This window comes from Pontibaca salina (assembly GCF_016307205.1).
Lineage (GTDB): Bacteria > Pseudomonadota > Alphaproteobacteria > Rhodobacterales > Rhodobacteraceae > Pontibaca > Pontibaca salina.
In genome coordinates, this window is sequence record NZ_JAEIJD010000015.1 from 1 (window position 1) to 48,577 (window position 48,577).

Annotated in this window: 46 protein-coding genes; 27 read left to right on the top strand and 19 right to left on the bottom strand. The window is 55.9% G+C overall.

Features of this window, described 5'->3' with window-relative positions; all coding sequences use genetic code 11:
- The first annotated feature begins 765 nt into the window (after positions 1–765).
- Complete coding sequence (locus tag JAO82_RS13225) at positions 766–2,475, top strand: APC family permease (protein ID WP_198686869.1); 1,710 nt, start codon at positions 766–768, stop codon at positions 2,473–2,475.
- A 523-nt stretch (positions 2,476–2,998) separates the two neighbouring features.
- Here the strand turns inward: JAO82_RS13225 and JAO82_RS13235 are convergent.
- From JAO82_RS13235 to JAO82_RS13255, 5 genes are all read right to left on the bottom strand, one after another.
- A complete protein-coding gene (locus tag JAO82_RS13235; RefSeq protein ID WP_198686871.1) occupies positions 2,999–3,322 on the bottom strand; it encodes a 2Fe-2S iron-sulfur cluster-binding protein in 324 nt (107 codons plus the stop codon).
- A 125-nt stretch (positions 3,323–3,447) separates the two neighbouring features.
- Positions 3,448–4,665, bottom strand: a complete 1,218-nt coding sequence (locus tag JAO82_RS13240; RefSeq protein ID WP_198686872.1) for an NAD(P)/FAD-dependent oxidoreductase — start codon at positions 4,663–4,665, stop codon at positions 3,448–3,450.
- A gap of 123 nt (positions 4,666–4,788) precedes the next feature.
- Positions 4,789–5,679 (bottom strand): 2-hydroxy-3-oxopropionate reductase, encoded by an 891-nt coding sequence (locus tag JAO82_RS13245; RefSeq protein WP_198686873.1) that lies wholly within the window; start codon positions 5,677–5,679, stop codon positions 4,789–4,791.
- 42 nt (positions 5,680–5,721) lie between these two features.
- Positions 5,722–6,738, bottom strand: coding sequence for a D-2-hydroxyacid dehydrogenase (locus JAO82_RS13250; protein ID WP_198686874.1), 1,017 nt, complete (start codon positions 6,736–6,738; stop codon positions 5,722–5,724).
- Positions 6,738–8,114: a Rieske 2Fe-2S domain-containing protein gene (locus JAO82_RS13255; protein WP_198686875.1), complete on the bottom strand. Its 1,377-nt coding sequence runs from the start codon at positions 8,112–8,114 to the stop codon at positions 6,738–6,740. Before JAO82_RS13255 ends, JAO82_RS13250 begins: the two co-directional genes overlap by 1 nt.
- 181 nt (positions 8,115–8,295) lie before the next feature.
- Between JAO82_RS13255 and JAO82_RS13260 the strand changes: the two genes are divergently transcribed.
- From JAO82_RS13260 to glnT, 8 genes are all read left to right on the top strand, one after another.
- Entirely contained in the window at positions 8,296–8,805 is a 510-nt protein-coding gene (locus tag JAO82_RS13260) for an Lrp/AsnC family transcriptional regulator (protein WP_198686876.1), read from the top strand.
- Between the two features lie 322 nt (positions 8,806–9,127).
- The gene (locus JAO82_RS13265) at positions 9,128–9,664 is read left to right on the top strand and encodes an Lrp/AsnC family transcriptional regulator (RefSeq protein ID WP_198686877.1); all 537 of its coding nucleotides are present in this window, start codon (positions 9,128–9,130) and stop codon (positions 9,662–9,664) included.
- Between the two features lie 66 nt (positions 9,665–9,730).
- Positions 9,731–11,182 carry a glutamine synthetase family protein gene (locus tag JAO82_RS13270; protein WP_332872535.1) on the top strand — a complete coding sequence of 484 codons (1,452 nt, stop codon included), beginning with the start codon at positions 9,731–9,733 and terminating at the stop codon, positions 11,180–11,182.
- Between the two features lie 212 nt (positions 11,183–11,394).
- On the top strand, positions 11,395–12,408 hold the full coding sequence (locus JAO82_RS13275) for an alpha/beta fold hydrolase (RefSeq protein WP_198686912.1): 1,014 nt from the start codon (positions 11,395–11,397) through the stop codon (positions 12,406–12,408).
- Positions 12,409–12,710: 302 nt separating this feature from the next.
- On the top strand, positions 12,711–13,796 hold the full coding sequence (locus tag JAO82_RS13280) for a quaternary amine ABC transporter ATP-binding protein (RefSeq protein ID WP_198686913.1): 1,086 nt from the start codon (positions 12,711–12,713) through the stop codon (positions 13,794–13,796).
- Positions 13,789–14,805 carry an ABC transporter permease gene (locus JAO82_RS13285; RefSeq protein ID WP_198686879.1) on the top strand — a complete coding sequence of 339 codons (1,017 nt, stop codon included), beginning with the start codon at positions 13,789–13,791 and terminating at the stop codon, positions 14,803–14,805. The genes JAO82_RS13280 and JAO82_RS13285 overlap by 8 nt, the downstream gene beginning before the upstream one ends.
- Positions 14,806–14,845: 40 nt before the next feature.
- Positions 14,846–15,838, top strand: a complete 993-nt coding sequence (gene proX / locus JAO82_RS13290) for a glycine betaine/L-proline ABC transporter substrate-binding protein ProX (RefSeq protein WP_198686914.1) — start codon at positions 14,846–14,848, stop codon at positions 15,836–15,838.
- A gap of 795 nt (positions 15,839–16,633) precedes the next feature.
- On the top strand, positions 16,634–18,001 hold the full coding sequence (gene glnT / locus JAO82_RS13295; RefSeq protein ID WP_198686880.1) for a type III glutamate--ammonia ligase: 1,368 nt from the start codon (positions 16,634–16,636) through the stop codon (positions 17,999–18,001).
- A 308-nt stretch (positions 18,002–18,309) separates the two neighbouring features.
- Here glnT and JAO82_RS13300 read toward each other — a convergent pair whose 3' ends face one another.
- From JAO82_RS13300 to JAO82_RS13310, 3 genes are all read right to left on the bottom strand, one after another.
- Positions 18,310–19,485 carry a glycosyltransferase gene (locus JAO82_RS13300; protein ID WP_198686881.1) on the bottom strand — a complete coding sequence of 392 codons (1,176 nt, stop codon included), beginning with the start codon at positions 19,483–19,485 and terminating at the stop codon, positions 18,310–18,312.
- Positions 19,486–19,793: 308 nt separating this feature from the next.
- Complete coding sequence (locus JAO82_RS13305; protein ID WP_269812851.1) at positions 19,794–20,918, bottom strand: glycosyltransferase; 1,125 nt, start codon at positions 20,916–20,918, stop codon at positions 19,794–19,796.
- Positions 20,919–21,281: 363 nt separating this feature from the next.
- Positions 21,282–22,055 (bottom strand): DeoR/GlpR family DNA-binding transcription regulator, encoded by a 774-nt coding sequence (locus tag JAO82_RS13310; protein ID WP_198686883.1) that lies wholly within the window; start codon positions 22,053–22,055, stop codon positions 21,282–21,284.
- 140 nt (positions 22,056–22,195) lie between these two features.
- On the opposite strand from JAO82_RS13310, the gene JAO82_RS13315 reads away from it, so the two are divergent.
- The 17 genes from JAO82_RS13315 to glcF all read left to right on the top strand — a co-directional run bounded on the left by JAO82_RS13315 (position 22,196) and on the right by glcF (position 37,805).
- Positions 22,196–23,476, top strand: coding sequence for a class-III pyridoxal-phosphate-dependent aminotransferase (locus JAO82_RS13315; RefSeq protein WP_198686884.1), 1,281 nt, complete (start codon positions 22,196–22,198; stop codon positions 23,474–23,476).
- Positions 23,473–25,017, top strand: a complete 1,545-nt coding sequence (locus JAO82_RS13320) for an aldehyde dehydrogenase family protein (RefSeq protein ID WP_198686885.1) — start codon at positions 23,473–23,475, stop codon at positions 25,015–25,017. Before JAO82_RS13315 ends, JAO82_RS13320 begins: the two co-directional genes overlap by 4 nt.
- Positions 25,014–25,625, top strand: coding sequence for a BMC domain-containing protein (locus tag JAO82_RS13325; protein WP_198686886.1), 612 nt, complete (start codon positions 25,014–25,016; stop codon positions 25,623–25,625). The genes JAO82_RS13320 and JAO82_RS13325 overlap by 4 nt, the downstream gene beginning before the upstream one ends.
- Positions 25,625–26,074 carry a hypothetical protein gene (locus JAO82_RS13330; RefSeq protein ID WP_198686887.1) on the top strand — a complete coding sequence of 150 codons (450 nt, stop codon included), beginning with the start codon at positions 25,625–25,627 and terminating at the stop codon, positions 26,072–26,074. Before JAO82_RS13325 ends, JAO82_RS13330 begins: the two co-directional genes overlap by 1 nt.
- Entirely contained in the window at positions 26,071–26,343 is a 273-nt protein-coding gene (locus JAO82_RS13335) for a EutN/CcmL family microcompartment protein (protein ID WP_198686888.1), read from the top strand. The genes JAO82_RS13330 and JAO82_RS13335 overlap by 4 nt, the downstream gene beginning before the upstream one ends.
- Before the next feature lie 12 nt (positions 26,344–26,355).
- A complete protein-coding gene (locus tag JAO82_RS13340; protein WP_198686889.1) occupies positions 26,356–26,646 on the top strand; it encodes a BMC domain-containing protein in 291 nt (96 codons plus the stop codon).
- A gap of 23 nt (positions 26,647–26,669) precedes the next feature.
- Positions 26,670–27,299: a hypothetical protein gene (locus JAO82_RS13345; protein ID WP_198686890.1), complete on the top strand. Its 630-nt coding sequence runs from the start codon at positions 26,670–26,672 to the stop codon at positions 27,297–27,299.
- 89 nt (positions 27,300–27,388) lie between these two features.
- A complete protein-coding gene (locus JAO82_RS13350; RefSeq protein ID WP_198686891.1) occupies positions 27,389–28,522 on the top strand; it encodes an ABC transporter substrate-binding protein in 1,134 nt (377 codons plus the stop codon).
- Between the two features lie 65 nt (positions 28,523–28,587).
- Positions 28,588–29,691, top strand: a complete 1,104-nt coding sequence (locus tag JAO82_RS13355; RefSeq protein ID WP_198686892.1) for an ABC transporter ATP-binding protein — start codon at positions 28,588–28,590, stop codon at positions 29,689–29,691.
- On the top strand, positions 29,688–30,539 hold the full coding sequence (locus tag JAO82_RS13360) for an ABC transporter permease (protein ID WP_198686893.1): 852 nt from the start codon (positions 29,688–29,690) through the stop codon (positions 30,537–30,539). Before JAO82_RS13355 ends, JAO82_RS13360 begins: the two co-directional genes overlap by 4 nt.
- A gap of 1 nt (position 30,540) precedes the next feature.
- Positions 30,541–31,341, top strand: coding sequence for an ABC transporter permease (locus JAO82_RS13365; protein WP_198686894.1), 801 nt, complete (start codon positions 30,541–30,543; stop codon positions 31,339–31,341).
- Between the two features lie 23 nt (positions 31,342–31,364).
- The gene (gene fabG, locus JAO82_RS13370; RefSeq protein WP_198686895.1) at positions 31,365–32,135 is read left to right on the top strand and encodes a 3-oxoacyl-ACP reductase FabG; all 771 of its coding nucleotides are present in this window, start codon (positions 31,365–31,367) and stop codon (positions 32,133–32,135) included.
- Between the two features lie 64 nt (positions 32,136–32,199).
- On the top strand, positions 32,200–33,261 hold the full coding sequence (locus JAO82_RS13375; protein ID WP_198686896.1) for a phosphotransferase enzyme family protein: 1,062 nt from the start codon (positions 32,200–32,202) through the stop codon (positions 33,259–33,261).
- Positions 33,262–33,424: 163 nt separating this feature from the next.
- Positions 33,425–33,625 (top strand): hypothetical protein, encoded by a 201-nt coding sequence (locus JAO82_RS13380; RefSeq protein ID WP_198686897.1) that lies wholly within the window; start codon positions 33,425–33,427, stop codon positions 33,623–33,625.
- 240 nt (positions 33,626–33,865) lie between these two features.
- Positions 33,866–35,323 carry an FAD-linked oxidase C-terminal domain-containing protein gene (locus tag JAO82_RS13385; RefSeq protein ID WP_198686915.1) on the top strand — a complete coding sequence of 486 codons (1,458 nt, stop codon included), beginning with the start codon at positions 33,866–33,868 and terminating at the stop codon, positions 35,321–35,323.
- Positions 35,320–36,468, top strand: a complete 1,149-nt coding sequence (glcE, locus tag JAO82_RS13390; RefSeq protein ID WP_198686898.1) for a glycolate oxidase subunit GlcE — start codon at positions 35,320–35,322, stop codon at positions 36,466–36,468. The genes JAO82_RS13385 and glcE overlap by 4 nt, the downstream gene beginning before the upstream one ends.
- A gap of 11 nt (positions 36,469–36,479) precedes the next feature.
- Complete coding sequence (glcF, locus tag JAO82_RS13395; protein WP_198686899.1) at positions 36,480–37,805, top strand: glycolate oxidase subunit GlcF; 1,326 nt, start codon at positions 36,480–36,482, stop codon at positions 37,803–37,805.
- Between the two features lie 236 nt (positions 37,806–38,041).
- Here glcF and JAO82_RS13400 read toward each other — a convergent pair whose 3' ends face one another.
- The 11 genes from JAO82_RS13400 to dctP all read right to left on the bottom strand — a co-directional run bounded on the left by JAO82_RS13400 (position 38,042) and on the right by dctP (position 47,058).
- On the bottom strand, positions 38,042–38,725 hold the full coding sequence (locus JAO82_RS13400) for a GntR family transcriptional regulator (RefSeq protein ID WP_198686900.1): 684 nt from the start codon (positions 38,723–38,725) through the stop codon (positions 38,042–38,044).
- A 147-nt stretch (positions 38,726–38,872) separates the two neighbouring features.
- Complete coding sequence (locus tag JAO82_RS13405; RefSeq protein ID WP_198686901.1) at positions 38,873–39,634, bottom strand: alpha/beta fold hydrolase; 762 nt, start codon at positions 39,632–39,634, stop codon at positions 38,873–38,875.
- Positions 39,635–39,787: 153 nt separating this feature from the next.
- Positions 39,788–40,903 (bottom strand): Zn-dependent alcohol dehydrogenase, encoded by a 1,116-nt coding sequence (locus JAO82_RS13410; protein ID WP_198686902.1) that lies wholly within the window; start codon positions 40,901–40,903, stop codon positions 39,788–39,790.
- Between the two features lie 85 nt (positions 40,904–40,988).
- Positions 40,989–41,279 (bottom strand): DUF6166 domain-containing protein, encoded by a 291-nt coding sequence (locus JAO82_RS13415; protein WP_198686903.1) that lies wholly within the window; start codon positions 41,277–41,279, stop codon positions 40,989–40,991.
- Positions 41,276–41,470 (bottom strand): hypothetical protein, encoded by a 195-nt coding sequence (locus JAO82_RS13420; protein ID WP_198686904.1) that lies wholly within the window; start codon positions 41,468–41,470, stop codon positions 41,276–41,278. The genes JAO82_RS13415 and JAO82_RS13420 overlap by 4 nt, the downstream gene beginning before the upstream one ends.
- A gap of 49 nt (positions 41,471–41,519) precedes the next feature.
- The gene (locus tag JAO82_RS13425; protein WP_198686905.1) at positions 41,520–41,891 is read right to left on the bottom strand and encodes a hypothetical protein; all 372 of its coding nucleotides are present in this window, start codon (positions 41,889–41,891) and stop codon (positions 41,520–41,522) included.
- Positions 41,892–41,968: 77 nt separating this feature from the next.
- Complete coding sequence (locus tag JAO82_RS13430; RefSeq protein ID WP_198686906.1) at positions 41,969–42,757, bottom strand: sterol desaturase family protein; 789 nt, start codon at positions 42,755–42,757, stop codon at positions 41,969–41,971.
- Between the two features lie 229 nt (positions 42,758–42,986).
- Positions 42,987–44,108 (bottom strand): NAD(P)/FAD-dependent oxidoreductase, encoded by a 1,122-nt coding sequence (locus tag JAO82_RS13435; RefSeq protein ID WP_198686907.1) that lies wholly within the window; start codon positions 44,106–44,108, stop codon positions 42,987–42,989.
- Positions 44,109–44,185: 77 nt separating this feature from the next.
- The gene (locus JAO82_RS13440; protein ID WP_198686908.1) at positions 44,186–45,502 is read right to left on the bottom strand and encodes a TRAP transporter large permease; all 1,317 of its coding nucleotides are present in this window, start codon (positions 45,500–45,502) and stop codon (positions 44,186–44,188) included.
- Between the two features lie 4 nt (positions 45,503–45,506).
- The gene (locus tag JAO82_RS13445; RefSeq protein ID WP_198686909.1) at positions 45,507–45,998 is read right to left on the bottom strand and encodes a TRAP transporter small permease subunit; all 492 of its coding nucleotides are present in this window, start codon (positions 45,996–45,998) and stop codon (positions 45,507–45,509) included.
- An 82-nt stretch (positions 45,999–46,080) separates the two neighbouring features.
- Complete coding sequence (gene dctP / locus JAO82_RS13450) at positions 46,081–47,058, bottom strand: TRAP transporter substrate-binding protein DctP (protein WP_198686910.1); 978 nt, start codon at positions 47,056–47,058, stop codon at positions 46,081–46,083.
- A 990-nt stretch (positions 47,059–48,048) separates the two neighbouring features.
- On the opposite strand from dctP, the gene JAO82_RS13455 reads away from it, so the two are divergent.
- Positions 48,049–48,237, top strand: a complete 189-nt coding sequence (locus tag JAO82_RS13455) for a hypothetical protein (RefSeq protein ID WP_198686911.1) — start codon at positions 48,049–48,051, stop codon at positions 48,235–48,237.
- Positions 48,238–48,577 lie beyond the last annotated feature (340 nt).

Genomic DNA, 48,577 nt, shown 5'->3' on the forward strand with positions numbered 1-48,577 from the left:
GGCGCTGCTGACAGTGTTGATATTATGGGCGGGTCTGGGCGATCAGATAGGAGCGACGGTTGCGCCAACGTCAGGGCTAGTTACCCGTTTAGCACGGGCCCCATGCCGAACCTTGCAGTCAGGGCATTCTGGCGCGCGGCAGATGATCAGGACGGCCACATCCGCGGCTCGCGCGCTATATGGGTGTGTGCTAAAAGGGTCTGTGCCACTGGAAGCCAGCAAGCAGCATCGACAATCGTCTGAAATCTCATGGCGTAGATCTTTCGAGGTCCGGCGCGACAGGCGCTTGGGCGGGTGCACTACTGGACGTATTTGACTTGAAACCAAGGGGTATTGCGCCCTCGGGGGCAGGTTTCGATCTCCGGGCCAATCCTAGCGCGAGTCGCGGCTCCGTGCGCAAAGCTCAGTTCGATAAAGAGGCAACAGAAGCGCTCATTCGCATTCACAAAGTGCGCGGCTGTCATCTCCGCGGCTTTTTCGCGGGGCAGGGGGCCTCTCGGCAGTGAACTTAGCTGAGTTTCAGCCGCTTGAAGGCCGCTATCCGGGCCGAACAGCTCCCAAAAATCGCCTCCATATTCGCAAATGACCAGACGTGCTGTAGCTAGCTTTTTCGTAAATACTCCAGCACTAATACGAAATTCGTAGCAATGTTTTCCTTGACATGCGAAATAAGTAAATAGCACACTCGTTCTAAAATACGGATGCGCTCGTCCATGGAGGCGGCAGATTCCGAGCTTTATAAACTTGTTACAGCAGGAGCATTCTATGACATCGACAGTTGAGGAGCGGTTTTCCGCGCCCCCTTTGCAACTTCATAGAACGCTTGATTGGCGGGCCGCGTTTTGGCTGGCCAGTGGTGTACCCGCGCTGGTTTTGTTTACCATCGGGGGAGTCGCCGGAGTAGGCGGGACACTCACTTTCATCATCTTCGCGACTTCGATCACTTTTGGCCTCATCCAGTCTCTTACATATGCAGAAATCGCCGGTCTTTTCCCAAGCAAGTCCGGGGGTGCCTCGGTGTATGGGTCAATCGCCTGGCTGCGTTATGCCAAACCTGTTGCGCCATTATCGGTTTGGTGCAATTGGCTGGCTTGGACTCCCGGACTCTCGCTTGGCTGTACTATTGCAGCCGCCTATATTCTCAACGCGCTTGCGCCGATTCCGGCTTTCACCGCATCATCTGCGGAAGTGATCAATTACCTTAGCCTGTATTCCGGGGCTTCTCTGGAGCAGGCGATCGCAGCAGTAACGGCCGATGCCACCCCAGCCATCCGCACCTGGACGCTCTATAAAACGTCATTTGGTCCGGTAAGTATTTCCCTTAACGGCGTGTTTTGGATCGGTGTGGTTCTTTGCCTGCTTTCGTTTGCAATCCAGCATGGTGGCATCTTGCGTGCTGCAAAATTTCAAAAATATATGGGGCTGCTGGTTATTGTGCCGATGTTGATCGTCGGCATTGCCCCCATCGTCACAGGGCAAATAAACTGGTCCAATTACACGCCGCTTGCGCCCTTGGCCGAGGCTTATGCGCCAGAGATCGGCGCCTGGAGCGTATCCGGCTGGACCTTATTGTTTGGCGGATTGTTTCTTGCCGGCTATTCAGCATACGCGTTTGAAACATCGATCTGCTACACAAGCGAGTTTAAAAACCCTGGTCGCGACACGGTAAGGGCCATCCTTTATTCGGGTATTCTGTGTTTGGTTGTGACGGCGTTGGTGCCCTTCACGTTCCAGGGGGTCCTTGGGTTGGATGGTATGCTGGCCGAGCCGATCGGTGACGGTTCGGGAGTTGCCGAAGCCATGGCAAAGATGGTCGGCGGATCTGGTGTTGTCACGAACACGATGATAATGCTCATGATCCTTGCTGTCATGCTGCTGATCATGACAGCAATGGCGGGGTCGTCGCGCACGCTTTATCAGGGTGCTGTTGACGGCTGGCTCCCCAAATATTTGACCAGAGTAAACGAGCATGGGGCGCCCACAGCGGCAATGTGGACCGATCTGGTCTTCAATCTGTTTCTTTTGACCATAGCTGCCGCGGATGCGGCCAGCTTCTTTTTCGTCATGGCAGTATCTAACTGCTGTTATTTCATCTTTAACTTTCTGAACCTAAACTCGGGCTGGATCCATAGAATAGACAATGGAAAAATCAGCCGTCCGTGGAAAGCGCCGACCATAGCGATCGTGGCGGGGACATCTCTGTCATTTGTCAACGCAATGCTTATGGGGGCCGGCGCCAAAGTATGGCATCCGCATGCCCTTTATGCCGGCTTCATAGCTGCTTTTCTCATATTGCCGGTGTTCTATTTCCGGCATTACATCCAAGATAAGGGCAAGTTTCCAGAACATATGCTGCAAGATATCGGGTTGACGCAAGCAGACCTCAAGAACAAGAAGGCAGGCATCTTGCCCTATATAGCAATTGCCGGCGGTCTAATGGTCATGCTTACCGCGAATTGGTTCTTTGTCCTGTAGGATGTGCCATCCCGGCTGATCGCTTTCCCTCTCGGCGCCCGGCATTCGTCATGCGAAACCGGGCCTGAGGGAGGGTCAAGCCGGGATGGTGATCAGCGAACCAACACCAAGTCAGGTTTTGCCGAGACCCTCGCTGCGGCGGCTGTGATCAAGAACGCGGATGGGGTGTCATTGACATGCAGTAAGCCGCCGGGCCAGCCTATTCACCTGCGTCAAAAGCCGGCGCAGGACCTGTTTATCATCTGGTCGCGGTGGCAAGGATAATGGCATCGAAGATGTCCATAACGTAAGCGTCAGTTGAACAGAACGTCGATTTCAGCTTGACGGGCTGTTCAACTGACGCTTCCAAATATCTGGAAGCTCATGCGGGACAACTGGCTCTCCAACCGCATCTTCGAATCCTACGATGAGATCGTCAATCATTGCTGTGATGCTTGGAATATACTGATTGGCCAGCTGGCGCACATCAGATCCATTGGGATGCACAAATGGACGCATGAGTGCTGATCAGTGCAGGTTGATATTAGATCTGCTTTTCCGGGAGCTCCACGATAAGTCCCTCAAGCGATTTTTTAATCCGGATTTGACAGGCGAGCCGTGACCGCAGGGCATCACACCCTAGGGCGAAATCCAGCATTTCCTCTTCAACCGGGTCCTTTTTCGGCAGCTTATCCACCCAATCAGGATCAACATATATATGACATGTCGAGCAGGCGCAGGCGCCCCCACAATCAGCTTCTATACCGCGAATGTTGTTGTCGCGTGCGCCTTCCATCACCGTCGAGTTGGCGGGCACGTCGACCACATTTCTTTTACCATCAAATTCAATATATGTGATTTTTACCATCGGGTTTCCTCTACGGCTTTAAAGGATGAATGCGGCAATCGGGTGAGTTCGGTATCAAATACGTCCGTCTATCCTGAGGCAGCAAGAAGGTCTGAATTCTGATGTGGCCGATCAGGGGCTCTGTTCTAAGCAATTTCTCTCAAAAGATCTTTCAGAAGGATTTTGGGGTTTTCGATCTGGGAGGGGCAAGGTGATTTACCCGATTCAATCAGTTTCTTGCCGATCATATAATCGGATGGTGCATTCATGGCATCAACGGCAAGCAAGCGATCAGCGAGAAAATACCAATGAGAAACAGACCCTTCCTTGGCTCCGTTTCGTCTGACCACATTGCTGAAGCCGCTGTTTAGCCCGGCGATCTGCAACTTGACATCATACTGATCCGACCAGAACCAGGGCTTGGCGATATATTCAGTATTGCCCCCGAGAATGTTAGTTGCCACTGTTTCAGCATGTTCGATGGCATGGGGCACGCTTTCCAGGCGAATGCGCGTTCCCATATAAGGGAAGGAAGCACAATCTCCAGCGGCCCAGACGTTTTGGACGGAGGCTTTTCCAAACGCGTCTGTACAGATTCCGTTATTAACATCCAGTCCGGCTTCTCTCGCGATTTCACTATTTGGCTTGATGCCGACGCCAACAACCACAAAGTCCACATCAATCTTCTGACCATCTGTCATCAGGGCCTGCGTGACCTGTTCGTCACCCTGCAACTCTGCAAGACCGGTGCCCTCCAGAACCTCGACGCCGTTACTCTGGTGGAGGCTTCGGAAAAAATCAGAGGTTTCCGGGGCGGCGACACGTTGCAGGATGCGATCTGCTGCTTCCACCACGGTTACATTGAGACCTTTTCGGGCCGCAACGGCCGCTGCCTCAAGGCCAATATAGCCGCCGCCTACGATCAAGACCTTTCGACCGGTCAAAAACTCGGCGCTCATTGCGTCAATATCTGCGAGCGTGCGGACATAATAGACACGCCGTAGATCGCCGCCCATAGCGGCTGGCAGCCGCGCTGGACGTGATCCAGTGGTAAACACCAGTTCGTCATATTTCAGTGACGTTTGCTTTAGCTGAACGGTCTGAGTTGTCGGATCAACCGCCGTGACGCGTTGGCCCAGGCACAGCGTGATGTTGTTTTGATCATAGCTGGCTTGGGGGCGTAAATAGAGACGTTCCCGCGCCATTTCTCCCAGCAGATAGGATTTGGAGAGGGGTGGCCGCTGATAGGGGAGGTCGGCTTCTTCCCCGATCAGGGTGATTTTCCCAGTATGGCCAAGCGCGCGCAGCTTGAACACCAATGAACTGCCCGCCTGGCCGGCGCCGACCACAACAATATGTTTCACTTGCTCAGTCCCTGCTTTTTCATGAGGTCTGCTTTTGTTTTAGAAGCTGCGATCGGAAATGTGACAAGGCGCTAGTCCAGTGAGTTGTTACCTTCGTTCTGCATCAAAAAAGCGGTGCAGCACTTAAGTCGCGCCAATCTCGTGCCCGGCCAGTCGTTCCAGCGCCTTGATCAGGCCGGAATGGTCATCATCCTTGCCGCCATTGGCAGAGCAGGAGTTGAAAAGCTCCTGACAGGTTGCGGTATTAGGCAGAGAAACGCCCAATGCACGTCCCGATTGCAGCGCCAGATTGAGATCTTTCTGGTGCAAACTTACCCGAAAACCCGGATCGAAGGTGCGGTTGATCATCCGTTCGCCGTGGACCTCGAGAATTTTAGAAGACGCAAAGCCGCCCATCAACGCTTTGCGCACCACGGCGGGATCGCAGCCGGCGCGGGAGGCAAAAACCAGTGCCTCGCTGACCGCTTCGATATTGAGGGCGACGATTATCTGGTTGGCGATCTTGCACGTCTGTCCCGCACCATTATGTCTGCCGATCTGGGTGATGTTCTCACCCATCAGCGCAAAGAGCGGCATTGCCCGCTCGAACGCCGCCTCCGGGCCGCCGACCATAATGGTCAATGTGGCAGCCTTTGCACCGACCTCCCCGCCGGACACTGGCGCATCGAGATAAAGAGCGCCTTTGGCGTTGACTGCGCTGGCCAGTTCGGCGGTGGCAATCGGGCAGATCGAGCTCATGTCGATCACCAAGGCTCCGTCTTGCAACCTCGCGATAAGGCCATTTTCACCGAGCAAAACGCGCTCCACATCCGATGTATCGGGCACCATAATGATGATCGTGTCGCACGCGGCCGCAATTTCAGCGGGAGACGCCACCACCTTGACGGATTTACCGTCCAGGGCATCGGGCAGGGGCGAGTTATTGAGGCAGGTCCATATCGTGTGGCCGGCAGCCAACAGGTGCCCCGCCATTGGGGCCCCCATCACGCCGAGGCCAATGAAGCCGATATTCATGCTTGTCTCCTTTGGGTTGGTTCACGCCGAACCGTTGAGCGGTCAGTAACCAAGATCGGGCTGAATCGGGTTGAGCAACGGTTTGCCGGCCAGAAAAAGCTCCATGTTGCGGAAGAACAAATCGAGTGTAAGCGGGATATAGGCATCTCCGTCATCGGCCGAGACATGCGGCGTCAGGATGAGATTGGGGGTCTCCCAAAGGCGTGACTCCTCAGGCACTGGCTCGGGGTCGAACACGTCCAGAATTGCCCCGCCAATTGTGCCATCCTCAAGCTTATCGCAGAGCGCATCGTAATCCATCACTGCTTCACGCCCGATATTGATGATGCCAGCGCCGGGTTTCATCAGGTCCAGGCGCTGTCGATTCATCAATCCGCGGGTTTCGGGTGTGTCAGGGGTGGCAATGAACAGATAATCTGCGCGCGGCAGCACGGTGTCCAGTTGCTCGGTGGTCACAACTTCATCGCAGCCCTCGACCGCACGGCCACTGCGGTTCACGCCGATCACGTGAACCCCGAGCTTTTGAACTTTCTGGGCCGCAGCGCCGCCCAGACTGCCGGTGCCCAAGACCACCAGCGTCTTGCCGGCAATGGGCGAGGCATAAAGCGAATCGTAAACCCGTTTCCTTTGGTTGGTCATGATGGCGGGAATATGAGAATGCAGCATGAGCACGGCCATCATGCCAAACTCACCTGCTTTGGCCGCATGCACCCCTTTGTTGTTGGTCAGCGTTACCCCTTCCGGCAGCCAGGTCATGGGCAGCATATGCTCAACACCGGCGCCGATGCAGTGGATCCATCTCAGCTTTGGCGCGATTTCGGCAAGGTTGTCGACCGGAAGATCCCAGGTCAACAGAACCTCCGCATCCTGCATCGAGCTTTCGAAATTGTCGGTGTCCCAGTCGACTTTTACACTCAGCTGGTCGGCCATGTCGGAGAACTTTGCTAAAGCCGTGTCGAAGCGCTCTTGCGTTATCGTGAAAACCTCTTCGCCTTCGGGCGTGTTGGGAAACGATCCCGGCGCCCACCGGTTGTTTTTCACATGAACTTTCATGACCATCAGCGGACCCCTTCGGCTTCGATTTCTTTCAGCTTCTCGACAATTTCTGCGTCACGCGCAGCATCGTCCAGCGCCTCGGCAGAAAACTGAGCTTCCAAGATTTTTTCACCGGTCCGGATCAGGTATTCCCGATCATCCTGTCCTTCCAGGGGCGGCATCCTGAGGACCGTATCCTGCCCGTAGGTCCGCACCGACAGGCCTTGGGGGTGAACCGGCTGCGGTGGCTCGATCCCCTCACTGACCAGATCCCGAACCTGTTTGCGCGCGCGGCGACGATAGAGCGATATGCCGCGATCTGTCGGCATGAGATGTTCGCCCTTGTGGGTCGAAATCGGCCCCATACCTTCGACCGCCTCGGAATCGGCCGGATAGCGCTGTTTCTCCTCGGGCGAGCGGTCCAGAATCTCACCCTGCTCGATCAACTCACAGCCTTCTTTGGTATTGTACTCAAGTGGATCTCCACGCTCGCCAAAATTGGCCCACGCGTAGACAATCGAGTTTTCATCATCCACCGGTACCACCCAGCGCGTGAAGCAGGAACGTCCAAAATAACGCTGCTCGGTTCCATCGGCGGCAAAGGCTGAACCAGCCTGAGTGAAGTTTGGCAAGATCAGCTCATTGACCCGGGTCCAGATATTATCGCCGATACGGCGTGTCGAAGATCCCAGGAAATGGTTTTCGTTGCGCTCATAGAACTTCAGCTCGCCAAGTTCGGACATGCCTTCGGAGAACTGCGGGCGACTGTTCTGGCCATGTAGGAAGCTTGTGTGAACCGGATCGAGGATCGCATCCATGACCTGGATCCAGTTACAGGTGTAAGGTGCCTGATAGGGTGTGGTCACCATATCGGGGATTGCAAAAGCATCGTAGAATGGAAACTCCGGCTGCTTCTCCGGAGGTCCCATATAGGCGAAAATCAGACCGTTGAATTCGATCACCGGGTAGGCACCCAGCCGGGTTTTTTCGCGCACCATATCTGCGGCGTTCGAGTTTTCTGCGGGAGTTTCCAGAATTTCCCCGTCTGGCGCAAAGAGCCAGCCATGATAGCAGCAGCGAATGCCGTTATCTTCACATTTGCCGTATTCCAGCGAGGCCCGACGGTGCGGACAGTATTTGTGAACCAGACCGAACTTCTGGCCCCCTGCATAGCGGAAGACGACAAGTTCTTCGCCCAGGATTTTGATGGCTTTGGGCAGCTCTCCCAACTCGGCTGTCAGGTAAACAGGGTGCCAAAAGCGGCGCAGATATTCTCCGGCGGGGGTGCCGGGGCCGACGCGCGCCAGCTCCTCATCAATGCCTGCCGTCTCGGTCTGTGAATATCCCCGGAAGTTTCCCACGAACATCTCGGATAACGATTTGGTTTGAGCGATTTCCATCGGTACTATCCCCTTATGCGCCCAGAGCCGGGCGACGATCTGATGGCTTTGAACTATGGATAGCTTAATCCGCAAGTCAACATGTTTATCCTGATGTAAGCGCAATTTAGGTGTATAAATCTTCGTAATCACCATCATATGAGCGATATGGTTGCGAAATTACGACGCAAGGACAGAAAGAATGAGTAAACTTGAGAAAGCTGCGGCACCGCAGCGCAACAGCGGCAAGGCACTGCTTGGAGACAAGCTGAATCGTCGTATTATCAGCATGTTGCGTGAGGATGGGCGCATGGCATTTTCGGAAATGGCGCAGGCGCTCGACGTTTCCGAGGGGACGATCCGCAACCGTGTGAACAGCATGAAGGCAAGCGGAACATTGCATATAGCTGCCTTAACCGACCCCAAGGTGTCAGAATATCAGACAGAGGCGATGTTGGGCTTGAGGGTGGCTGCGAACTGTCAGCCCAAACAGGTGGCAGAGCGTTTGGAGGGTATCGACGAGGTCGTCTATATCGCTTGGGTGAGCGGCCGCTACGACATGTTGGTTGAGGTTCTGAGTGACGGAGAGGGCGCGCTGGTGAAGCTGCTGGAGACGCATATTTACGGCAAATCCGATATTGTGGATGTCGAGGTGATGACGCGCTTGAAGAACTTTAAGAACCAATTCCTCCTCAAAAGAAACTGGAGCTGAGCCGCGCGACGCGCCGGGGCAAGGGCGAGCGGCGCAAGGATGCTTCCTGACTTAACTTGAGTGGCTGCGATGGAATTTTACCCACCTAGAGTATCCGTCTTGGTCAAGCCATTTTCAGCGTCCATTTACGGCCATACTTGGATCGCTGCCAAACCCCTCTTGGCCGCGACTCCAAAGTGGCGGTACGAATAACGCACTTAACCGGGAAGCCCCTTGCTGTATTCGCATATATACGAAAATAAATGTTGACTTACGCAATATCGCGTCCATAGTTTCTATGAAATTCGTTTAGAGCTGGAAAGCTTGTTTGGGGGGCGAGAGGATGGCGTGGCGCAGAGAGCGGCAGACCGAGGCAAGCCTGGACACTGCACGGGATGGGCGCCGTCCAACTGGCGATGACCTAGATTACGCCATTGTCAAATTGCTGGAGGTGGATGGCCGCAAGGCGTTTTCAGAAATCGCGCACGAGCTGAATGTCTCCGAAGGCACCATCAGAAATCGCGTCGGCCGAATGAAAGAGGCGGGCGTATTGCGCATTGTTGCAATCGCCGATCCGGCGGCGACCGAATACCAGACCAGCGTGATGCTGGGGCTGAAGGTCGCGCAGGGGCACACCCCGCAACAAGTCGCGGCCCGGCTCGAGAAAGAAGCCTTCGTTGTCTACATATTGTGGGTGGCCGGTCGTTTCGATCTGGTGGTCGAAGTCGTCTGCGACCAGCAAGAGCATCTTCTAGAGTTCCTAGAGGCAGAGTTTCACAGTGCTGAAGATCTGGCTGCGATCGAGGTGATGCCGGGATTAAGGAACTTCAAGAACCAGTTTCTACTGAAGCGGATTTGGGCAACGCCCAAAGAGACGTGAAAACCGGCCATTCGCCCTACACGAATGACCGGCATCACGATTGTATCAAAACTGAAGGATAGAAAAGTGAAAGATAGGGTAGAAGCAAACACGGCCTTCGACAAGAAGGTTTATTATGAGTGTTTTGATGAAGCGATCGAGCGCAATCGCCCCCGGATCGATGAGGTGCGGGCAAGGCTGGAAGCGGCCGGCGTGAAATATGTCATGTCGAGCTGGATCGACCTGCACGGCATCCCCAAGACCAAGCCGGTCCCGATGAGTGACTTCGAGGATCTCTGTCTGGGCAAGGGGCCGCAATTTGCCGTTCACTCGGTCTCGTTTGTCCCCGAGCTGACTCCGGCCGATTCCGATCAGGTCATGGTCCCCGATCTGGACGCAGTCTATATTTGTCCTTGGGACAATACGATCGCAATCATCTTTGCAGATCTCTTCTGGGAGGGCGCTCCCTATAATGTTTGCCCCCGTCAGGCACTGAAGCGCGCCATTCATGAAGCGCAGCAGAAGGGCTATGTGGGCTATGCCGGGATCGAGCCGGAATTCATCGTCATGAAGCACGATGAGAACGGTGAGCCGGTCAAGGCGTTTGATGATGACCCGCGGGAGGGCCTGCGCCCACGGCGCCAGGCATTCGGCTATGACGTGGAGTATTCCATGGATTCCATGCCGTTCCTGAAGGAATTGATCGATATTCTGGAAGGGATGGGGTGGAATCTGCACGATGTGGTGGCCGAGGGCGCTTACTCCCAGTTTGAGCTGGATTTCACTTATACAGATCTTCTAGAAATGGCCGACCGCTTCGTCTTCTTGCGTCTCCTGCTCAAGGAAATTGCCAAGTCGCACGGCATGTTCGTAACCTTCATGCCAAAGCCCACTGTCGGGGATTGGCGTTCGGGGGCACATATCAACCTGTCATTGCAGCACAAAGACGCCCCCGGCGAGAACGCTTTCAAGGATGGGGACAAGTGGTCCGATACGGCACGTTTCGCCGTAGGTGGTCTCATGCAACATGCCGAGGCCCTAACTGCGCTGACCTGTCCGATTGTTAACTCCTATAACGGGCTGGTGCCGCGGGTGGGCGGTTTCGAGGGCGGAACCGTGACTTGGGCCCCGACCAATATAACCTATGGTTATAATAATCGCTCGGCTCAGTTCCGCTTGCCGCAAAACCGGTACAGCCTTGAGAACCGCGCGGCGGACATGACCATGAATATCTACCTTGCTCTGGCGATGACCCTGACCGCCTCTGTTCATGGTATCTCCAACAAGATTGATCCCGGCGAACCCACGGATCGTGATCTCTATTCGATGACCGAAGAAGAGTTCAAAGAGGCCGGTATCCGCCGCCTGCCGAGAAACCTGATGCTCGCGACCAATGCGTTGCGAGAGGACGAACTGGCCAAGCACGTGCTGGGCCCGGTCATGCACAACTCCTACATCACCTACAAGAATGACGAGTGGGAACGGTACCATCAGGCCGTCACCGATTGGGAAGTGCAGGAATATATCCGCCTCTACTGAGTCGAACCTCTTGGCCTGTGATCCCGCTCACAGGCCAAGAATTTGTGATCTGGTAGTACGTGACACCCGCAGCCCTGCTTTCGGGCACCAATCCAGGCTGGTGCCGCTCAGTGAAATTCAGAAACGCGGCGGTTTTTAGCAAACGAAATAAGACGGATGATCGCGATGCGGCGCGCCCTGTTTTGAAGGAGACCTCTGCTGAAATGGCAACCATGACCGATGAGTATAAAACCTTTGCCTTGGGCGATGTCCCGTTGCTTTCAGGGGAGGTTTTGCGCGACGCGAAATTGGCTTATAAAACCTATGGTGAATTGTCAGAAACGCGCGACAATGTTGTTGTTTTGCCGACCTTCTACACCGGCACCCATGCACGAAACGAGGGTTTTTTTGGCAGCGGTCGGGCAATCGATCCGGCGCGCCATTTCATCATTTGCCCCAATCTTTTTGGCAACGGCCTGTCTTCGTCGCCCAGCAATACACCGTCGCCACAGGACGGACCGCGCTTTCCGCTGGTGCAGATGTGGGACAATATCGCCTGCCAGTACCGGTTGCTGCATGACCATCTCGGGATAGAGCGTATCGCGCTCGTTGCGGGCTGGTCGATGGCGGGATGTCAGGCCTATCAATGGGCCGCGCAATACCCCGATATGGTCCAGGCAATCCTGCCATTCTGCGCCTCCGCGAAAACCTCGCCGCATAATTTTGTCTTTCTCGAAGGGGTCAAGGCCGCGCTTTGCGCGGATAGCGCCTGGAATGGTGGAGATTACGCCACACCACCGGTGGCTGGGCTTAAGGCCTTCGGCCGGGTCTATGCAGGATGGGCTTTTTCACAAACATTCTACCGCGAAGGGCTTTTCCAACAGCTCGGCTTTGATACGCCAGAGGCACTTTTGCAAGATTGGGAAGCCGACCATGTCGAGCATTGGGACGCCAACAATCTGCTTGCGAAACTGGCCACCTGGCAGGCGGGCGACATAAGTGCCGGACCGCTTTATCAGGGGGATTTCCACAAAGCACTGGGGTCGATACGGGCCCGCACGATCCTGATGCCGAGCGTTCAGGACCTTTATTTTCCACCCGCGGACAATGAAATCGAGGCCCGCTATATGCCGGATGCCGAGCTCTGCCCTTACGACTCTCCCTGGGGGCATTGTGCGGCCAATCCGGGCAACGACGCCGGCTTCACCGCCGCACTCGACGCTAATATCCGCAAGTTATTACAATAATTCGCCCCCGCTGGCGGAGTGGGCTTGAAATCGAATAAAAATCGATGTTCCTGTAAATTTCCTTCGCTTTAAGTAAAGTCATGTGCAATTATTGACGTATATTTAGAATAAGGGCGACCTATCGCGAATATCGTAGCTCGCCGTCGCACGGAGCCACATGTGATTGGAGAATAGATAGGTATGATGCTTCACCTGTTTGAATGTAGCCCGGCCAAGGCGGCCGGCGGTGATATCCGGAGGCCTGCACATCCGCCATATTGGCATATCGTTCTGTCTTCCGCGATCTGTTCGGTGGCCCGCAAATGACCGCTAGCAACGATCCGGTGATCGAATGCCGCTCGCTCTGGAAGGTTTTTGGAGAGCAGGCAGATGCCGCAATGAAGGCCATCCAGCAGGACGGGCTGGGCAAGGAAGAGGTTCTCGAACAGTTTGGCTGCGTTCTGGGTGTGCGGGATGCGTCCTTCTCCGTCCGCAAAGGCGAAATATTCTGCATTATGGGGTTGTCGGGCTCGGGCAAGTCCACGCTGATCCGGCATGTTAACCGGCTGATCGAGCCAACTGCAGGTGATGTCCTGATTGAAGGTGTGAGCATCGGCGATCTGGATAACCGGGCCTTGCGAACGATGCGGTCTTTGAAAATCGGCATGGTGTTCCAGAATATGGCCCTGATGCCGCATCGCACTGTTCTGGAGAATGTCGCTTTTGCGCTCGAAGTCCGCGGCATGACCCGCGCCGAGCGTTTCGAGATCGCTGAGCAAGCGATTGCAACTGTTGATCTGGGTGGTTGGAAAAATCACTATCCGGACCAACTATCGGGGGGCATGCAGCAACGTGTGGGGCTGGCGCGAGCGATCGCCGCTGATCCGCATATCCTGTTGATGGATGAGCCTTTTTCGGCGCTTGATCCACTGATCCGCAAGCAGCTTCAAACGCTGTTCATGGCGCTGGCGGCACAGATGAATAAAACCACGCTCTTCATCACGCATGATCTTGATGAGGCGATCCGTATCGGCGACCGTATTGCCGTGATGAAGGATGGCGAAATCATCCAAATCGGGACACCCGAGCAAATCGTCACAGAGCCTGCTGACAGCTATGTTTCGGATTTTGTTGCAGGGATTTCGAAATTACATCTTGTAACCGCAGCCCGCATCATGGAGCCGATCGAATCCTTCGAGGCCCGCACCGGCCCGTTTGACGCGAATGGCTGGCTGCGCGCAGCCCCGGGTGATCTGCTCAACCGACTTGCTGATCTCTCCATCGACACCGATTTGCCACTGGCCGTGGAAACCGACGGCAAGGTGATCGGCGTGGTTACGAAAAAAGCGCTCATACGCGGTATTCAGGGCCGCTCGCGCGAGGACGAAGGGGCCTATGCGAATGTCTGAAGAAACAACGTTCAACATCCTGAACCCCTTTACGAGTCTTGATCTGGGCATCGCCAGCTGGGCGGACGGCATCAAGGGCTGGGCGATTGCCAATCGCAGTGCAATCCAGCCGCTCAAACGGGTCATCAACGACACTATCATGGGTTTTGAAGGTGTCTTACAGGCGATCCCTCCGGTTATTACAATTGCATTCTTTGTCCTCCTGGCCTGGCAGCTATGCGGGCAGCGTGTGGCTGTCATCGTCGGGGTCTCGCTGATCGCGCTGGGACTGCTTGATCCAACGATCTGGCCCCTTGCGATGACGACATTGGCGATCGTGCTCAGTTCGGTCCTGATTTGCATAGTGATCGGCTTGCCTATCGGGATCCTCGCGGCCAAGTCCGATCGTTTTCACACTATAATCCGCCCCATCCTGGACACTATGCAAACCATTCCGGCTTTCGTTTATCTGGTGCCAGTGGTGATGCTGGTAGGAATCGGCAATGTTTCGGGCGTGATCGTGACCATCGTCTTCGCCCTGCCACCGCTCATTCGCCTGACTTCTTTGGGTATCCGGCAGGTCGACAGCAATGTGGTCGAGGCCGCCCGCGCCTTTGGGGCCAATCCGTTGCAGATCATGTTCAAGGTCGAGCTCCCTTTGGCCACCCCCACCATCATGGCCGGGGTCAACCAAACCATCATGCTCGCCCTCTCGATGGTGGTCATCGCGTCAATGATTGCGGTCAAGGGGCTGGGTAACGAGGTTCTGCGTGCGATGGGGCGTCTGGATGCGGGCAAGGCTATTGTTGGCGGTCTTGGCATTGTCCTGCTGGCCATTGTTCTTGACCGCATCACTCAGGGCGTAACTCAAACCGGGCGTGAACGCGGATATCGCCATTGGTGGCAGGGCGGGCCGATCGGCTTGTTGCTCTGGGCGATCACTTTCCTGCGCCGTCCCTCGGCTGCCGCCACAGAAGCGGCATCCGGCGGCGATACAGTCCAAATATCCAGTGCATCGTCAGAAGGTTAAGCCGGACTTACCGCATAACAACAGGGAGAAATAAATGAGAATGTTCAGATTGGGTATCGCCGGAGCGGCATCCGCGTATATTACACTTGCCGGGGTGGCTGGTGCCAGCGAAAAGCCCGGAGAAAACGTCACGGCACGCCCCATTGAGGGGACGGTGCTGGAAGAGCGGTTCCAAAACCAGATCATCTATCGCGCACTGCAAGAGCTGGGCTATGAGATAGCCGAGCCCCAGTCCGTTGAATACCAAACGATCCATTTGGCAATCGGGGCCGGAGACGGCGATTTTACCACCGTTCATTACGATCCGCTGCACGATCCTTTTTTTGAGGAATCGGGCGGCGAAGCCGCCATGAGCCGGGCTGGACACCTCATCAAGGGAGCAGTGCAGGGGTATCTGGTAGACAAAGCCTCATATGACGCAGGCATTACCAATATTGGCGCTCTCGCCGATCCTGAAATAGCGGCACGATTTGACACCAATGGCGACGGTTCTGCAGATCTGGCTGGCTGCCCGCCGGGCTGGGGCTGTGAGCGAGTGATCGAGCATCACTTGACCGAATATGGTTTGCGCGACACCGTGACCCATAACCAAGGCGCCTATAACGCAGTTATCGCGGATACAATTGCCAACCACCAGGATGGCAAGCCAGTCATATATTACACTTGGACGCCCTATTGGGTCTCTGGGGTTTTGGTGCCTGGGAAAAATGTCGAATGGCTTGAGGTTCCCTATACATCCTTGCCCGATGACCGCGCAGACAACACGATTTATGACGGAAAAAATCTGGGCTTTTCGGTGAATGAACTGCGCATTCTCGCCAATAAAGAGTTCTTGGACGCAAATCCGGCCGCCGCCAAGCTCTTCGAGCTTGCCGAGATTGATATCGATGACGTGTCAGCAGAAAACTACAAGATGCGTGAGGGGGAGGACTCGATTAAAGATATCGACCGTCACGTTGATCAGTGGATTGAGACCAACCGAAATACTTATGACAGCTGGATCGCTGCCGCCCGTGAGGCTGCAAAAGGATGATAAAAGTTGACGAGGGCATGTTGCGTTCAATCGCATAATTGACGCCACTTAAACGCAACGCGCTCGAGATCTTGAAGCGCTGCCTGAATATCCGGCGAATCGGGACTCTTCCCCGGTTCGCTCAAAACCGGGTCAATCTAAAGCGCCAGACTCTCAGGCCGGTGCCTAGTTTGATTTTATTCCAGCATAATGGTAGCTTAATTTGCGTGGTGCCGCGAATAGAGGTCGCTCCTAACCAAACCCAATCACGCCAATAGCGCATTTTAATGGAACTGTGCGCAAGTGGATGGGTTCTCTCTGGCGGCCCACGCGCCCACCAAATAACCCGGCACCGAGTGTCTCGCAACGCGGGTTAGGCAAAAAATCGCAGCCTCAACGCGAAAGCGCCGGAAACTACTATGCCCCCACTGTAGCCGAGACTGCATTCGTCATTGCTGTGCTTGCTTGCCAGTTTCGCAACCCGAATTTTCGCCGATGATCGGCAGCGACCTCCAGCGCCACCACCGGCCATGCACTAAGCTTTGCCGATGAATTCGCGCGTCTTTTACAGCAAAAACTAGACACAGCCCCAAGAATTATCAACCTGATTAACGCCCTCTTCTGAGCCAGATTGTCGCGCTGCAAAATCTTTGCTATAGGCGGTGATAGATATGATTTGGAAATCACAAAAATGACTGACAGAACATAGCTGTAAACGGTATCACAACCGCAAAAAAATAAAAAAGCTGAGTAGGCCATGCGAATGTACCCCCTGGGAAAAGGGGTATTACCACTGAACTAAGGGAGCGATCAGAAATGACGGATTCACGCGAAAGATTGAAAGAACAAGCAAAGAAAGATGGCATCGAGTTTTTCATGGCGCTGGGTACCGAGGTAAACGGAAAACCGTGCGCTTCGGTGGCACCGGCAAAATATATCGACAGCCTGCTTGATGATGGCGCGGCTTTTGCCGGATTCGCAGCCGGTGGGCTTAATCAAACCCCGGCGGATGGCGACATCGCGTTTATGCCCGAGGCATCGACCTATACCCGCATGCCGTGGCGTCCCAATATGGCGGTTTTGCATGCCTCGCCCTATGTCAAAGGAGAGGCATGGCCCTATGCCTCGCGTGTGATCCTGCAAAACCTGCTGGACAAGATCAAATCCGAGCATGGCTGGACACTCAAAACCGGAATGGAGCCGGAGTTTTTCCTGGTGCGGCGCAAAGAGGACGGCACCATCGTCATGGCCGATGCGCTCGATACCTCGGTCAAGCCTTGCTATCACGCCTATGGAATAGAACATGCGTGGCCGTTCCTCAGCAAGATGTCCCAGTATATCAACCAACTGGGCTGGGGGAGCCCGGCGGTAGATGCCGAAGATGGCAATGGCCAATATGAGGTGAATATCGATTACGCGGACGCGATGACGACCGCCGACCGGCTGATCTTCTTCCGCTATATGGCCCATGCCGTGGCTTTTCAGGACGGCCAAGGGATCATTCCGACCTTCATGGGGAAGCCATTTACAAATAACACGGGCACCGGGCTGAACACACATCTCAGCATTTGGGACGACAACGGCAACAATTTGTTCCAGGATGATCAAGATGCTCTGGGGATGTCGAAACTCGGCTATCATTTCATCGCCGGCGTTCTCAAACATTCCTTGGGCATTCAGGCTCTGATCGGATCGAACGTAAATGCCTATAAGCGCATTGGCGTGCCACACCCGTCCTCCGGATCGACCTGGACCCCGACACACATCATGTATGGGGCGAACAACCGTACAACGATGATCCGGATCCCGGCACCGGGCCGGTTTGAGCATCGCGGCGTTGATGGCGGGGCCAGCCCCCATCTTGCCACCGCTGCCATTCTGGCGGCCGGCCTTGACGGTATCGCACGGGAGTTGGACCCGGGCGAATGCCTGCAGGAAAGAAACACCTATACCATGAGCCAGAAAGAGCTGTCCGGGTATACCCGCCTGCCGGCGACCCTCTGGGATGCAGCAAATGCCCTGCAGGAAAATGAGGTGATCCGGAAGGCGTTGGGCAAGGGTCCCCATGGCGACTTTGTCGACTTCTTCGCACAAGAGAAGCGCGATGAGTTCGCCATGTACCACTCGCAAGTGACGCAGTGGGAGATCGATCACTATCTCATGGGGCCGGCGCCAATGCGGTAATACCCCTTATGGGGCAGGGCCAGAACGATACGGCCCTGCCTTACAGAGGTGGTTGCAGGATCTCGGACCAGTTGCCAAGCTTTGGCTACCGACGAAGGAAGACCCCTATGACGACGCGGAAACGCAATTCGGCTGAGTTCAAGGCCAAGGTTGCGCTTGAGGCCATCCGTGCAGAATTGACGATGGCTTCAACACCGCCATGATATGCTGTCCTCGCGGGCAATCACCAACTTCCACCTATTTCTCTCAGCATAGACATCCTGCGCTTCTTTCTTTCGGTCACTACCGACCGGCGCGTGAGCTTGCCCTCAGCCAAACGTGATCCTGTCAAGAAGCTTGCGGGCATTGATCTGATAGTCGAACTTTACGAGCGCATTGGCGCGCGCAGCCGATCCGATGCGGGCTACCAGTTCAGGCTCATCAGCCATGCGAAGTAGCAACTTTGCAATGGTCGCAACATCCTGCTGCTCGACTAGGAAACCGTCGGTGCCGTCCTCAATCATATCGGGTGTTCCCCCGATTCGCGAACAAATCACAGGTAAACCGCAAGCCATCGCTTCCATCACGGTGACCGGTGCAGCCTCGCCTTTGCCGATTGATGTCAGGGCCAAGGCATCAGCGCGGTTCAATAGGTCGAGGACGGCCGCCTCATTCAGCGCGCCCAGCATCTCCACTTGGCTTTCGAGTCCGAGTTGCCTGATCTCAGCCTCGATTGCCGCCTTCTCGGGACCGTCGCCAGCAATCTTGTAATGCATAATCCGGCCTTGGTCGCGAAGACGCGCCATTGCCCGCAAAAAGAAACGATGGCCCTTGACGTGGTTCAGTCGAGCGATTGTCGCCACGGTGAAGATCTGGTTATTCGGGCACGGACCAGGCGAAAAGCTGGCACAATTAACTCCCATCCAGATCACCGGCGCATCAGTGGCGGGACTAACCAATAGAACCTGACGAGAAAGCGGTCGCGTCACGGCCGCCACGAAGTTGGCGCGTTTCATTTTGGCAGCATGGTCGGCGCCATAAACAGGAAGGTCACCGTGCAAGGTTAAACTGTATGGCAGGTCGTCGAGAATATTCGCGAGGGCACCCAGATGAGCAGCGTTGGCACAGGAGTGAATGTGCAAGTGGGTCACCCCGGCCTTGCGCGCATCGGCGACCAGCGTGGTGGCGGAGGGGAGTAGCCCCAAGAGCTTCAGGCGCGCCTTGATCGGCGTCTCGTCGAGTCGCATTATATACGCCGAGGCACGTAGGGTACGCAAAGGATGCGTCAGAAGTCTTGCGATGAATGAGTCAATCCGTGGCGGAAATAGATATGTCGTCCGAACCATAGCTTGCTGAGCGAAAGCATGGGGGCAGGACTCAGGAGCAGGACGGCGAGTCGAATAAATGCGCACCCCTGTTCCGGCTTCTTCGAACGCACCGATTTCTCGCCAGAAGAAAGCATGAGTCTGATCTGGAAATTCGGGAACAAGGTAACCTAATGTCATTATAAAAACACTACCTTTTATTTAAAGCTATTGGAAACTTGCTCCGACTATAACTACAATTCAAAAATGAAGATGCTATGATAGGTTTCTGATCTCTGATCTAAACCCATCCTTTGGATGGGATTTGGCTTGTTCCGAGCTACTTTTTAAGCCTGCTGGTTGAGTGGGTTGATAGCATTTTCTGCCAATAGAGCAGCCCCGATGGACCGTCGCGATGACTTCTTTGGCGTCATTTTTATATAGACGGGCGAACCGCATGTTTAGGAGCAATGAACTGATGCGGTGCACAGGGGGAGGCGGCAAGGTACTCACTTTCGTTCGGCGGCTGTTTCAAGAACTTCGCTCCAAGCTGCACTAAATGCCGAGACTCCAAAATGTTGCGCTCGTGAGGGCCCTCCGTCGGCCAGATGTCGTCGAAGCGCCACATCTGCAAGCGTGCTTATAATCGCCTTGCTCAACGCGTTGGTGTCTTGAGGTGGAACCAGAACGCCATAACGCCCATTTTGCAGGATTTCCGCAGGTCCGGACGGGCAATCAAAGGCTACAACTGGTACACGACAAGCAAGTGCCTCTGCCACAACGAGTCCGAACCCTTCAAACCGCGAAGCCAGTACAAACAGCGTTGCGCGCGCCATGAAGCGATATGGATTCTCCTGAAATCCGAGAAAATGAACAGTGTCCGTAACCTCAAGCTTGGCTGCCAGTTTTTTTAGCATTGCACCTTCACCACCATCACCCAAGATAAACAGATTGTGCTTTATTCCAGCCTGAAGCGCCAAAGCGTGAGCGCGGATCAGCAGATCATGGCCTTTCTGGCGATCAAGGCGACCAACCGCCACAACCGTTGGCGCCTCAAACAGGCCCTGCATATCCTCAGGTAGGTCAACCGAAGCGGCGCTCTCAATAGCGGAAACATCAATACAGTTCGTTATGACATGTAGTCGTCCCCGGGCGCTGGGGAATGCATTGGCATGGGAACTGGCTACTCCCTGAGAGCAAGCAACGATAACCGACGCCTGTTGAAAGAAGCGGACCACCAATCGGGTTCGCCAACTCACAATCCTGGAAAAACGGCTCCAATCTGCGTGGAGCCATAACACTACAGGGCGACGCAATACCATCCCGGCAAACAGGGCGAGACCCGATGCACGTCCCTCATTTGACCCTACGATTACATCAGCACCTCGTGCCAAGCGCAACGTTTCGCAGAGATGGCGAAACAGATGCCAACGGCGATAATACCCCGTCACCCCAAAAATTATATCACCCAGCTGCTTTCTGCTAGGATCAAACTGGATCGGCAAGCGCTCGTGCACATACATACAAACCTCGAAGCGATCGCGGTCAAGCTCCTCGAGAAGTTGCAGCGACATGCGCTCCGCTCCACCGCGGTTGAAATTAGGCGCACAAAGTAATATCCGAAGTGGTTTCATGAAGTTCCACTTTAAATGTATGATTACAGCAGTTGCGAGAATTATACGTAAACGGTGCGCCTATCACACGGTCTGTGTGTAATTCCACGGCATAAACTTGATGATTTGGCTTTGCCGGTGCCCGTCCGCGATGGCGGGGGGGGGTCTGGGTCAGATAGCCGAGCGGCGTAAAAGTCGTCCACCTTTACCCTTTCTGGTGCCAGGGAGGGCGGGAGGGTTTTCACCGTGGATTTGTATCAGCAGGTTCGGCTGGCGTGTGCTGAGAGCATGAGCCAGCGGGAGGCGGTGGACCTGTCACGGTTTGATACCGCTCATTAAATGCCATTTACTGCAACAAAGCCCCTTATTCTATTATGTTACGCTTCAAACATCTCCGCTCAAGTGAACTTTTGCACCGCCTGTTTTCAGCTTATTCAACAGGTCCGCGCCGGGGTTCGCGTCTGTGACCAGATGGATACCTTCGGTCCAGCCAGTAATGTATTTTAGTGACCGGCAGTCAAATTTGGACTGATCAGCCAAGATGTACACCGTCTGCGAACATTCGATCATCGCACGATAGACTTCGGACGGACCCAGCATAGCTTCGCTCACGCCGCCGGAATCCACGCCCGATGCGCCCATAAACGCGATCGGAATATGGAAGCGTTGGATTGCAGCCAGGGTTTCAGGCCCCGTCACAAGGCCCTCCTTGCCGTCGAAAAGGCCGGGCAGGCACATGATCTGAATGTTCGCATTCTCTGACAGTTCCGAAGCGACCCGGTGCGCAGGGGTTAGAACCGTCAGCCGCCGTGTGGTGCTGCGCAGCGCGCGCGCGAAATGCAGAGTCGTTGCACCGCCTCCGACAAAGATGGTTTCCGCATCCTGTACCAAATCTATTGCTTTCCGCGCGATAGCCTGCCGCGCCGCGATATGATGGCTTAGCCGTTCGGCCAGATGTGGCTCGGACACTTGGCCGCGGACTGCACCACCATAGGTCCGGTTAATGCGCCCCGTCGCATCCAAATGGGTCAGATCGCGCCGGATCGTTTCGGATGACACATTCAGCGTATCGGCCAACTCGCTGACGCGCATAGCCGGATTGCGGTCCAGCGCCTCAAGGATCTGATCTTGTCGCCGTTCCTTCTTAGACAGTGTCATCTGCATGTCCCTTTGATTTTCCAACATTATAGCCCGTTGCCTACTAGATTCACAAAAAGAAAATGCCCGACATGCCACAAAAATGTTGCCAACCCAAGCCTCCGGGTTAATGTGGGAGTTGAATTGGGGGGGAATCACGCGTGTTCAACTACGGATTTTTCAGCTTCGAATCTAAGGATGACCTTTTACAAAGGGCCGCCGAATACTGGAATCCCGGGAAGGTGCAGTTCTGGAGCGATGCGGGCACGCCGATGGTGATCGACCGCCGTGAGGAATATTTTCTGCATGATATGTCTGGCAAGCGTCTGATCGACCTTCACTTGAATGGCGGCACCTATAATTTTGGCCATCGCAATCCCGAATTGGTGGCGACGCTGAAATCCGGTCTGGATTATTTCGACATGGGCAACCACTGGTTTCCCTCTGTCGCGCGCGCGGCCTTTGCCGAGCAACTGATCAAGACGGCGCCGCATATGCAATATGCGATCTTTGGCGCAGGCGGCGCCGAAGCAGTTGAAATTGCCTTAAAAACAGCGCGCTACGTCACTAAGCGTAAGAAGATCGTGTCAATCATCAAGGGCTATCACGGTCATTCAGGCCTATCGGTTGCCACCGGGGATGAGCGGTTTTCCAAGATCTTTTTGGCGGACCGCCCGGAAGAATTCCTGAATGTGCCGTTCAATGATCCCGATGCGCTGGAGCAGGTGCTGAAGAAAGGCGATGTCGCCGCCTTCATCATCGAGACGATCCCGGCGACCTATGGGTTTCCGATGCCGGATGATGATTACCTGCGCGAATGTCACCGCATTTGCCGCAAATACGGCACACTTCTCATCTCGGACGAGGTGCAGACCGGGCTGATGCGCACCGGCGTGATGTGGGGCTGGCAGGGCTATGGTATCCAGCCTGATATCATGGTCTGCGGCAAGGGTCTGGGTGGTGGGATCTATCCCATTTCGGCATGCCTTGTGACCAAGGAATGTGGCGGTTGGCTGACCGAGGACGGAGCGGCGCATATTTCCACCGCAGGCGGTGCCGAGCTGGGTTGCCTCGTCGGTCACAAGGTGATCGAGATGCTGCACCGCCCCGAGATCATCTCGAACGTACATTTCGTGACGGATTTCTTCGCCGCCGGGATGCAGGAAATGATGGCGCGCCACAGCGATATCTTTGTCGGCGTGCGTCAGCGCGGGGTGGTTCTGGGGTTGGAGTTTGACCATCCCGAGGGCGCTGTGGCGGTGTCGCGCGCGCTGTATGAAAATGGCGTCTGGGCGATCTTCTCATCGCTGGACAAGCGCGTGCTCCAGTTCAAGCCGGGCGTGATGCTGACCGTGGATGTGTGCCAGGAAATCATGGACCGCTTTGATACGGCGATGCCACGCGCCAGACAATTGTTAAAGACGATGAGGACAGCCGCATGAGCGCCGATCCAAACGCCGCGCGCTTGGTCGTTCCTGACCCCGCGATCGCGACCGCCCATATGAAGATCAGCCGCGCCCATTGGGCTGTGCGCCAGTTCGGGAAAGCAAACCGCGTGACGGTTCTGAAAGTGGCCGAGGCTGTAGCGCGCGCAGCCCATGTCAAGGCCGGGCACTATGCCGACTGGGCCGTGCGCGAGACCGGCTTTGGCGTGGTCGAGCACAAGAAGTTAAAGAACGAGCTTAGCACCCTGCCGCTGCTAGATTATTACCGCGATCTGGACTTGGTCAGCGCCCGCATTCTACCTGATACGAAGATGGTGGAACTAGCCAAACCTGCCGGCGTGATCTTTGCTCTAACGCCCGCGACCAACCCGATTGCCACGCTCTATTACAAGGCGATGCTGGCGATTCTCAGCCGCAACGCTATCGTGTTCAGCCCGCATCCTGCAGCCCGGGAATGCAGCCTTGATGCCGCAAAAACACTAGCCGATGCTGCCGAGTCTGCTGGCGCGCCCGCAGGACTGATCCAGTGTGTTGAGGATCCTTCGGTCCCGCTGGTGCAGGAAATCATGGCTTCTGACAAGGTTGCGGTAATCATGGCGACAGGCGGTGGGGCGATGGTGCGCGCGGCCTATTCCTCGGGCAATCCTGCGATGGGTGTGGGTCCGGGCAATGCGGTGGCCTATGTTGATCCCACAGCTAAGGTGGATGCGACCGCGAAACGCCTGGTGGACAGCAAGAGTTTTGACAATTCGGTGCTTTGCACCAATGAAAGTGTGGTTCTGACGCTGGACGCAAATCGCGGCAATATGGAGCGCGCGTTGCGCAGTGCAGGTGCGCATCTGTGTAATGCGTCCGACACCGACAAGTTGCGCGATTACCTCTTTACCGATCACGGCTTCAATGTGGCGGCCGTCGGCAAATCCGCAACTTGGATCGCAGACAAGGCAGGTATCCGCGTCAGCCCTTCGGCGCGTATCCTCGTGCCGGTCATCACCGCGCCGGGGCAGGACGACAAGCTGTTCCAAGAAAAGTTGTGCCCGGTTCTGACCCTCGCCTCTGCCGTAGATTTCCGGCAGGCGATGACCATCGCCGCGCAGATTCTCAAGCGGGGCGGCGGCCATTCGGCGGCTTTCCATGGCGAGGCACCGGACCGGTTGCTACAATTTGCCGATATGCTGCCGGTCTACCGCGTGGTCGTCAACGCGCCATGCAGCCAGGGCGCAGCAGGTTTTGCCACACATCTGCCACCGTCTTTTATGATTGGTACCGGCTTTGCCGGGCGCTCGTCGGTGGGCGAAAATGTCGGACCTCAGCATTTGGTGCACTGGACGCGCATCGCCTATAATAGCGATGCCTCTGTGCCGTTTGAAAACTTCGATCTGTCAGCTCTGGACAGCAAACAACCCAATCAGCCCGCAAATCTCCATGTCGCGTCCCGCGCGCCCGTCGCGCCCAATGGGTTGCCCGACAGTGACCGTGACATGCTGCGTCAGCTGATTTTGGAAGAGCTCAGAGGGCTGACCGGAGGACAGAAATGACCGATCTACGCGCCTCAATCTTTATCGACCAGCTTCAGCCGCAAACGCTGGCCTATCTCAGCACATGGATGCGTGGCTCCTTGCCGCGCGCTCGTATGGCTGCGCAGATCGTCGAGATTGCACCAGGCCTTGATATCGAGGCCCTGACCGATGTTGTGCTAAAATCGGCCGATGTGCGCGCGGGTCTTTTGGTGGTTGAACGTCAGTTCGGGACGCTTCAGTTCCACTCGCGCTCTACCGCCGAGGTTCAGGCTGGCGCGGATGCGGTGATGCAGCAACTGGGGCGAACGGCGAGCGATATCGCGCCGCCAAAAATCCTGGCGTCGAAGATCGTCACCAATATCGAAAATCAACACGCATTCCTGATGAACCGCAACAAAATGGGTTCGATGGTTCTGGGTGGGGAATCCGTCTATCTGCTGGAATGTCAGTCAGCGGCCTACGCAGTTATGGCCTGTAATGAGGCCGAAAAAGAGGCCGATATCAAGGTCATCGACATGCGCCCGATAGGCGCCAATGGCCGGCTTTATCTGGCCGGGACCGAAGCGGATGTGCGCAATGCGCGCAACGCCGCCGAAGGCGCGCTGCGCGCGGCGGGAGCCGAGTGATGACGGCACTGCGCGATGAAATACGCGCTATCCTACGCGAAGAGATCGCGGCCCTGCGCCACGAAATCGCGGCGGGGCCTGCGCCCGAACAGGTCCAGATCAGCGGCAGCGCTGATCTGGACCGATTCGCGCGCGATCTGGTGCTGCGTGCGCAGTCCGATCCGGATTTTGCCACCGCCGTCACCAGCGGTGCGCAGCGCTTCGCGCTGTCGGGTGCCATGCCACCAGCACCAGCCCATACCTACGCGCCGCAGCCCGTGGCCAGCTACGCGCCCGTGCCCCGCACCAAGGCGGTGGAACTGACCAAGACGCTGGTGACCGAGCGTGACATCGAAGCGCTGGACCAAAGCGCCAAGGTGCTGCGCGTACCGAAAAAATGCCGCCTCACGCCGCTTGCCAATGACGAAGCACGCCGCCGGGGCATCAGGATCGAAAGGTTTGCAACATGATACGCGCAACCGTAACCGGAAAAATCTGGTCCTCGCGCCGGATCGAAACCATGCCGACTGGTGGGTATCTAGAAGTCGAAACCGAGACCGGGACGCGCTTGATCGCCTTCGATCCGCTGGGGTGCGCCCCTGGCGAGGCCGTGCTGATCACCCAAGGGTCGGTGGCTGCCGCCTATTTCACGGATCGCACGGCGGCGATCGATGCGTTGATCATCGGGTCTATTGATGACGAAACACCCAATAAATCCGGCAAAGGCCGGAAAAGCTAAAGGAGAGAGTAAATGGCAAATCTTGCACTCGGGATGATCGAAACTCAGGGCTACGTGCCGGCGCTGGCGGCGGCGGATGCGATGGTCAAGGCGGCGAATGTTGAAATCGTCGCCCGTAACGAAGTCGGCGGCGGCTTGGTGTCGGTCGTCGTGCGCGGCGATGTGGGCGCGGTCAAGGCCGCAACCGAAGCCGGCGCCGAAGCGGCCAGCCAGGTCGGCGACGTCACCGCCGTGCATGTGATCCCGCGTCCCCATGCCGATCTGGGCAAACATTTCGACGCTGCCAAAGACGCGGCACAATAAGCACCTGAAGCCGGAGCATTTTGATGACTGAATTGCGTGTCTATCTGCCGATCGAGGATCTGCAACCGCAGTTCGCGGCCTATCTTTCCTCGCCGACGCGGGCGCGGGGGTATCCGCCCTTTACCGGGCAGAACTCGCTGATCATCGAGGTGGCTCCGGCGCTGGCGATCCATCGCATCACCGACCTGGCGCTGAAGGAAACCCCGGATATGGAGCCGGGTATCCTGTTCACTGAGCGCCAGTTTGGCTTGCTGGAACTACATGCCGACGACATGAAAGATGTCGAGGTCGCAGGCCGGGCCATCCTTAAGGGAATTAACGCCAAACCCGAGGATCAACTGGCGCCGACGATCCTTTATCATGATATCATCGAAGACTTGTCGGACCAGCACGCGATCATCCTCAATCGCTCGCGCGACGGCTCGATCCTGATCCCCGGTGTGGCGCTTTTGATCTACGAAATGGCCCCCGCCCTTTTTGCCTGCGTCGCCGCGAACGAGGCCGAGAAGGCCGCACCAAACGCCACCATCAACGACGTTCAAATGATGGGTGCCACGGGCCGCATCTTCATGTCCGGTTCGGTGCGCGACATGGAAGTGGCCCGCGCGACAATTACCAATTGTCTAGAAAGCATCGAGGGACGCAAGAAATAGATACGACCTGTCGGTACCCGCTAAAAAGCGCCGTTAGAGCGCAGTGTAGCCGACATCAGCGATAACCAACAATCTCGGGAGGATTGATTATGACACTTTCAAGACGACAGTTTACTGTCGGCGCCAGTGCGTTGCTGGGTGCCGGTAGCCTGATGGGAGCGCGCGCAGCCTATGCGGCGCGCAATAACGAGCTAAACATCCTGTGTTGGGAGGGCTATAATTCCGAACAGGTGCTGGGGCGCTATCGGGACATGCACCCCGATGCCACCGTTCGCGCTGAAAGCGGCACCTCTGATCCCGACATGATCAACAAGCTGCGCGCCGGCGAGGTGCGCGTGTGGGATCTCATCAACGTCAACCAGCCTTGGGCGCGTAGCCAACTTTATCCCGCAGGTCTGATCCGGCCCATGGATAAGGATCGCTTCATGCCCTTTTTCGACAAGATGCTCCCCGAATTCGCCGATCCCTATCCGCTGGCCTTTGCCGAAAACGGTGACCTGCTGGGAATGCCGCAGCGTTATGGCCCGTTCTCCTTTGTGGTTAACACCGACAAGATCAGCCGCGAGACGGCCGAGGACGAGGGCTGGAACCTGTTCTTCGACGAAAAGATGAAGGGCCGCTTTGGCCTTCTGACCTATGACAACTGGAATATCATCCACTTGGCGATGGCCTCAGGGTTAAACCCGTTCCAAGCGATCGAGGGCGATGACCAGCTGAAATTCAAAAAGACCGCCGAGTATATTTTCAGCAATGCGCGCCTGCTGACCGATGATTTGGTGGCGATGAACACCGCGCTGATCAATGGCGAGATTGACGCCTATTTCACCGGCGGCGTTTATACTGCTTCGCCCGCGCGGTTTGACGGACTGACCAATGTACGAGCGATCACGCCCAACTCCGGGCCGGTCGATGGCAAGGGCGGTTGTGTCTGGATTGAACTGACATCGGTGGTCAACAATCCCAACCCCTCCGAACTGGCACAGGATTTCTTGGAATTTGTGCAGACGCCTGAAATTGCCCATGCGGTCGCCTTTACCGAAGGCACCTACAACCCCGTGGCCCAGATGGGCAACGAGGAGGTCATGGCGCGCTTTACCCAGGACGAGTTGGACGCGATCCAGATGGATAGTCTGGCCGAAGATATGGCGAAATCTGCCGATTACGAGGTGGTCACGTCCTATGCTGACCTGATCGACATCTACACCCAGGCGCGCCGCAGCTGAGTGGCATCGGCAGGGTGGCGGTCTGCCCGCCATCCTGCACCAATTCCCCTGATTCGGAGACTTAAATGCCCGCTAACCCAATTTTGCGCCTGAAATCCGTCCGCAAGACATTCGGGCACTTTACGGCCCTGCACGGCATTGACCTAGCTATCGAGGAGGGTGAATTTTTTACCATCGTCGGCCCGTCGGGCAGCGGTAAATCCACCATCATCCGGCTGCTGGTCGGCATGGACGAATTGACCAGCGGCGAAATTTGGCTGCGCGACAAGCGCATTGATCAGATACCAGCCAATCTGCGCCCGACCTGTATGGTGTTTCAATCTCTGGCGCTGTTTCCGCATATGTCGGTGGGTCAGAATATTGAATTCCCCCTGAAACTGCGCAAGATCGACCCGGCCAAGCGCAAGGCGCGCGCTATCGAACTGCTGCAGCTTCTGCACCTGCCCGCCAGCTATTATGACAAGCGTGTCACCGAATGTTCAGGTGGCGAACGGCAGCGGGTTGCTCTGGCTCGCGCGCTGGCCTTTGACCCTGAAATTCTGTTCTTTGACGAACCGCTTTCCGCGCTGGATTACCGCCTGCGCAAAAGCCTTGAGAAAGAACTGAAAGATCTGCACGCGCGAACCGGAAAAACCTTTGTCTACATCACCCACTCTCTGGAAGAGGCATTGGTGATGTCCGACCGTATCGCCATCATGAAATCGGGCCGGTTCGAGCAGATCTCGGACGCCGATGAGATCTACTCCAAACCCGTTTCGCGTTTTGTGGCAGAATTCATGGGCGAGGTGAATCTGTTCCAAGTGACTGCCTCCGACGGGCGGATCGAGGGGGCGGGGCTGATAGCCGCTCCCGGAGATGCGACCAGCACCATGGCAGAGCGGATCACCGCCGCGCGCGATGCCACCCTGATGATCCGCCCGGAATACGTGCAATTTCTTGCTGACGGCCAAGTCGCAGATTTTGAGATTTCCGGCACGCTGAATGGCATCTACGCCTTGGGTTCGCGGATTCACTATGAGGTCAAGACCGGGAGCGGACAGATCCTCACAGTCGAGAAACTGCGAGAAGATCGGTATGACGGCAGCCAAGGCGATACAGTGCGTCTTGGGTGGAGCGCAGCCAGCGCGCATGTGATCGAGGACACCCCGTTCGAGGAGAAGGTCGCATGAAGCGCCTGGACGGGAAATTGGGCACGTTGGCATCGCTGCCGATGCTGGTGGTTCTGGCGCTTGCTTTTATCGCGCCGCTGGGTTTGGTCGCGATCTTTTCCATCCTGCCGGAAAAGGTCTTCAGCATCGTCAATATGCCTAATTTTTCGGCGTTCAAGACGATGGTCAATCAGGGCTATTACAAATCGTTGCTGTGGTCGCTGTTCATGGCATTTGCAGCCTCGACGATCCTGTTCATTATCTGCTGGCCGCTGGCCTACGGCATGGCCAAAGTGTTCAAACGCTTTGCGCTGATTATCACCATTGCCGTGGTGATGAGCCTATTCGTTTCGGAAAACATCCGCCTCTTCGGCTGGGTTTTGACCTTGATGAAGGGCGGGCTGATTGAGGGCTATCTGCGCCACTGGACCGGCGTTGGATTTGAAAGCCCGCTTTATAACGTGGGCATCATCATATTTGGCATCGTCTATGTGTACCTGCCATTCATGCTGTTTCCGCTGGCGCAAGGCATCTCGATGGTGCCCGAGGACGCACGGCAGGCGGCGCGCGATCTGGGCGCGACGCGCTGGCAAGTGCTGACGCAGATTGACTTACCGCTGGCCGCGCCGGGGATCATGGTGGGCTATCTGCTGACCTTCGTTCTGGCAGCCGGCGCGATGGCCGAGGCGAAAATTCTAGGCGGCCGCGCGGTGATCGCGATTGCCGATGACATCCAGACGGCCTTTACCTACGGGCAAAACTGGCCGCTTGGATCGGCGCTATCGATGGTGCTGATCGTGCTGATCGGGACGCTTGCGATCTATGGCATCGCCAAGATCGACCTGGACAAAATCATGGGCAGGGACTGACATGGGAACCTCCCGCACAACCCGCATCGCATTGACGATCTACGGCATCATTATCATTGCTTTTCTCTATCTGCCGCTGGTTTCGGTTGCCTTTGCCTCGGTGTCCAAGGCCCGTTACCTGACGTTCCCGATCAAGCGCTACTCGACCGGCTGGTTCAGCGAAGCGCTGGCCAGCACCGAGGTGCGTATGCTGGCGCTGACATCGCTGAAGATCGCGGTGATCGTCACCATCCTGTCGATGATCATCGGCTTTTTCGGGGCACTGGCCTTTGCCCGCTATCAGTGGCGCTATCGCTCACTATTTCAGAAGCTGGTGCTTCTGCCAATCTTTTTCCCGCAGACGGTGCTCGGGCTTGCACTGCTGATGTGGTTCAATTCGCTCGGCATCATCCCGTCGTGGAAAACCGCCATCGTCGCGCATCTGGTCTGGATCGCCCCCATCGCCACGCTGATTGTTGCCATCCGCGCCTATAGTTTCGACCCGGCGCTGGAAGAAGCCGCCCGTGATATGGGCGCCTCAACCCCAGTTATCCTGCGCGAGATCACGCTGCCGCTCTTGATGCCGGGTATCGTTGCGGCGGGGCTGTTTTCGTTCCTGCTGAGCTGGGGAAACTTTCCGCTATCACTGTTCACCACGGGTGCGGATTCGACCCTACCAGAATGGCTCTATGCGAAAATGGTGTCGGGCTATTCGCCGCTGGTACCGACGCTGGGCATCCTGTCGGTCATCGGGTCGTTTCTGCTTGTCATCGCCGCCCTAGCGGGGCTGGCAATCTATCGGGCGCTGCGCCCGCAAAAATGAATCAAGCATAAGGGAGGAAAATCATGCTGACATCCATTAAAGGCAAAAGCGTCATCGTCACCGGTGGCTCCAAAGGTATCGGGCGCGGCATCGCGCAGGTTTTTGCGGCGCAGGGTGCCCAGATCACGCTGATCGCCCGTGACGAGGCCGCGCTGAAGACAGCCGCTAGCGAAATGGGCGATCATGTGCGCTATGATATTGCCGATGTGGGCGACTGGGACGAGATAAAGGCCGCGGTGGACCGCACGGCCAAGGTCCAGGGCGGATTGGACATCATGTGCGCTAATGCGGGCTATTTCCCGCAGACCAAGATTGTCGATATGAACGTCGAGGAGTGGGACAGCGTCATGGCCTGCAACTTGCGCTCGGCCTTTCTGGCGGTCAAGGCGTCGATCCCCTATTTCGAGACGGCCGGCAAGGGCCGCGTGGTCTTGACCTCGTCGATCACAGGTGCTGTCACCGGGTTTCCCGGCTGGTCGCATTACGGAGCTTCCAAGGCCGGGCAGCTTGGCTTCCTGAAAACAGCGGCGATGGAGCTGTCGCGCTACAATACCACCATCAACGCAGTAATGCCCGGAAACATCTATACCGAAGGGCTGCAAGGGCTGGGGCAGGATTATCTGGACACGATGGCCGCCTCGATCCCGCTCAAACGGCTTGGTGCGGTCGAAGATATCGGCAATGCCGCGCTGTTCTTTGCCTCGGACGAGGCTGGGTACATCACCGGACAGCAGATGATCGTTGATGGCGGGCAGATCCTGCCTGAATCTCTGGAAGCAATCGGAGAAATCTGACCCAGAGTGGGGCCGCCCCACACGCGGCCCCAACCATTTGCAGATCATGACAAAGGGAGCGATCATGGCTCAAACAGATATGCCTCTGGCAGAACTCTTGATTCATCTGGGCAGGTTAGCGCAGCAATCGCTTGTCCTGTGGGACATGCCTAGCAATGCCCATTCGCGGCTGATCAACGTGTCGGAAAACGCCACCTATCTGGTCGAGGCCGATGGAGGCTACAAGGCGGTCCTGCGGATTCATCGCGAGCAGTATCACACCCGCCGCGCCATTGAATGTGAACTGGCCTGGATTGCCGCCCTGAAAGAAGCGCGCGCGGTTGTCACTCCCGACAGCTATACTGGAAAAAACGGAGAGGTCATTCAGGAGGGCCGTATCGACGGGCTGGAGAACCCGCGGTTCATGGTTCTGTTCGAGCATGTTGAAGGTACGCAGCCCGACGAGGCCGGCGATCTGGTCGGCCCGTTCGAGGAGCTGGGCGAAATTGCTGCGCTGACGCATGAGCAGTCAAAGGTTTGGCAGCGCCCTGCGAATTTTGAAAGACTGGTGTGGAATGTTGACACGGTTTTTGGCGACACCCCCAATTGGGGAAATTGGCGCGATGCACCAAATGTGACACCCGATATCGCTGAGGTGCTGGAGGCGGTCGAAGCGCGCATACGCGAGCGGCTAGATGCATTTGGCACGAGCGATGATCGCTATGGCCTGATCCATGCGGATATGCGGTTGGCCAATCTGCTGACCGGCCCGAACGGCACCCGCCTGATCGACTTCGACGATTGCGGGTTTGGTTGGTTCCTTTACGACTTTGCGACTGGCATCAGTTTTATGGAGGACGACCTGCGCGTGCCCGCGCTCAAGGCAGCATGGATACGCGGCTATGAAAAGGTCCGCCCATTGAGTGACCCCGAAAAGGCCGAGATCGACACCTTTATCATGCTGCGCCGGATGGCGTTGCTTGCATGGATCGGCAGTCATATCGAGGCACCCGAACCGCAGGCGATGGCATCCTATTTTGCGCAGGTGACAGCCGAATTGGGCGCTGACTGGCTGGCGGAAACCTCCCCCCAGCGCCAAGGAGGGTCTGAACACCTAGCCATGGCGCAAAAAAGCGGCTTTTCTTGAAAATATGGGAGGCGCTATCGAGCGTAAAACATGTAGTCATACCTCTATGCAGGCTACGGTCTGCGCCCAAATTTCTCGGATCGTATTGTCGCTTGTAAGTTCAGCGCTGTGGATGATCCCGAGCGCCTGAGAGGTTGGAAAGCGGCTGATGTAGGTGTTAGTTTTGCAGGGCCTGATCACCGCGCCCGCCCATGTGGTGATCAAGGCGGCCGTTGAGTTCACCGACATCAACCAAACGGGGCAGTTCATTGTGCTGATCTGTCTTAACAGCCAAGCGCCGCCGGTGCCGAAAACCCAGGCGGCATTCAGTCAGGGGCGCACCAGATTCTGCTTTGGCAGCGCGTTCCGGGACGACTGGACATAGTTTCCATAAGTAACGCAAGTACGTCAGCGGCTTCGGCGCTTGGGCCTACTGGTCGCGCAGGGGTGTCGAGGATTCTTTCTGGCTTTGGCGCAGCTTTGAGGGCAACCTTTGGGCCGAAGCGCTCGAAAACTAGTTGCAATTTGATATCTTACTTATATATGTGTGATATGTTAGGGTGTTGGGTGCGGGCTAACCATCTCTCGTAATTGCCAAGAGGAAAAAATCAAGCCGATGTCTAGCATAGAGATGCCGGAGCCTGATGCCCGGGTTTTGGGCAACCGCGATGCCATTCTGAAGGCTTTAGCCGAGGCACTGCCCGCCGACGGACTGATTACCGATCCGCACCAGACACTGGCCTATGAGTGCGATGCGCTGACAGCGTATCGCTGTCCGCCCCTCGCCGTTATTCTGCCAGCGACCACCGAAGAGGTGTCGCAAGCCCTCAAGATCTGTCACCAGCTTGGCGTCAAAGTGGTGCCGCGAGGGGCAGGAACATCCCTTGCCGGCGGATCGTTGGCGACGGCCGATAGCGTCATTATCGGCACCTCGCGGCTGCGTGATACCATCGAAGTGAACTACCCGGACCGCTATATTCGTGTGCAGACAGGCGTTACCAATCTTTCGGTGACCCAATCTGTCGAAAATGATGGCTTCTTCTATGCCCCCGACCCTTCTTCGCAATTGGCCTGTGCCATTGCCGGTAATATTGCCATGAATTCAGGCGGCGCCCATTGTCTGAAATACGGGGTGACAACAAATAACCTGCTGGGGGTGACGCTGGTTTTGGCCGATGGTGAGGTCGTCGAGCTTGGTGGCGCACATATGGATGCGCCGGGGCTGGATATGCTCGCGCTGATCTGCGGATCTGAAGGCCAACTTGGTATCGTGACCGAAGCCACCTTGCGTATCTTGCCCAAGCCGGAAGGCGCGCGCCCAGTCTTGATTGGTTTTGACGATGCCGAAACAGCGGGCGAATGCGTCGCGCAAATCATCAAATCCGGTGTGCTGCCTGTCGCTATCGAATATATGGACCGTCTCTGTATCCAGGTGGTCGAGGATTTCACCGCGGTTGGCTATCCGCTTTGCGAGGCGCTGCTGATCGTTGAGGTTGAAGGCTCCGAGGCAGAGATTGCAGTTCAAATCGAGCGCATTGAGAAAATTGCTCTTGCGCTTGATCCGCGCGAGTTCCGCGTCAGCCAGAGCCTCGAACAGAGTGAGCTGATCTGGAAGGGCCGGAAATCCGCTTTCGGCGCCATGGGGCGTCTTAACGACTATCTCTGTCTGGACGGCACCGTGCCGGTCTCGGCGCTGCCGCTAACACTCAGGCGGATCGGGGAACTCGCACAGGAGCACCAGATGGAGGTGGCGAATGTCTTCCATGCGGGTGACGGCAATATGCACCCTTTGATCCTCTATAATGCCAATCTGGAAGGTGACTTTGAGCGCGCCGAACAGCTTGGCGCGGCAATTCTGAAGCTGTGTGTCGAAGTCGGTGGCTGTCTGACCGGCGAACATGGGGTCGGCATCGAAAAACGTGACCTGATGTATGAGCAATTCTCGCCCGACGATCTGGAGGCTATGATGCAAGTCAAAGATGTATTCGATCCAGACTGGATGCTTAATCCTGCCAAGGTCTTTCCACTCAACGCCAGTGCCGCACGCCGCAGTCTTATCGCAACCCAAGGTGCCGCCAAATGAATGCCGCGATAACACCATGCAGTGAAGCGGAACTACAGGACGTTGTGAAGGAAGCGGCCAGCCAAAGCGCGCCGTTCCGGATCAGCGGCGGCGGAACCCGCGCCAACATCGGCCAGCCCGTTGCAGGACAGACCCTGTCAACCAATGCGCTGTCGGGCGTGGATCTCTACGATCCCGGTGCGCTGACCCTGGTCGTAGGGGCGGGAACCTCGATTCAGGACATCGAGGATACCCTTGCCGGTGAACAACAGATGTTGGCTTTTGAGCCAATGGACCATCGCAGCTTGCTGGGGACCAATGGCGCCCCAACAATTGGGGGGGTCGTCGCCGGAAATGTCTCCGGGCCCCGTCGCCTGCAAGCCGGTGCCTGTCGTGATGCCTTGCTTGGCGTGCGCTTCGTTGACGGGCGCGGTCGACAGCTGAAAAGCGGCGGCCGCGTTATGAAGAATGTCACCGGCCTTGATCTTGCTCGACTGATGTGTGGCGCTTTCGGAACCCTTGGCGTGCTGAGCCAAGTGGCCCTGAAAGTTCTGCCAAGGCCTGAACGCGCGGCCACGCTTGTCATCGACAACCTTGCAGATGCCGCAACGGTCAAGGTTTTTTGCAAGGCATTGAGCACGCCCTTTGAGGTTTCTGGGGCCGCCAGTATCGACGGGCGGGCCTATTTGAGACTTGAAGGATTGGATGTTCAGGTCGGCGATCGGCTCACGCGTCTGCGCGAATATCTCGACGAAGGCGGCGAGGTAATCGACGGGGATGCACATCACGCGCTCTGGCGCAATATCCGCGATGTGCGTCATTTTGCAGATACTGGCGGATCAATCTGGCGCGTGTCGGTGAAACCGACGGATGCGCCGCGTCTCTTGACCACGGTCCAGCGTGAACTTGATGCGAAAACATCGCTCGATTGGGGCGGGGGGTTGGTTTGGATCCAGGTGCCGCAGGAAACCAGCGAATCCGCCGCAGGTGTAATTCGCAGCGCGATCGGTCAGGGCCATGCGACCCTTATTCGTGCCAGCACTGAATTGCGCCAAAAGACGCCGGTATTTCAGCCTGAATCAGCGCGATTGACAAAAATCAGTACCCAATTGCGCGCGCAGTTCGACCCCCACAACATTCTCAATCCGGGCCTGATGGCAGCCTGAAGGGCAGAAACATGCAAACAACATTCACGCCAGAGCAGCTGAGCGATCCGGATACCGCCCGGTCCAATGACATCCTTCGCGCATGTGTCCACTGCGGCTTTTGCACGGCCACCTGCCCGACCTACCAGGTGCTTGGTGACGAGCTCGATAGCCCACGGGGGCGCATCTACCTGATCAAGGACATGCTGGAGAATGAGCGTCAGCCGGATGCCACCACAGTTAAACATATCGACCGCTGCCTGTCTTGCCTGTCTTGCATGACGACCTGTCCATCGGGCGTCCATTACATGCATTTGGTCGATCACGCGCGCCACTATATCGAACAGAACTACCGTCGCCCCGCCAGCGACCGCGCATTGCGCTGGCTTCTGGCGCAGATCCTGCCCTATCCGGCCCGGTTCCGGGCCGCATTGGTCGGGGCCAAGATCGGTAGGGTGTTTGCCCGTTTCATGCCAGATCCGCGGCTTCGCGCCATGCTCGAGATGGCCCCGCGTCAAATACCTCCGGTCAGCCGTAACGACGCTCCGCAGGTTTTTCCGGCGCAGGGAGTCCGGCGCAAACGCGTTGCCCTGATGACCGGCTGTGCACAACGCGCGCTGAATACCGACATCAATGACGCCACGATACGGCTGCTCCAGCGGCACGGCTGTGACGTGGTCATCACAGACGGGACCGGATGTTGCGGAGCGCTTACGCATCATATGGGAAAAACCGAGCAAGCCCTGACAATGGCCGGAAAGAATATCCGCGCCTGGACCCGCGAGATGGATGGCGATGGGCTGGATGCGATTGTCATCAACACCTCGGGATGTGGGACTACGGTCAAGGATTACGGCCACATGTTTCGGACCGGTGACCTGGCAGCGGCGGCGAAACGTGTTTCGGCCATCGCAAAAGACGTTTCCGAGGTCATGATCGATCTGGGCTTGCAAGATGCAACCCATGCCAAGCCCCTGCAGGTGGCCTATCATTCAGCCTGCTCGCTTCAGCACGGTCAACAGATCAAAACCTACCCAAAAGACCTTCTGAAGTCCGCGGGCTTTACGGTACGCGAACCCCAGAATGCGCATCTCTGCTGTGGATCGGCGGGAACCTATAACCTGATGCAGCCCGAAATTTCCGCGGAATTGAAGGCGCGCAAGGTCGAAACGCTAAACGCGCTATCGCCTGACGTAATCGCAGCCGGGAATATCGGCTGTATGATGCAAATTGGCGGGGGTATGGATGTACCAGTTCTGCATACCGTCGAACTGCTCGACTGGGCAACGGGCGGACCGGTGCCCCCGGCAATAGAAAAACTTGGTGCCACGAATTCAGGCATTTCGAGCGCCGAGTGAGGCAAGCAATGGAATAGCCCGCTTGACCAGAGGTGGTCGCAGGATTTCGGACCAGTTGCCAAGATCTGGTGATCTGACGCAGGAAGCCCTCTTTGACAATAGCGGAACCGCTATTCAGCTGAGTTCAAGCCCAAGGTTTTGTTTGATGTCATCCGTGCAGAATTGAAGGCCTCTTCAACCCCGCCATGATATCCCGCCCTCGCGGGCAATCACCAACTAACAGCTATTTCTCCACATTAGATGGTAGAGCGCGCAAATTCGACAATATAATCGCTCAATGCATCGGAAGCTATTCCTGCATTCTCTTCGTCTCCGCGCGATATCGCACGAGCTACATTTTCATGGAGGCGCGCACAGCGCTCTAAATCGAATGCTTTGCGATAATGCTGAAACCAAAAGCGCCGCGACAGCCCCTGCATTCGCTGCATGGCACCTTCAGCAAACTCGTTGTGACACGCTTTAACAATGGCGCGGTTGAACTGAAGATCCAATCGCATAAACGCCGCTTCATCACAACTATCGGCAGCTTGCCCTAATTGATCGGCCAAATCGGAAAAAGCCTTTTGCTCTGCAGGTGTAGCACGAATGGCCGCCTTGCGCGCACAAAGGCGCTCAACCTCGCGTCGCAGTTCCAGCAAGAGCAGCTGACGCGACAGATTGATTTCCGATACAAACGCCCCGCGTCGCGGAATAACGTTGACCAGCCCTTCGCTTGCCAGACGCTGCAGGGCTTCGCGGATCGGTGTCCGGCCAATGCCCAAATCCTTGATGAGCTGAGCTTCCGACAGCACCTGTCCGGGGGCAATCTCCAGAGTGACGATCATCTCCTCAATTTCCCGGTAGGCGCGCTCAGCGAGGGTGTCGGCTCCGGCGTGGAGATGCTGTTCAGGCTTTCCGATCACATTCTGAATATTGCTCATCGTGTTTCTCGTAACCTTTCAACTGACTGCCTTACCGTGAGTATGGCGTCATCTTACCTCGATATTCAAGCTTTTGGAGATGGATATATCTTTGTTACTTATAGAAATGTCACAGTGTCCAAAAGGCTTACGCAATCTGTAACTGTTTCAGCCTGTTTCGCAAGATAGCGCAAACCCCTCCAGCGCCGAGGCAAATCGCTGTGGATCGTGAGCCATTGGCAAATGGCCGCAATCCTCCCAGACCTCCAGACGGGCGTTTGGCAAAGCATTCGCCATCGAGTGGGCGTGCTCGATCGGACACTCGGGATCCTCTGCCCCATGTATGAGCAAAACCGGCAGTTTTATGCTGTTCAATTCCTGACGATAGTCCGCTTTTCTGGCGCTCAACCAAGATCCGGCCACAGCCCGATCGGTTGCGGCTTGCGTAAGCTGTAAACGCTTGACGCGCCCGGCGGCCTCTTCAGCCAGCTTTTCCGCCGTTTCTTCGTGAAACCAGATTGCGTCCTTGCCGCCATCCACCTGCAAGCAGGAACTACCACTGATCAGCCCGAGTCCGATTATCCCTTCCGCACCATATCGTTTGAGATATTCAAGTGCGACAAGGCTGCCCATGCTCCAGCCCACCAGAACAATGGGACCGGTGGCCTGTTTGATCACCGCACGCAAATCCGATGCGAAGGCCGTCATCGTGTAGGCTTCCAACACATCTGGTGCGAATGACGCGGCCCGCCCGCGCAGATTGGGCGCCAATATGCGGCGCGTATCAGATAGTTGCGGGATGATCGGTGCCCAGATCGCGGCAGTCCCCTGAATCCCGTGGACCAAGACCACATTTGTTCGACCAGAGCTGTCAGACCCGGATGCCACGCACTCTAATCTGCCCGCCTCGCTTTCTACAAACATAAGCATTTTCTTTTCTTTGAATATTCCGGGTTATGCTGGGCGGCCTGTGCCATAGGAGCATGTTCAGTGCTCCCCGAAAACATCTGTTTCAGGCATTTTCCGAAACGCTTTAAATCAAGCATTTTATGGCACTTGGAAACGCATCGAATCTGCGGCGCATCAATCGTCGAAAATGATCACGCTGCGGATTGCTTCGCCGTTCTTCAAGGCTTCAAACCCTTCGTTGATCTCCTCAAGGCTGATCCTGTTCGTGATCAATGAATCCAGTTTAAGCTGCCCGTCCAGATAGGACCGGCACAGAAAGGGAAAGTCTTGACGGGGGCGTGCATCACCATAGCTGGAGCGGCGGATACGCTTCTCTTGCATCAGCGATCCCCAGCGGAACGCGACATCTTGATCCACATCGGTCTTGCCCAGCCAAATCGCTTGCCCGCCTGGACGCACCGCCTCCACCGTCAGGCGAAAAGCTGCCTCGTTGCCGGCGGATTCGATGACCACATCAACACCGCGGTCAGAGGTATTGCTGCGAGCGAGGCTCGCCGCATCGTCTTTCTGAGGGTTTATCAGAACAGTCGCGCCCATCTCGGCCGCTGCCTGGAGTCTGCTCTCTTGAAGGTCGACGGCAAATATTTGTTCCGCGCCTCCCAACACAGCGCCTTGGATTGCAGCGAGTCCGACAGCACCACAGCCGATAACCATTACCGACATTCCCGGGCGAACCTTGGCGACATTCAATGCCGCTCCGACGCCTGTCATGACCCCGCAACCAATCAATGCGGCACGGTCAAATGGCATTTCACGCGGTACCGGAATGGCTTGCTGGTCTTGCACCACACAATATTCGCCAAAGGCACCGAGATACATAAGCTGGTGCAGGCCGGGGCCATCCGCGAGACGGGCCTTCGGCTTGCCGTCAAATGCAAACCCTTTCGGGGTATTCTCCAGATAGGTTTCGCAGAGAATAGGCAGGCTTTGATCACAGTAAAAGCAATCACCGCAATGTGGGTTCCAGGACAGGATCACGTGATCCCCCACCTCGACCCCGCGCGCATCTGGCCCCACCTGTTCCACAACACCGGCCGCTTCATGGCCAAGCACAATCGGAAACGGCAAGCGCAACGAACCCTCAATCACCTCAAGGTCGGTGTGGCAAAGGCCGGCGGCCCGAATTTTGACTAGGACATCCCTTGCACCCAGCTCGTTCAACTGGGCCGTTTCGATTTTAATCGGCGAGTTTGTCTCGTGTAAAACCGCTGCCTTGAACTGTATACTCAATTTCTTTTGTTTCCGTTGTTATGAATTGATCCCAGCGCGACTACCCTACCCGGTACAAGATTAGCCTTCATTTTGCACCTGTAGTTCAAAGCTGCTCGATTGCGGTATCAATATCGGCTGACGTCATTTCCCATTCATTGGCAAAGTTAGCCGTAATCAACTTCATGAAAGGCTTGGCCAATTCCTTGGACCTTTTGGCATCGCCAGTGTGGTCATAGAGCATCGCAAAGGCGAGTTGCGTTGCGGGTGGAGCTTCGAACCCCCATTCAAAGCCGCCGCTCGTAAATTTGGTTATCTTGCTGTGGTCCTCGAGGTCCTTGCCGTTCACCGTAACGACAATTCCGTCGATCGTGCGGTCACCTGTATATACTTTCACGGTTCTTTCCTCCCGTCACTTTTCGATCGCATCACTTCAGGGAAAATCCACAATGAAAACACGCTGAATGGACCTAAGAAAACCAAAGCCCACTGTGGGCCGACCTGCCCGAGTTGGCCCATATAAAGCCAGCCTGCGATTGCGGCCAATGCCACCATTACAGACAGTCCAAGTTTAACCACGAACGGCATAGAAGTTGCTCCTTTCTTTAGATTTATCTAACTGGGCTCATGCGACTTATCACACCATAATCTGCAGGCCGTAGGCAGAACAACCAAGCCCTATCATCACGATTGCGAGGCCCACAAATCCATCCCGCCACTTGCCCGGCCAGATATTAAACAGCGCTGGAGTGAACAGAAACGCCATTCCGCCCGCAATCACCATACTGGTCCAACGCAAATGCGTGATCCCGTAGGTGACGGTGCCATAGAGCACCAGCAGCAGGAGTAATGTGTTCAGCAGAACCATTGCCAAGCCGAGTGGCCGGGTCAATTCAGGACGCGTTGTCAAAGGAAAGACACCGCTCATTACAAAAAATCCCATACTCGCGACGCTGGAAAAGATTGTAAAGAGTAGTAGGGCAAAGAGGTTGGGTTCAATTGCATTCATGGCAGTGCCTCCGCCTTGCAGAGTGGCAGCCTAAGCCACCAACTCTGCGTGAGCTATTGGGGTGCGAATAAGTCTGTTTATTCGCCGGGCTGAATTGTTGCGCGCGACTGGACCGGTTTGCGCGATGTTCTGCGCATATCCTTACGGAGATGGCTTGTATTGTATCCGTTAAAGAGATGGCCAATCAGGCCACGGTTCAAATCCGAAGTGCCAAACAGCCAATCCATGATCGGAAACGTCAAGTTCATGTTGCGCTCCATCATGAGTGACTGATCATGATGCGCAGTGTGGGCGCGCCGGTTTGAGTTGATCAATGGCACATTTCGCACAAACCAATTGTCTTCGACATGGCAGCAGAAGTGCATGAATTCGTAGATAACATAGATTGAAGTGGTGGTAGTGATGAACAGCCAACCAACGTTGGGGGTGAACACAGTCCCAAGGATAATCGCACCTGGAATAGACATGAGCGTGAAAGCGGCCAGCGCATAAGGCGGAAAGAAAGTCACGCGATAGTCTTTATGATCCGCAAACCGCATTTCCACTTCGGTGAAAAACTGGTGATGCTGGAGCGTGTGCCGATTATAGACGGCCCGTGCAATGGGGTTCTTGGAGGGCCGGTGCATGACATATTTATGCAGCCACCACTCGAAGAAATTGCAGAAGAGGAAAACTACCGGGATAGTTAACCACTCAAGCGGCCTCACCTCATGGAGGTTAGAGATGTAGATGTAAAGCGCCGTTAGGCCAATTGCGTAGATGATGACGATATGCAGAAATCCATTATACCATCCAGCCACTCGCTGCCGATAATTGGCGCGATACTGACGCTGACGATCTGTCATCTGTGTATCTTGAAGTTCCATGACTCGACTCCCTTGGATGTTTCCATCTATAATTGATATATCACTGATATGTTAGCTGCAAGCATTCGTTTTAAAACTGAAGATAACCGTAGGGGAAACGCGCAAATCGGCTGGGTCACCTATTTGCTGCTAGAGCTTGATAGGGTGGCCATTTCTCGGTCGATAGGCAGCATTGAGGGACAAATTCGTCGCGAGAGCGCCACGAACCGTTGATCGGGGCTGCCCTCGTTTAGTCATCGCTTAGGTTTGAACCTGTCGGATAACCAAAGGCCTTACGATATTTTGGAATGAACAGATCATTCCCCTTTAATTGCCGCGTTAGAAAATTGCCGGTTACCCCAAGGGGCCCGATTTGGCGCGGAACCGGCAAGTAACTGCCGCCAATTTTCCGTCCCAGCGGCACCAAAATCGGCGCATTGGTCCACGGCCGGTATGGACGGCGGCGCGCGACCGGCTTTCCGGCGGCAGCCGCCCGGAGGGTGCGGACGAGGAACGGGACTTGTCGCATGGTCGCCACAATTGTCATGGCCTCGCCAACATCCGCCGCATCGCCGCCCACAAAAAGATTGCTCCAATTGCAGGGCCGCAACCAGCTATCCGTCACCACCCTGCCCCGATTGATTTTAACGCCGGGAAGGCTGGCCAGCAGGTCGGATCTGCCCTGTGCCCCGGTCGCGCTCAGGACAAGATCCGCAGCCAGCTCCGCACCATTATCCAAGGTCACCGAGGCTTTCTCGGCGGCCCCTTCCCCAGGAATTTTGACGGCCCGTCGGTTTACAATGAGCTCCACGCCCAAAGATTGCAGCTTTCGCCGCAACATTCTCCCAAGACGGGGTGGATGGCCTGGCAGAAGATGATCTTGCTCGGAGACAAGTGTAACTGAGATGGCAGGATGTGCCGAAGCAATTTCACCGGCGAGTTCCACTCCCACTGGCCCTGCGCCAACAATGACAATCGTCTGGGCCTGGCTCACCCGTGTTCTGATCGCGTTTTGGGACGCGCGAAAATCGGCTATATCGTCGGTTTGAGGCTTGAACGGTGCCGGATAACTGGAACCGGTTGCCACAAGGATCAAATCTCCAGGCACGAACGCCCCGCTTGCAAGCGCGACCCCATCAGGACGCAGCCCGGCAGCCCGCTCGCGAATGACGCGACCCCGTGACAGCAGCCGGTCATATGGGAAGATGGCCGCGTCCAAGAGATCGCCGTCCACAAGAGAGCGGATCATCGCAGGAGTATGCACAAAGGCTTCTCGCGGTTCGATCAAAGTGACATCCATCAACGCGTCGAGGCGCCGGGAAACCTCGCTTCCGACATATCCGCCGCCGACCACCACAAGTCTTGTTGTCATATTATTCATCACTTTCTTGTGCGCAAAGCTTTACAGCCACCCGGACGGTGGCTGTAAATTTCGCCTCCAGACTATCGCTAGAAGCCAAGCACTTTAGAGGGTAGCCAGAGCACTATTTGTGGAAAGGCCATCACGATCCCCAGCGTTATGAACTGCAGGATAATGAACGGCACCACCCCTCGATACATGTCTGCCAAGGTGATCTGAGGAGGTGCAATGACCCGCAGATAGAACACTGCCGGCGCCATCGGTGGTGACAGATAGCTGGTTTGAATCACGATCAGAAAGAGGATGCAAAACCATACCGGATCAAACCCGAGATCGTTCACGATTGGTATGAAAACCGGCAGGAAAATCAGCAGAATAGAGATCCACTCCAGCGCAAAACCCGCCAGAAAGACGATTACGAGGAGCAACGCCAACGTCGCCCACGGGCTGAGGTTAGATGCCGTGATCAGCCCCTTGGTCAACTGAATGCCACCGCCAGCGACGAAGACCCCGGAAAACATCGAGCCGGCCAGCAGGATCAGCAATATCATCGAGGTCACCTGAACGGTGTTGAGCAGGGCGATGCGCAATGTAGAGAAAGTAAGCGTGCGATAGCAGGCCGCCAGCACCACCGAGCCCAAAGCGCCCATTCCTGCCGCCTCAGTCGGAGAGGCAAGACCCAGCATGATCGACCCAAGGACTGAGAAAATCATCAGCGCCGCGGGCAGGAAGGCGGTCGCTGTGATCCAGAGTCTTTCGGTTTTCGTGGGCAAGACTTCGTCATCCACCACCAGCGACCCATCTTGTGGTCGGATCGTACAGCGCACAATGATATAGATGATGTAAAGCCCTGCCATGACCAAGCCGGGAAACACCATCCCCATGAACAGGTCACCCACTGAAACATTGGCGATGGGGCCCATCAAAATCACCACAACCGAGGGCGGAATGATTGTGCCCAAGGATCCGCCGGCGCAGATCGTGCCGGAAATCAGCCCCTTATTATAGTTGTGCTTCATCATCACCGGGATCGCGAGCAGGCCCACCACGGTTTCGGTGGCACCAATCACCCCGGTCGCGGCAGCGAAAATCACGCACATCAAGACCGTACCAACGGCCAGCCCCCCCGGCAAACGACGTGTCCACAGATGCATTGCTTCGAATAACCGCTCGGCAATCCCCGAGCGCTCCAGCATCGTTCCCATGAACACGAATAACGGCACTGCGGCGAGCACGAAGTTACTTGCTACTTCGTCAACCTTGTCAACAAATTGGTGAACCAGCGCATCGCCAAAGGTGAATATACCAAAGACCGCAGCCACCCCCATCAGGGAGAAAGCGATCGGAAAGCCGGTCAAAAGGATCGCTAATAGGACCGGAAACATCCATAGAGAAGAATAATCCATCTGTTCAGACTTTCGCGCATCGACCCAGAAGGATCTGTATATTTTTTAGAATCTCGGCGATGCCCTGCAGCAGCAAACAGGCGAAGCCGATGAAGAAGAAGCTATAGTAAGGCCAGATCACTGGGTTCCAGGCGGATTCACCGGAACGTTCCTGCCACTCATATGCTTCAATCGTGTATTGAAGGAGCCCCCAAGTCAGCCAACAGGCGATGGGCAAAAACAGAACAAGATAGCTGATAAGGTCCAGTCCCGCTCGTGTTTTGGGCGAGAGCCTAAGGGCTATGACGTCGATTCTGACATGCCGATCATCGCGCAGCGTGTAGGCAGCTCCGAGCAGGAACGAAGCACCCATGGCCATGTAGCCGATTTCGTAAGCCCAGATTGTTGGCCGGCCAAAAACATAGCGGGCAACCACCTCATAGACTGAGGCAAAGATCAGAGGCAGTAAAATCAGCGCTCCAATATAGCCCAGAACCGCGCTGATTCGTCCGATCAAGCGCCGGGTGCTTATAATCATTTACATATCCTCATTGAATAGCCCCCAAAGCCCTGGCTTTGGGGGCAATCAGAGCGTCAGCTCAGCCGTCCGCCGGTGCCTGTTCGGGCAGAGCAACTTCGCGATAGCTCTCGGCGTCCTTCCAAAGCATTTCATAGGCCCGCTGGGCTTCAAAGACTCGGCTGAACCAATCGTTGCCCTCAGCCTGCTCTTCCCCCCACTCCATGGCGATTTCTTTGACTTTACGCTTGACCTCATCCTCAAGGACGATGATTTCATTGCCGTTTTCACGGTAGAATTCGAGCGCCTTGGCATCTTCGTGCCCAAGCTTGAGCCAGCTTTCCATGGTCACAATCTTAGCCGCCAGTTTGACCAGCGCCTGATCTTGTTCGGAAAGTTTTGCGAAAGAATCCGTATTGATAACAAGCTCATAAGGCGCGCTCGGCTGATGCACCCCCGGCACCACGATATATTTCGCGATCTGATAAAACCCTGGCGCGACGTTTTCATAAAGCGTGCCCCATTCGGTGGCATCAATCGCTCCGCGCTCGAGCGAGGTGTAGACATCACCGGCAGCCATTGTCACCGGCGCGGCACCGAGCTTGCTGGACAGGTCCAGCCAAGCACCTGCCGTGCGCAGCTTTAGCCCCTTGAGATCCTCCAGCGTCGAGACTGGGCGGTTTGAATGCAAAAAGACTTCGGCCGGACGCATGAACAGCGGGTACGAGACAACACCAAATCGCTCGGCCCGGAACTCTGTCCACAGCTCTTGGCCTCCGCCCTCATAGAGCCAGTGGAGCATGCGCTCGCTGTCCATGGATCCGGCAAACCCACCAAACAGAACCGCGGTCTTGTCCCTGCCCCAGTCATATCCCATCCAGGTGTGACCGACGTCGGCAATGCCTCTTCGTACGCTGCTTGATACGTCCAGTGCTTTGCCGAGGGTTCCGGCTGGGAACACCTCAATCTCAACCCGCCCCTCAGTGAGTTCGGAGACCTTCTCGGCATAGGCTTTTGCGCCCAGCTCCATAAGGGGGCCGCCGGTGACAGTTGTCGCCATCTTCCAGCGATGTTCAGGTTCTGCTGACGCAGCGGATAGCATCATTGAACCGGCTGCGGTTACCGCGAGTACTGAATTCAGCACCCATTTTCTCAGACTTCGCATTTTTTCTCCCCTCGCGCCACCTTAGTCAGCGCGTCAAATGTGTAGTGTATCAGCCGACAACTCATGCAGTGGCGACAGACGTGCCGACCACTTTCGCATATAAATGGATAAAATCAATATTTTTGTTGTGTATGGCTGATATATGTCTGCGCGGACCAGCGTGAAGCGAACAATTTTTCGCTTAATGCAGATCTTTTTGGTTCCGTATGCACGACATTCACTGTGTGCAAGCAAACTTCTGGAATACTGCGCCGCGCCTCTTGCTGCATTTTCTGGCTGGAGGCCACGGCGGAGCGGATCAAGGGCAAGACAAGCGGCCGCTTACAGTTTCAAGTGCCGCAACTAAATGATCATTTATAAACGAGTGCAAGCGCCATCCCTGGGGCCCAGTTCGCCAGATCCCCCCATGGGCCTGATGTGTCATGCGATCAGGGAGAGATCAGCGGATGTCGTGCGCGTAAGGTATTATGAAAGGCTTTATAAGCGCGCTGACAAAGCGCTTCGGCAGTATGCAAAGTTAAGATATTTCACCCATATGGCGATCTAATAATTTGATTATAATGATTATTTTTAAATGTATGAAAACCGTACTGTCCCAGCTTTGATTTACTCTCCAAACAGTATTTGCGCGGTTCCTTCGGGCCAATCTTTCTATCCGCGACCGCTTGCCGGTTCTCGCAATCTTCTTTGGGTTGATACCCAGCCTTCGGCTTAGTTCCACGTTCGCTATATTGCCGCGCGGACCGCGTACGCCCCTGTCGGCCATTAAACATGCCCTATCGGTCAACGGGTTCGTGGCATCCGCTGGCGAATCTGTTCCATAATATTTTCTTCCATTCCCGCAGAAGGAACCCACTAGTATCACTTCGCTGCAGGCCAGTGGTGGTGCAGTTCGTCGATGTTGATGTCGTGCCGGTGACTCTGTTCCCCATGGCCTTGGAGATGGGGATAATCAGACCTCAGATCGGCAGAGTTACCAAGACCGATCAGCAATTAGACGGTGAGCAGGAGTGGCCAGGTCAATCCAAGGATGATGATGGCAACAGCGACCCCGAGCATTCCTGCGACCATTAGCCAAGCGCCGGAATGGATCACGGGCCTCTGAGGAAACCTGTCTAAAAGCTGCAGCAGAGCCAGTGCTGAGAACATGCCGCCCGCACACCAGAACGACCGTGTTGACCAGAACCATTGCGCTGGCAGCTGCTATTTGCCTCCGTCATCGTGATGAACGGCAGATGCTTGTCGACAGGTTTCAGCGGGGCAAAGACAGCGGGATGGATAGCATGTATATGTGGGTCTGACATAGAGAAGAGGTCCCTGTGACCTGCCACGGGATTTTTCCTCCATCTGGAATTAGAGTCTGGCCCAACGAAGGGACGGACAATGAAGCGATCAAGATACACAGAAGAACAGA

What these genes read in the sequence shown, in the direction of transcription:
- JAO82_RS13225 (WP_198686869.1), top strand. Translation starts at nt 766, where the DNA reads ATGACATCGACAGTTGAGGAGCGGTTTTCCGCGCCCCCTTTGCAACTT.
- JAO82_RS13235 (WP_198686871.1), bottom strand. Translation starts at nt 3,322, where the DNA reads ATGGTAAAAATCACATATATTGAATTTGATGGTAAAAGAAATGTGGTC.
- JAO82_RS13245 (WP_198686873.1), bottom strand. Translation starts at nt 5,679, where the DNA reads ATGAATATCGGCTTCATTGGCCTCGGCGTGATGGGGGCCCCAATGGCG.
- JAO82_RS13250 (WP_198686874.1), bottom strand. Translation starts at nt 6,738, where the DNA reads ATGGTCATGAAAGTTCATGTGAAAAACAACCGGTGGGCGCCGGGATCG.
- JAO82_RS13255 (WP_198686875.1), bottom strand. Translation starts at nt 8,114, where the DNA reads ATGGAAATCGCTCAAACCAAATCGTTATCCGAGATGTTCGTGGGAAAC.
- JAO82_RS13260 (WP_198686876.1), top strand. Translation starts at nt 8,296, where the DNA reads ATGAGTAAACTTGAGAAAGCTGCGGCACCGCAGCGCAACAGCGGCAAG.
- JAO82_RS13265 (WP_198686877.1), top strand. Translation starts at nt 9,128, where the DNA reads ATGGCGTGGCGCAGAGAGCGGCAGACCGAGGCAAGCCTGGACACTGCA.
- JAO82_RS13275 (WP_198686912.1), top strand. Translation starts at nt 11,395, where the DNA reads ATGACCGATGAGTATAAAACCTTTGCCTTGGGCGATGTCCCGTTGCTT.
- JAO82_RS13280 (WP_198686913.1), top strand. Translation starts at nt 12,711, where the DNA reads ATGACCGCTAGCAACGATCCGGTGATCGAATGCCGCTCGCTCTGGAAG.
- JAO82_RS13285 (WP_198686879.1), top strand. Translation starts at nt 13,789, where the DNA reads ATGTCTGAAGAAACAACGTTCAACATCCTGAACCCCTTTACGAGTCTT.
- proX (WP_198686914.1), top strand. Translation starts at nt 14,846, where the DNA reads ATGTTCAGATTGGGTATCGCCGGAGCGGCATCCGCGTATATTACACTT.
- glnT (WP_198686880.1), top strand. Translation starts at nt 16,634, where the DNA reads ATGACGGATTCACGCGAAAGATTGAAAGAACAAGCAAAGAAAGATGGC.
- JAO82_RS13300 (WP_198686881.1), bottom strand. Translation starts at nt 19,485, where the DNA reads ATGACATTAGGTTACCTTGTTCCCGAATTTCCAGATCAGACTCATGCT.
- JAO82_RS13305 (WP_269812851.1), bottom strand. Translation starts at nt 20,918, where the DNA reads ATGAAACCACTTCGGATATTACTTTGTGCGCCTAATTTCAACCGCGGT.
- JAO82_RS13310 (WP_198686883.1), bottom strand. Translation starts at nt 22,055, where the DNA reads ATGACACTGTCTAAGAAGGAACGGCGACAAGATCAGATCCTTGAGGCG.
- JAO82_RS13320 (WP_198686885.1), top strand. Translation starts at nt 23,473, where the DNA reads ATGAGCGCCGATCCAAACGCCGCGCGCTTGGTCGTTCCTGACCCCGCG.
- JAO82_RS13325 (WP_198686886.1), top strand. Translation starts at nt 25,014, where the DNA reads ATGACCGATCTACGCGCCTCAATCTTTATCGACCAGCTTCAGCCGCAA.
- JAO82_RS13330 (WP_198686887.1), top strand. Translation starts at nt 25,625, where the DNA reads ATGACGGCACTGCGCGATGAAATACGCGCTATCCTACGCGAAGAGATC.
- JAO82_RS13335 (WP_198686888.1), top strand. Translation starts at nt 26,071, where the DNA reads ATGATACGCGCAACCGTAACCGGAAAAATCTGGTCCTCGCGCCGGATC.
- JAO82_RS13340 (WP_198686889.1), top strand. Translation starts at nt 26,356, where the DNA reads ATGGCAAATCTTGCACTCGGGATGATCGAAACTCAGGGCTACGTGCCG.
- JAO82_RS13345 (WP_198686890.1), top strand. Translation starts at nt 26,670, where the DNA reads ATGACTGAATTGCGTGTCTATCTGCCGATCGAGGATCTGCAACCGCAG.
- JAO82_RS13350 (WP_198686891.1), top strand. Translation starts at nt 27,389, where the DNA reads ATGACACTTTCAAGACGACAGTTTACTGTCGGCGCCAGTGCGTTGCTG.
- JAO82_RS13355 (WP_198686892.1), top strand. Translation starts at nt 28,588, where the DNA reads ATGCCCGCTAACCCAATTTTGCGCCTGAAATCCGTCCGCAAGACATTC.
- JAO82_RS13360 (WP_198686893.1), top strand. Translation starts at nt 29,688, where the DNA reads ATGAAGCGCCTGGACGGGAAATTGGGCACGTTGGCATCGCTGCCGATG.
- JAO82_RS13365 (WP_198686894.1), top strand. Translation starts at nt 30,541, where the DNA reads ATGGGAACCTCCCGCACAACCCGCATCGCATTGACGATCTACGGCATC.
- fabG (WP_198686895.1), top strand. Translation starts at nt 31,365, where the DNA reads ATGCTGACATCCATTAAAGGCAAAAGCGTCATCGTCACCGGTGGCTCC.
- JAO82_RS13375 (WP_198686896.1), top strand. Translation starts at nt 32,200, where the DNA reads ATGGCTCAAACAGATATGCCTCTGGCAGAACTCTTGATTCATCTGGGC.
- glcE (WP_198686898.1), top strand. Translation starts at nt 35,320, where the DNA reads ATGAATGCCGCGATAACACCATGCAGTGAAGCGGAACTACAGGACGTT.
- glcF (WP_198686899.1), top strand. Translation starts at nt 36,480, where the DNA reads ATGCAAACAACATTCACGCCAGAGCAGCTGAGCGATCCGGATACCGCC.
- JAO82_RS13400 (WP_198686900.1), bottom strand. Translation starts at nt 38,725, where the DNA reads ATGAGCAATATTCAGAATGTGATCGGAAAGCCTGAACAGCATCTCCAC.
- JAO82_RS13405 (WP_198686901.1), bottom strand. Translation starts at nt 39,634, where the DNA reads ATGCTTATGTTTGTAGAAAGCGAGGCGGGCAGATTAGAGTGCGTGGCA.
- JAO82_RS13420 (WP_198686904.1), bottom strand. Translation starts at nt 41,470, where the DNA reads ATGCCGTTCGTGGTTAAACTTGGACTGTCTGTAATGGTGGCATTGGCC.
- JAO82_RS13425 (WP_198686905.1), bottom strand. Translation starts at nt 41,891, where the DNA reads ATGAATGCAATTGAACCCAACCTCTTTGCCCTACTACTCTTTACAATC.
- JAO82_RS13430 (WP_198686906.1), bottom strand. Translation starts at nt 42,757, where the DNA reads ATGGAACTTCAAGATACACAGATGACAGATCGTCAGCGTCAGTATCGC.
- JAO82_RS13435 (WP_198686907.1), bottom strand. Translation starts at nt 44,108, where the DNA reads ATGACAACAAGACTTGTGGTGGTCGGCGGCGGATATGTCGGAAGCGAG.
- JAO82_RS13440 (WP_198686908.1), bottom strand. Translation starts at nt 45,502, where the DNA reads ATGGATTATTCTTCTCTATGGATGTTTCCGGTCCTATTAGCGATCCTT.
- dctP (WP_198686910.1), bottom strand. Translation starts at nt 47,058, where the DNA reads ATGGCGACAACTGTCACCGGCGGCCCCCTTATGGAGCTGGGCGCAAAA.